This window comes from Acetobacterium paludosum, from assembly GCF_008086595.1.
GTDB classification, from domain to species: domain Bacteria; phylum Bacillota; class Clostridia; order Eubacteriales; family Eubacteriaceae; genus Acetobacterium; species Acetobacterium paludosum.
In genome coordinates, this window is sequence record NZ_RXYA01000014.1 from 57,672 (window position 1) to 115,342 (window position 57,671).

The 57,671-nt window shown below is 44.5% G+C and carries 45 protein-coding genes (2 of these 45 cut by a window edge); 19 read left to right on the forward strand and 26 right to left on the reverse strand.

Going from position 1 to position 57,671, the window contains the following annotated elements; translation table 11 throughout:
- The 3 genes from FZC41_RS13970 to buk form a co-directional block, all read right to left on the reverse strand.
- Nucleotides 1-891 carry the 5' portion of an MDR family MFS transporter gene (locus FZC41_RS13970; protein WP_148568058.1) on the reverse strand. 567 nt of this gene lie to the left of the window's left edge, so the window shows 891 of its 1,458 coding nt (coding positions 1-891); its start codon is at nucleotides 889-891; the stop codon falls past the left edge of the window.
- Nucleotides 892-1,127: 236 nt separating this feature from the next.
- A complete protein-coding gene (locus FZC41_RS13975; RefSeq protein WP_148568059.1) occupies nucleotides 1,128-1,463 on the reverse strand; it encodes a Rieske (2Fe-2S) protein in 336 nt (111 codons plus the stop codon).
- Between the two features lie 13 nt (nucleotides 1,464-1,476).
- Nucleotides 1,477-2,550, reverse strand: a complete 1,074-nt coding sequence (gene buk / locus FZC41_RS13980) for a butyrate kinase (RefSeq protein WP_148568060.1) — start codon at nucleotides 2,548-2,550, stop codon at nucleotides 1,477-1,479.
- Between the two features lie 233 nt (nucleotides 2,551-2,783).
- Here buk and FZC41_RS13985 point away from each other — a divergent pair, with 233 nt between their 5' ends.
- Complete coding sequence (locus FZC41_RS13985; protein ID WP_148568061.1) at nucleotides 2,784-5,525, forward strand: methyl-accepting chemotaxis protein; 2,742 nt, start codon at nucleotides 2,784-2,786, stop codon at nucleotides 5,523-5,525.
- Between the two features lie 112 nt (nucleotides 5,526-5,637).
- Here the strand turns inward: FZC41_RS13985 and FZC41_RS13990 are convergent, their stop codons facing one another.
- The 6 genes from FZC41_RS13990 to FZC41_RS14015 all read right to left on the reverse strand — a co-directional run bounded on the left by FZC41_RS13990 (nucleotide 5,638) and on the right by FZC41_RS14015 (nucleotide 10,611).
- Complete coding sequence (locus FZC41_RS13990; protein ID WP_148568062.1) at nucleotides 5,638-6,531, reverse strand: DUF4097 family beta strand repeat-containing protein; 894 nt, start codon at nucleotides 6,529-6,531, stop codon at nucleotides 5,638-5,640.
- On the reverse strand, nucleotides 6,515-7,126 hold the full coding sequence (locus tag FZC41_RS13995) for a DUF1700 domain-containing protein (RefSeq protein ID WP_148568063.1): 612 nt from the start codon (nucleotides 7,124-7,126) through the stop codon (nucleotides 6,515-6,517). Before FZC41_RS13995 ends, FZC41_RS13990 begins: the two co-directional genes overlap by 17 nt.
- Nucleotides 7,119-7,445, reverse strand: coding sequence for a PadR family transcriptional regulator (locus tag FZC41_RS14000; RefSeq protein ID WP_148568064.1), 327 nt, complete (start codon nucleotides 7,443-7,445; stop codon nucleotides 7,119-7,121). The genes FZC41_RS13995 and FZC41_RS14000 overlap by 8 nt, the downstream gene beginning before the upstream one ends.
- A 221-nt stretch (nucleotides 7,446-7,666) precedes the next feature.
- Nucleotides 7,667-8,770 carry a GGDEF domain-containing protein gene (locus FZC41_RS14005; protein WP_148568065.1) on the reverse strand — a complete coding sequence of 368 codons (1,104 nt, stop codon included), beginning with the start codon at nucleotides 8,768-8,770 and terminating at the stop codon, nucleotides 7,667-7,669.
- Nucleotides 8,771-8,956: 186 nt separating this feature from the next.
- Nucleotides 8,957-10,003, reverse strand: coding sequence for an ADP-ribosylglycohydrolase family protein (locus tag FZC41_RS14010; protein WP_148568066.1), 1,047 nt, complete (start codon nucleotides 10,001-10,003; stop codon nucleotides 8,957-8,959).
- A gap of 140 nt (nucleotides 10,004-10,143) precedes the next feature.
- Nucleotides 10,144-10,611, reverse strand: a complete 468-nt coding sequence (locus tag FZC41_RS14015) for a pyridoxamine 5'-phosphate oxidase family protein (RefSeq protein ID WP_243136729.1) — start codon at nucleotides 10,609-10,611, stop codon at nucleotides 10,144-10,146.
- 391 nt (nucleotides 10,612-11,002) lie between these two features.
- Between FZC41_RS14015 and FZC41_RS14020 the strand changes: the two genes are divergently transcribed.
- Both FZC41_RS14020 and FZC41_RS14025 read left to right on the forward strand, forming a co-directional pair.
- On the forward strand, nucleotides 11,003-13,717 hold the full coding sequence (locus tag FZC41_RS14020; RefSeq protein ID WP_148568068.1) for a methyl-accepting chemotaxis protein: 2,715 nt from the start codon (nucleotides 11,003-11,005) through the stop codon (nucleotides 13,715-13,717).
- 230 nt (nucleotides 13,718-13,947) lie between these two features.
- Nucleotides 13,948-14,772: a metallophosphoesterase gene (locus FZC41_RS14025; RefSeq protein ID WP_148568069.1), complete on the forward strand. Its 825-nt coding sequence runs from the start codon at nucleotides 13,948-13,950 to the stop codon at nucleotides 14,770-14,772.
- Nucleotides 14,773-14,794: 22 nt separating this feature from the next.
- On the opposite strand, the gene FZC41_RS14030 is transcribed toward FZC41_RS14025, so the two are convergent.
- The 4 genes from FZC41_RS14030 to FZC41_RS14045 all read right to left on the reverse strand — a co-directional run bounded on the left by FZC41_RS14030 (nucleotide 14,795) and on the right by FZC41_RS14045 (nucleotide 21,489).
- Complete coding sequence (locus FZC41_RS14030) at nucleotides 14,795-15,739, reverse strand: tocopherol cyclase family protein (RefSeq protein ID WP_170253996.1); 945 nt, start codon at nucleotides 15,737-15,739, stop codon at nucleotides 14,795-14,797.
- A gap of 133 nt (nucleotides 15,740-15,872) precedes the next feature.
- Entirely contained in the window at nucleotides 15,873-18,530 is a 2,658-nt protein-coding gene (locus FZC41_RS14035) for a DEAD/DEAH box helicase (protein WP_148568071.1), read from the reverse strand.
- Between the two features lie 70 nt (nucleotides 18,531-18,600).
- On the reverse strand, nucleotides 18,601-20,091 hold the full coding sequence (locus FZC41_RS14040; RefSeq protein WP_148568072.1) for a phytoene desaturase family protein: 1,491 nt from the start codon (nucleotides 20,089-20,091) through the stop codon (nucleotides 18,601-18,603).
- A 153-nt stretch (nucleotides 20,092-20,244) separates the two neighbouring features.
- Nucleotides 20,245-21,489, reverse strand: a complete 1,245-nt coding sequence (locus FZC41_RS14045; RefSeq protein ID WP_148568073.1) for a sensor domain-containing diguanylate cyclase — start codon at nucleotides 21,487-21,489, stop codon at nucleotides 20,245-20,247.
- A 261-nt stretch (nucleotides 21,490-21,750) separates the two neighbouring features.
- Here FZC41_RS14045 and FZC41_RS14050 point away from each other — a divergent pair, with 261 nt between their 5' ends.
- From FZC41_RS14050 to FZC41_RS14110, 13 genes are all read left to right on the forward strand, one after another.
- Nucleotides 21,751-21,963: a hypothetical protein gene (locus tag FZC41_RS14050; RefSeq protein WP_148568074.1), complete on the forward strand. Its 213-nt coding sequence runs from the start codon at nucleotides 21,751-21,753 to the stop codon at nucleotides 21,961-21,963.
- A gap of 191 nt (nucleotides 21,964-22,154) precedes the next feature.
- Nucleotides 22,155-22,568, forward strand: coding sequence for a Rid family hydrolase (locus FZC41_RS14055; protein ID WP_148568075.1), 414 nt, complete (start codon nucleotides 22,155-22,157; stop codon nucleotides 22,566-22,568).
- Nucleotides 22,565-22,885 carry a (2Fe-2S)-binding protein gene (locus tag FZC41_RS14060; RefSeq protein ID WP_148568076.1) on the forward strand — a complete coding sequence of 107 codons (321 nt, stop codon included), beginning with the start codon at nucleotides 22,565-22,567 and terminating at the stop codon, nucleotides 22,883-22,885. The genes FZC41_RS14055 and FZC41_RS14060 overlap by 4 nt, the downstream gene beginning before the upstream one ends.
- Nucleotides 22,882-24,477, forward strand: a complete 1,596-nt coding sequence (locus tag FZC41_RS14065) for an FAD-dependent oxidoreductase (RefSeq protein ID WP_148568077.1) — start codon at nucleotides 22,882-22,884, stop codon at nucleotides 24,475-24,477. The genes FZC41_RS14060 and FZC41_RS14065 overlap by 4 nt, the downstream gene beginning before the upstream one ends.
- Nucleotides 24,478-24,584: 107 nt before the next feature.
- Nucleotides 24,585-24,914 (forward strand): (2Fe-2S)-binding protein, encoded by a 330-nt coding sequence (locus FZC41_RS14070; RefSeq protein ID WP_148568078.1) that lies wholly within the window; start codon nucleotides 24,585-24,587, stop codon nucleotides 24,912-24,914.
- Nucleotides 24,907-26,034, forward strand: a complete 1,128-nt coding sequence (locus FZC41_RS14075) for an NAD(P)/FAD-dependent oxidoreductase (protein ID WP_148568079.1) — start codon at nucleotides 24,907-24,909, stop codon at nucleotides 26,032-26,034. Before FZC41_RS14070 ends, FZC41_RS14075 begins: the two co-directional genes overlap by 8 nt.
- 302 nt (nucleotides 26,035-26,336) lie before the next feature.
- Nucleotides 26,337-27,194 (forward strand): helix-turn-helix domain-containing protein, encoded by an 858-nt coding sequence (locus FZC41_RS14080; protein ID WP_148568080.1) that lies wholly within the window; start codon nucleotides 26,337-26,339, stop codon nucleotides 27,192-27,194.
- A 63-nt stretch (nucleotides 27,195-27,257) separates the two neighbouring features.
- Complete coding sequence (locus FZC41_RS14085) at nucleotides 27,258-27,611, forward strand: P-II family nitrogen regulator (protein ID WP_148568081.1); 354 nt, start codon at nucleotides 27,258-27,260, stop codon at nucleotides 27,609-27,611.
- Between the two features lie 221 nt (nucleotides 27,612-27,832).
- Complete coding sequence (locus FZC41_RS14090) at nucleotides 27,833-29,257, forward strand: APC family permease (RefSeq protein WP_148568082.1); 1,425 nt, start codon at nucleotides 27,833-27,835, stop codon at nucleotides 29,255-29,257.
- A gap of 57 nt (nucleotides 29,258-29,314) precedes the next feature.
- Nucleotides 29,315-30,457, forward strand: a complete 1,143-nt coding sequence (locus tag FZC41_RS14095) for a tyramine oxidase subunit B (RefSeq protein WP_148568083.1) — start codon at nucleotides 29,315-29,317, stop codon at nucleotides 30,455-30,457.
- A 180-nt stretch (nucleotides 30,458-30,637) separates the two neighbouring features.
- Nucleotides 30,638-31,060, forward strand: a complete 423-nt coding sequence (locus FZC41_RS14100; RefSeq protein ID WP_186855156.1) for an arsenate reductase/protein-tyrosine-phosphatase family protein — start codon at nucleotides 30,638-30,640, stop codon at nucleotides 31,058-31,060.
- Between the two features lie 398 nt (nucleotides 31,061-31,458).
- Nucleotides 31,459-33,696: a PTS sugar transporter subunit IIABC gene (locus tag FZC41_RS14105; protein ID WP_148568084.1), complete on the forward strand. Its 2,238-nt coding sequence runs from the start codon at nucleotides 31,459-31,461 to the stop codon at nucleotides 33,694-33,696.
- A 93-nt stretch (nucleotides 33,697-33,789) separates the two neighbouring features.
- Complete coding sequence (locus FZC41_RS14110; RefSeq protein WP_148568085.1) at nucleotides 33,790-34,635, forward strand: PRD domain-containing protein; 846 nt, start codon at nucleotides 33,790-33,792, stop codon at nucleotides 34,633-34,635.
- A gap of 81 nt (nucleotides 34,636-34,716) precedes the next feature.
- Here the strand turns inward: FZC41_RS14110 and FZC41_RS14115 are convergent, their stop codons facing one another.
- From FZC41_RS14115 to FZC41_RS14130, 4 genes are all read right to left on the reverse strand, one after another.
- Nucleotides 34,717-36,579 (reverse strand): HD domain-containing phosphohydrolase, encoded by a 1,863-nt coding sequence (locus FZC41_RS14115; protein ID WP_243136730.1) that lies wholly within the window; start codon nucleotides 36,577-36,579, stop codon nucleotides 34,717-34,719.
- A 205-nt stretch (nucleotides 36,580-36,784) separates the two neighbouring features.
- On the reverse strand, nucleotides 36,785-37,471 hold the full coding sequence (locus FZC41_RS14120; RefSeq protein WP_148568086.1) for a VC0807 family protein: 687 nt from the start codon (nucleotides 37,469-37,471) through the stop codon (nucleotides 36,785-36,787).
- Between the two features lie 2 nt (nucleotides 37,472-37,473).
- Nucleotides 37,474-38,187: a flavodoxin family protein gene (locus FZC41_RS14125; protein WP_148568087.1), complete on the reverse strand. Its 714-nt coding sequence runs from the start codon at nucleotides 38,185-38,187 to the stop codon at nucleotides 37,474-37,476.
- A 25-nt stretch (nucleotides 38,188-38,212) separates the two neighbouring features.
- Nucleotides 38,213-38,770, reverse strand: a complete 558-nt coding sequence (locus FZC41_RS14130) for a PadR family transcriptional regulator (RefSeq protein WP_148568088.1) — start codon at nucleotides 38,768-38,770, stop codon at nucleotides 38,213-38,215.
- Between the two features lie 394 nt (nucleotides 38,771-39,164).
- Here FZC41_RS14130 and tsaA point away from each other — a divergent pair, with 394 nt between their 5' ends.
- Nucleotides 39,165-39,836: a tRNA (N6-threonylcarbamoyladenosine(37)-N6)-methyltransferase TrmO gene (gene tsaA / locus FZC41_RS14135; RefSeq protein WP_148568113.1), complete on the forward strand. Its 672-nt coding sequence runs from the start codon at nucleotides 39,165-39,167 to the stop codon at nucleotides 39,834-39,836.
- Nucleotides 39,837-39,899: 63 nt separating this feature from the next.
- Here the strand turns inward: tsaA and FZC41_RS14140 are convergent, their stop codons facing one another.
- The 7 genes from FZC41_RS14140 to FZC41_RS14165 all read right to left on the reverse strand — a co-directional run bounded on the left by FZC41_RS14140 (nucleotide 39,900) and on the right by FZC41_RS14165 (nucleotide 50,221).
- Nucleotides 39,900-40,505 carry a sugar O-acetyltransferase gene (locus tag FZC41_RS14140; protein ID WP_148568089.1) on the reverse strand — a complete coding sequence of 202 codons (606 nt, stop codon included), beginning with the start codon at nucleotides 40,503-40,505 and terminating at the stop codon, nucleotides 39,900-39,902.
- A gap of 30 nt (nucleotides 40,506-40,535) precedes the next feature.
- Nucleotides 40,536-41,180, reverse strand: coding sequence for a hypothetical protein (locus tag FZC41_RS14145; RefSeq protein WP_148568090.1), 645 nt, complete (start codon nucleotides 41,178-41,180; stop codon nucleotides 40,536-40,538).
- A 212-nt stretch (nucleotides 41,181-41,392) separates the two neighbouring features.
- A complete protein-coding gene (locus tag FZC41_RS14150; RefSeq protein WP_148568091.1) occupies nucleotides 41,393-42,823 on the reverse strand; it encodes a GerMN domain-containing protein in 1,431 nt (476 codons plus the stop codon).
- A 182-nt stretch (nucleotides 42,824-43,005) separates the two neighbouring features.
- Complete coding sequence (locus tag FZC41_RS14155; RefSeq protein WP_148568092.1) at nucleotides 43,006-45,723, reverse strand: methyl-accepting chemotaxis protein; 2,718 nt, start codon at nucleotides 45,721-45,723, stop codon at nucleotides 43,006-43,008.
- 356 nt (nucleotides 45,724-46,079) lie between these two features.
- Nucleotides 46,080-48,944 (reverse strand): methyl-accepting chemotaxis protein, encoded by a 2,865-nt coding sequence (locus FZC41_RS14160; protein WP_148568093.1) that lies wholly within the window; start codon nucleotides 48,942-48,944, stop codon nucleotides 46,080-46,082.
- Entirely contained in the window at nucleotides 48,928-49,089 is a 162-nt protein-coding gene (locus tag FZC41_RS17355; protein ID WP_170253998.1) for a hypothetical protein, read from the reverse strand. The genes FZC41_RS14160 and FZC41_RS17355 overlap by 17 nt, the downstream gene beginning before the upstream one ends.
- A gap of 148 nt (nucleotides 49,090-49,237) precedes the next feature.
- The gene (locus tag FZC41_RS14165) at nucleotides 49,238-50,221 is read right to left on the reverse strand and encodes a uroporphyrinogen decarboxylase family protein (RefSeq protein WP_148568094.1); all 984 of its coding nucleotides are present in this window, start codon (nucleotides 50,219-50,221) and stop codon (nucleotides 49,238-49,240) included.
- Between the two features lie 414 nt (nucleotides 50,222-50,635).
- On the opposite strand from FZC41_RS14165, the gene FZC41_RS14170 reads away from it, so the two are divergent.
- Both FZC41_RS14170 and FZC41_RS14175 read left to right on the forward strand, forming a co-directional pair.
- Nucleotides 50,636-51,343 (forward strand): LytR/AlgR family response regulator transcription factor, encoded by a 708-nt coding sequence (locus FZC41_RS14170; RefSeq protein WP_148568095.1) that lies wholly within the window; start codon nucleotides 50,636-50,638, stop codon nucleotides 51,341-51,343.
- A gap of 11 nt (nucleotides 51,344-51,354) precedes the next feature.
- The gene (locus tag FZC41_RS14175) at nucleotides 51,355-52,686 is read left to right on the forward strand and encodes a sensor histidine kinase (RefSeq protein ID WP_148568096.1); all 1,332 of its coding nucleotides are present in this window, start codon (nucleotides 51,355-51,357) and stop codon (nucleotides 52,684-52,686) included.
- 166 nt (nucleotides 52,687-52,852) lie between these two features.
- Here FZC41_RS14175 and FZC41_RS14180 read toward each other — a convergent pair whose 3' ends face one another.
- Both FZC41_RS14180 and FZC41_RS14185 read right to left on the reverse strand, forming a co-directional pair.
- A complete protein-coding gene (locus tag FZC41_RS14180; RefSeq protein ID WP_148568097.1) occupies nucleotides 52,853-57,136 on the reverse strand; it encodes a leucine-rich repeat protein in 4,284 nt (1,427 codons plus the stop codon).
- A 371-nt stretch (nucleotides 57,137-57,507) separates the two neighbouring features.
- Nucleotides 57,508-57,671, reverse strand: the 3' portion of a protein-coding gene (locus tag FZC41_RS14185) for a sensor domain-containing diguanylate cyclase (RefSeq protein WP_148568098.1). The gene runs 1,393 nt beyond the window's last position; only the last 164 of its 1,557 coding nucleotides appear in the window; its start codon lies beyond the right edge, outside the window — the gene reads right to left on this strand; it ends in the stop codon at nucleotides 57,508-57,510.

The following is a 57,671-nucleotide window of genomic DNA, read 5'->3' on the forward strand; positions in this document are numbered from 1 at the left end:
TCCCTGAAGGAACATCGGCAGCATGACATTCATCGTAAAGACCGTCATCATCGAAATCATAACCAGTGCTGCCCCAATTGAAAATAATGGGTATTTAAATATCCGCATTTCCAACATTGGTTCTTTTAAAGACAATTGTCGTTTTCCAAAGACGATTAAGGCAATGATTCCAATAATAAATATCATAACCGTCATCTTCATATTTCCGCCGCTGCTAAAACCATTTAAACCAAATATAATGCCGCCAACGCCAATGGTGGATAATAAAATTGACAACCCATCAAGCTTAGGTTTTGTAAGCGTTGATACATTAACCAAATAAACCGATCCAAGTATCATTGCCAGTATGATCAGCGGAACTAATATAAAAAATAATGCATGCCAGCTAAGGAATTGTAATATAATCCCTGAAAATGTTGGTCCAAGTGCTGGTCCAAGCTGAATTGCACAGACACAGATGCCCATTGCTGTTCCCCGTTTTTCCCGCGGAGTTACCAGCAATATAGTATTCATCATAATCGGAATCATCATACCTGTTCCTGAAGCCTGCAGCATTCTTGAAATAAGCAGCATGGCAAAAGAATTTGAAAAGGCTGCACAAATGGTCCCGATTAACAGTATGGTCATGGCTCCCAGATACAGCTTTTTTATTTCAAAGGACTGAATTAAAAACGCTGTCACTGGTATCATCACAGCGGTAACAATCATATAGGCAGTAACGATCCATTGTATTGTTCCCGCGGTAACATTCATTTCCGCCATTAGGATATTCAATGCAACATTCAATATTGTTTCATTAAATAGCGCGATGAACGCACTAAATACCAATACTGCCAAAATGGCTGTCGCATTAATTTTTGGTGTGGATTTTTCTGGTTTTGTTTTTTTCATTAAATTTTCTTTCCTTCTTTCTTTTTATGCTCATCAATATTGCTGACCATTAGGCACAAAAAAACGAGCCGTCCTGACAACTGGATTTACGTTATCAAAACTACTCGTATTTATATATTGTACAATACTTATCAATAATTTTCAATTGATTTTTTTAATCATTATCTAATCCTTTTTAAAACAAGCCCTGACAACCGGATTTTAATGCCCGCTATCAGTGACTCACGATTAAAACATCACTCTAAGCTGGGGTTGATAAAAATATCGGTTCCTTCGACTTTAACCAGATAGCTGCGGGTATCTGGAACCCTCACTTTTATAAATAAGATTTTCCCTTGCTTTACCACTTTCCCGGTCCGCACATCAAATGCCGAACCGTGTCGAGGGCAGACAATCGTGTTTCCGTCCAAATTACCGTCGTATAGCGATCCACCCATATGTGTGCATTTATTATCAATTGCATAATAGCGACCTTCAATCTTCGTCAAAAGAATTTCATTGCCCTCATAAGAGACTTTCTTCTTTTGATCCACAATAAAATCAGATGTTTGCGCAATTTTTATATAGTCCATAGAAACCATCCTTTCATTCTACTGCAAAAAGATGAGGTTTTTCTTCCCCTCGCAATAGCCTCAATCCACCAAGTGCCAATGCTTCCAATTCAATTTCCCCGGGAAGACATTTAACCGACGCAATAAATCCGACGTATTCGGCAATCATCCCCGTTAATTTTTCAGAATACGCCATTCCTCCGGTTAGCAGTATGCCATCAATTTTTCCTTTTAAAACAACCGCCATTTCGCCAATTCCTTTAGCAATCTGGTACGCCTGGGCTTCATAAATCTGTTTCGCCCGGGTATCCCCCGCCAAGATCCGTTCTTCGATTTCCCGGCAGTCACGGGTGCCAAGATGGGCTTTTAAACCGCCATTTCCACGAATTTTTTTCAGCAGCTCTTTTTTTTCATAATGATTTTTGTAAATCAATTCGACCAATGCAAACAAAGGGATACTACCGGAACGTTCTGGAGAAAAAGGACCGCTATCATCCGAAATCACATCAATGATTCGTCCCTTTTTATGGGCACTGATGGATATTCCGCCACCGAGATGGGCGATCACCAGATTCATATCGGCGTAGTTTTTTTCCATTCCCCTTGCATACTTTCTACCCATTGCTTTACTGTTTAAAACATGGCAAAAGCTCTGTCTCTGAATTTCAGGAAATCCGGTAATCCGGGCAATATCTTCCATTTCATCTGAAGAGACACCGTCATAAATAAAAGCCGGGATGCCCAGAGGCCCGGCAATGGCATCTGCCAGCAACGCGCCTAAATTCGAAGCATGCTCCGAAAGAGCGCCTCCCCATATCAGATTTTTCATCGCTTCATTTACTGTATAGCCACCGGATTTGATGGGTGGCAGCAAGCCGCCACGGCCAACTACCGCCGACAATTTTTTGGTGTCATAATGATGATTCTCCAAAATTTCCATGATGGTATCTTTTCTGAAATCAAATTGCTGATTAATTGTCTGAAATGCTTCCAGGGCGTCACTCTGGTGTTCGACGGATGCCGAGAACAACTCGTTTTCATTTTCAAAAACTCCTATTTTTGTCGACGTTGAGCCGGGGTTGATCGTCAATATCACAGCATTCTTCATTTCATTCTCCTTTTTTAAAAATCATATTGGATCCCGACTAAAGACAAATTACTAATGTCATACCAACAATTGTAACATCATATTGTAACCGATTTATAATTATTTGTAAAAACAAATATATTCGAATTGACGGATAATATTTAACCGTGTATAATCCTAAATGGACAATTTAAATATAGCAAGATTACCATCAATCTTGACTTATAGCAAAATATTTGAAAAAGGGTGAACTTATGCAAACAAATAAACTTGGCCGCAAACTGTCTTCAATCCGATTCAAGATTCTGATTATTCCGCTATTCGCTGTTTTCCTTGGTATCGTTGCCATCGCCATTACCTCTTCCTATCTGGTCAGATACAGCCTGATGTCGGATATGAAAGACAATGGGATTATCACTTCCCAGCGTTTAGTGACCCAGCTCGAAAACGATACCAATGCGATCAACGCGCTAAAAGGCAATACTTCCGGCATGCCTGCCGAAATGATCCAGAGTTTCTCCGATAAATTCGGCTATCAGGCCATGGTTGACAATCTGGCCGGCGATGAAACCATTGTCTATGCTGCCGTCATCGACAAAAACGGTATTGACATCGCCGACATTATCAAGGCAGATATCGGCAAAAACTTTTCGGATGATCCAGATACGATGGCTGCTGTCAAAGATGGTACCACCTCCGCATCGGAATACTATTACGAAACCAAAGATCAAACCGTCTATGATGTTCTCTATCCCATCACAATCAACGGCGAGCGAATCGGTGCCATCGATATCGGTTATTCCTTGGAAAGCATCAATGCCACCATTTTAAGCAATATGCTCCTGATTTTCTGCATCGGTTTGCTGATCTTTTTGGTGCTCGTTTTTGTTCTCTATAAGATTTCTGAAACCATCATCCGACCCATTAACCAGGTCGACCATATGATTCTGGAAATGAACCAGGGACATTTGAGTGAGCGGCTGAACATGAAGCCGAACAACGAAATCGGCGAGATGGCCGTTACCCTGGACAATTTTGCAGAGAGCCTACAGACTGTATGCGTCGGCACCCTCAATCAAATTGCCCAAGGCGACGTATCCGCTCAAATCGTCCTGCGGGACGACAAAGATGAAATCGCGCCGGCCCTGAAACGAACCATCGAAACCATCCGCAGCCTGATCGACGAAGCCAATCTGCTATCTGCTGCTGCCGTGGATGGGCGTCTGGCCACAAGAGGCAATGCAGACGCTTTTGAAGGCGGCTTTAAAGACGTCGTCGCCGGCGTCAACGCTACCCTGGATGCCGTGATTGATCCCCTCAATATAGCGGCAAATTACATCAAGCGCATCGGCAACGGCGAAATTCCGCCGAAGATCACCGACACCTATCACGGCGACTTCAACGAAATCAAAAGCAACATCAATTCCTGCATTGACGGTTTAGGCGGCCTGAAAGAAGGTAGCCGCGTACTGGCAGCGATGAGTCTGAATGACTACACTCAGACGGTCGACGGCAGTTATATGGGAATTTATGCAGAAATCGCCAGTTCGATTAATGAGGTCCGTAACCGACTCATCCATATTGTGGATATCTGCAACAATATTGCAGACGGTGAACTGCATGATCTAGCCGATCTGAAACAGATCGGTCGACGCAGCGACAACGATCAGCTGATTCCGAGTCTCATCGGTATGATCGAGAATATTGTCATGCTGATCAAAGAAACAAAATCCATGACCCAGACAGCCGTTGAAGGGGATCTGGACAACCGGGGAGATGTCACAAAATTTCCGGGAGACTATGCCAAAGTTATCGAAGGTTTTAATCAGATCCTTGACGCAATCATCGATCCCATCAAAGCTGCATCTGAAACCCTCAAAGAACTCTCCCAGGGCAATTTGAACATCACCATGGAAGGTGATTTCAAGGGGGATAACGGAAAAATAAAAGACGATATGAATCAGACTATTTCCTTTTTAAAAAGCTATGTGGACGAAATTACCACCACTTTGAAACGAATCGGAGATGGGGATCTGAGTCAGGAAATCACAAACCACTACCTTGGCGATTTCATTGATATCAAGTACGCCATCAACGGGATCGCAACCCGTTTAAGCGAAACCATGTTCGAAATCAATGAAGCTGCCGTTCAGGTGGAGGCCGGATCCAGACAGATATCCGACAGCGGGCAGGCTCTGTCCCAGGGAACCACCGAACAGGCCAGTTCCATTCAGGAACTCACTGCCTCCATTGAGGAGGTTGCCGCCGAAACCAAGCGCAACGCAACAAACGCCAATGAAGCCAATGCGCGAGCCATCGAAGTCCAAACCAACGCCCTGACGGGAAATCATCAGATGGAAAAAATGGTCTCCTCGATGGCGGACATCAATGACTCGTCCAACAACATCTCCAAGATCATTAAGGTCATCGACGACATTGCCTTCCAGACCAATATCCTAGCCCTGAATGCCGCCGTGGAAGCCGCCCGGGCCGGACAGCACGGCAAGGGCTTTGCCGTGGTCGCCGAAGAAGTTAGAACCCTGGCCGCCCGCAGTGCCGAAGCCGCCAAGGAAACGGCGGGTCTGATCGAGGGCTCCATCGACAAGGTAGAAGCCGGCACGAAGATCGCCGATGAAACCGCAGTCAGCCTGAAGGAAATCATCAGTGAAATCGAGAAGGTCGCGGATCTAGTTGGGAAAATCGCCCAAGCATCCAACGATCAGGCCTCGGAGATCACCCAGATCACCACGGGGATTGAGCAGGTTTCGCTGGTGGTTCAGACCAACTCTGCCACTGCCGAGGAAAGCGCTGCCGCCAGCGAAGAACTGTCCGGTCAGGCAGAAATGCTCAAGGAAATGGTGGGTGCATTTAAACTCAAAGGTAAAGTGAGATCCGCTGCAAAAGCACCAGATTTTTCCAGACCCCAGAGTACATCATCGGAACATGCTCCTGAACCCCATATTATACTTGATGAAATCGACATGGATAAATATTAATTAATCAAATCACAAAAAACACAAATCCCGAGGATTCGATTATGTGTCGAATCCTCGGATTTTTTTGATGATTCAAATCTACCATCTCATTTTAAAGAAAACAAAATGAGCATTATATTGAACCATCGAAATCAATATTGATGTTTCCGCTGTGGGTTGATGCATTCAAATGTTTGGTGCCGCCAGTGGCATTGGAAATATTTTTATTGCCGTTTTTCGTCTCCGCAGTGATTGAATAGTCCGCTGCATTTCCAGCAATGCTCCCTGAGATATTTCCACTGGCAGCTTTCAAGTCAATATCATTCCCGGCAAGCCCTTTAAAAGTGATATTCCCGCTGTTCGTCTCCATGGCAATCTTTCCATCGCACTTCGTTTTCACGACATTCAAATTGCCACTGCTTACCAGAATGGTTAAGTTACCCGCGATCTGTCCCGAATTAAGCGCGATATTTCCGCTTTTGGCATCGGCAACGATTGCGCCATCAACCGAAACATCCGTCAGCTTAAGGGTCCCGCTGGAGGAATTGATCATCAGCCCCTTGGAAAGTTTAAGCTTTGACGCCTCAATAGAGCCGCTGGCAGTCGCCGCCTTAACAGAACCGATATATTTCGACGGCACGGAAATCGTGAGTTTCCGGTCCTGAGTGTCAAAGTTGATGCCAAGGTGGATATAATTAAACCATTTTTTACTCGATTCATTGTTTACCATCAGATTTCCATCTGCAGATCGTTCAATATCGTAGGTTTCATCGTCATTTTCAAAGTAATCAATTTTGATCTCATCCGAATCCGATCCCACCAAAACCACATTGCAGCTCGTAACATCCACGGTTAAAGCATTAATATCACTCACATTAAAAGTCTTCGTTTTTTCTTCATATGGCTTCTCCGTGCTAAGTGACTGCCAGTTAAAACCGGCGATGGTAAAACCGGCAATCGCCAGAACAAAACCAGTGCCGATCAATGCTCCCGCCGTGATTAAAAGTGTTCTAGTTATTGATTTCATACTCAACCTCCCGAGTGATAAATAGTGACTTAACCCAGCGCAGAAATAGTCCCGTGAGTTTTACAAGCCAAACCGACAGTGCCGTTACGCCGAAAAATGCAAGAATTCCGATTCCGCCGCATATCAGGCCGGATCCCAAAATAAACAAACTAGCTGCGAAATTCTGAAATAAGCAAAATAAGCCACCAAAAATCCCAGCTAACGCGCTGAGTACAAGAGCCGCCACGGTCGCATAAAGCGAGATGATCACCGCCCACACGGAAGCGTATACTGACAGAATCACAACTACAAAAGCGGCCAGAAGCGAAAACCATAGGGGGAAGCCCAGAACAAGCAGGACAATTTCCCAGGCTTTAAGCCGGGTTTTGGGCCTCATTTTGGTTTTCATCAAAGTAGTCAACGGCAACTCCAGCATGGTTTCTTTAACGATATCGTCAATATTGCCAATAGCCGCAACCGCCGCCTCTTCACTCATGCCGTCCTCGATCCGATCATCGATCATTTCCAAATAGAAACTCCTGGTTTTTTCGACTTCATTTTCGGGCAGTCCGGCAAGCTTTTTTTTAAGACCAGATAAGAATTCAGTTTTATTCATTGTTAGAAGACCTCATTTCCTCAGTTATAAAATTATAGACCGTCATAACCTCTTTCCAGCTTTCCAGAAAAGTTCTGATCTTTTCCCTGCCGGCATCGGTTATTTTATAGTACTTGCGCAGCCGTCCGTTATGTTCGACTGAATAGACATTCAGACAATCATTTGACTCCAGCCTTTTCAGTATCGGGTATAGCGTTGATTCGGAAATTTCCAGATAAGGACTTGCATCCTTGATGATCTGATAACCATAAGAATCCCCACGATTGAGAACGGTGAGCACACATGTTTCCAACAGCCCTTTTTTTAATTGGACGTCCATAAGCAATACCTCCATTTGCGTTATACTATATTATGCATAGTATAATTTGTCAATCATTTTTTCCTGTTTGACTTTATGAATTTTCTTTCTCAGCTAGATGCTTTCCCATAAAATGGCGGTTTGTTCGTTGCAGTGGCGGTCCAAATTAATACCAAAATAAAAAAAGCGATGATGGATTTCTCTCATCACCGCGGCTGCGTCTTATTATTCTACAACTTTTTCTACATCACCTTGTTTTTACCCGACCTTTTAGCCAAATACAATCGTTCATCGGCACGTCGTATCACGCTGTCCAAATCATCACCTTCTCTATAGGTTGCCACACCAAAGCTGCAGGACAGATGTCCAATTTTTTCAAATGAATGATCGGAAATCAGCCCTCTCAGCTTTTCAGATATTTCAGTCGCCTGGAGCAATGGTGTATCGGGAAAAGTCAGGACAAATTCTTCCCCGCCCCATCTAATAAAAAGATCGGAATTCCGGATGTGTTTTCCAATTAAGCCGGTAAGATCAACTAAAACCGCATCGCCAGTCAAATGTCCATATTGATCATTGATCTCCTTAAAGTTATCAATATCAAACATGACAATCGACAAATGAGCATTATTCTGTTTTCCGCGATCTTCCAATCCTGTATATTCTTTATTAAACTTCGCTTTATTATAGATCCCCGTTAATGGATCGTGTTCAGCCATTCTTATTAATTCAATATTATTCAGATACTGAATCCGCTTATAATAATTGATACTATACGATGCAATGCTGCTTAACAAAACAACAAGCATGATATGAAAAACGGCTGCTATAAATTCAGATGATGAAACATCTTCAAAGCTCAATGCTGCAAATACAAAATAACCAATACTGATGAACAGTGACGTAAAAATCGAATACAGCCATCGGTTATTAATCAGGAAAATAGCCAGTATCATGACCATCACGCTAAATGACTGGATCATAAAATCAGGAGCAGGAAATTTATTGGAAATATAAATAAATGACAGTGAAATAATCACTTCATAAGCTGTAACCCAATAAATCAGTGAATCAAATTTCCTGTCCCGGCTGACCTTGAAGTACAAAATAATAAGCAACGCAACAATAATACAACGGCAAATTAATACCGATATAAAATCATTTGTATCTTTTAGTATAAAATACTCTGGTATGATAAATATAAAGTATACCAACGCGACAATCAAAATCGTAAATTTTACATAGTTTAAATTTCTGATGATTTCTGCATCATTGAATTTTTTTTCTAATGCTTCTTCTCTGAATTCACCCAAATGAATGAGAGCGTTTTTGTTTATATTCTGATTCATTTTCTCAATATCGCCTTTCAAGATCTTTACCTATGCTTGATTTTCTATTATAACATATTAAATTAAAATATCCTGAATTGTCACAAGCTCACAAAACAAATTTTCGAGGTTAGTCGGTTTGCTGCACCCTGAAAAACGATTGTAAAATCATTTTCATGATCGTTTTTTTTGAAATAATCATGATTTCTAATACCCGGGGTAGCGTTTTCGATCAATATTACTTTCATCATAATCAATCAACAAATCATCCGCAATCTGTATCAGGACATCTTTCAGTTCAACCTTTTCAATCCACTCAACTGGGATTCCGTTCAGTCCCAGATAAACCCCGAGAATATTCCCGGTAATGGCCCCGATGCTGTCGCTGTCTCCGCTATGATTAACCGCGGTTTGCAGCGCTTTTCTGAAATCGTGCTGATATTTCAGGGCGCAGTAGACCGCAATGGCCAGGGCTTCTTCGCCGACCCATCCCCCGCCCAGCAGAGCAATCGCTTCATCATCAAAAGAGCCCATTTTTGAAAGCTTCTCAGCCAGCTCCAATTTTTTCGTGCATTTTTCATGTCCTTCATATTTTTTGAGGATCATCAGTGTTTTTGTCACTGCGGTTTCCAGATCGAAGCCCTCGATCAGGGCATCAATCAGATAGGCAAGTGCCCCAGCACTCAGAAATCCGGAAGGATGTCCATGGGTCAGTGCCGCCATTTCCGCCGCCAACTGAAAGGCTTCCTCTCTTCGATAAAACAGACCGACCGGTGCCGAACGCATTGCCCCGCCGCAACCCCTGCTGGTGTTGATCGGATCATCCATTGTTCCATGATCTTCGCTTCTGAGGGCAGTTAAACAGGAAACCCCCGGCGCTCTGCAGGCATGAAGTGCTTCAATATCAAGCAGCCACCCATCATAAACCCATTCATATTCCGGTACCCTCGGGTACCCCTGGGTCAGCAGCCATCTCTGATAGGCATGGAAAACTACAGACGGCGGATGACAAATCCCCTTCGTCACCCGCCGAGTTTCAGATCTCAAGATCCCTTCTGCAGTGAAAAGAGTCATTTGAGTATCATCCGTAATTAGCGCTTTTTCAGATGAAGAAATAACCAGGTCCTGAATTCCATCAGGACCGTATTGGCTGATAATTTCATCCAACTGCATAAACTCCACCGGAGCACCCAAAGCATCGCCGATTGCACCGCCAACAAGACACCCTCTAAAAGAATTCTGGTCTCTTTTCATCGTGGTTCCTCCCTACCTAAATATGAAATATCATTTACATCATATATACCCAAAACCATCACGTTCTACGCAAAGGAAAAGTGACATTCTACTTTATTGATTTCTATTGAGTTATTATCAAATATCAATGCATTAGCTGATTAATGATGGTCTTTTCCGGTAAACTGATGAACGATAATTTTTAACACCGCAACACAGTCCACCATATTCTCATCAAATGAAAAATTCTGACCAGTCTGATGTTTCATCAATTCAAACATTGCAATTTTCTTTTCTTCCACGTCATGCACAAAAGCAACTCTGCCATTTCCAATAATGCTTTTGAACGAGTACCCGTATTGGCAGGCGACGTCTCCTGTAATCAGACTATGTTCGCAATCCATTTCAAAACAGATTTCACTGTTCTCTTTTAAAGCGTTGATTTTACGTCCTTCTTTGGCACTGTGAAAATACAGTACCAATTGATTGTTAATATAGAGATAGCCAAAATTCACTGGCACAAGATAAAGTCCATCTTGATCCTGCATCGCGATTCTACAAATTTTACACTGTTCAATAATTTTCATTAGCTCTTTTATTTCTGTTACTTCTCTGTCTTTTCTTCTCATTTTCATCATACTCCTTCAAAAGCCTTTATGGAATCTATTTTACTTGATCTTTTAAAGTAATTCAACTTTATTGAGTATCGGATCGATGAATCTCTGATTTTGCAAATTAAAATCTCCAGTTGGTTTAGAAATCATCAGTTCATCTTCCCTCAGGATAGTGCCTAATATTCTTATGGGAGTTTCGTAAATGTAAGCCCTTCCATTAAATATTAAGTTGTATTTTTATATACAATTAACATTCACTTTACAGTATTAGTCTTTCTCATTAAAATATAAATCGCTACAATATATTATATTCATTCTGTTGTGAAGATTAACTCGCTTCATAACGGAATAATCAAAAATTCAGTTTATCATTTAATAAGGAATCAAAATTTAGGAGGTTGTATTTATGCGGAGTTTTTTGAATCTGAAAATTGGGGTGAAATTAATGGTGAGTTTCTTCATCCTCGCCATTATTACCGGTCTCGTTGGAATTGTGGGTATTATTAATCTTAATACCCTTAATCAATCTGACACAGAACTCTACGAAGACATGACAGTGCCAATTTCTGAACTAGGCGATATGACCACATCTTTTCAGGAAATGAGCGTTGATATGCGGAATATGATTATTGAAAACCGCCCGGACTTGATTCAGGCAAACATTGGTAAATACCTCATTCAAAAACAGGAAATAGAAACTTCAGCTGCCAGTCTGGAAAAATCTGTCAAAGATCCGGAAATGAAAACTGCCTATGATGCGTTTATCACCTCCCAAAAAGCTGTTGCCGATCAATTCGAAAAGGTCCAGGCTCTGGCATTGCAGAATCAGGATGCCGAAGCGTTTGCAATGTTGTCGGCAAATGGACCCCTTGTCGCAGTTGCCGCCGCCGAAGTGAATGCCCTCAATAAAATGACTAAAATAAAACTGGATACTGCCAAAGCTAAGGAAGATGCCAATACCGCTCAAGGAAATTCAGCCGCAATCTTTATGGGTATTTTTACCGGCATCGCCTTTATTCTGGCAATTGCATTCGGTCTGATCCTGCGCACCATGATCGCTAACCCGTTGGCAAAAGCCAACCTGATGATCAAAGAAATGAGTATCGGACGTTTCACCATGCGTCTAAATATGAATCGCAAGGATGAAATTGGTGAAATGGCTCAATCGATGGACACATTTTCTAATGAAATTCAAACCGTCATCATCGGTACCATGAATCAGATCTCCAACGGCGATGTCAGTGCAACTGTTGAACCATGGGATTCACAAGATGAGCTGACACCAGCTCTGAAACAAATCGTCGAAACCATTCGGGGACTGGTTGCCGAAGCTACTATGCTGTCTACGGCTGCCGTGGAAGGGCAGCTGGACAAAAGAGGAAACATCGATGCTTTTAACGGTGGATATAAAGAAATCATTCAGGGCGTCAATGACACACTGGATGCCGTGGTTGGTCCAGTGCACGTGGCGGCAGATTATGTGGAAAAGATAGGACAAGGACAAATTCCAGCTAAAATTACAGAAACGTACTATGGCGATTTTGATACCTTGAAGAACAGCATCAATGCCTGCATTGATGGATTGGGAGCATTAACCGAAGGAAACCGTATTCTCGGCAAAATGAGTCTGAATGATTATTCCGAAACTATTGATGGCACCTATTCAGGCATCTACGGAGAAATCGCGCTGGCAATCAATGCGGTTCATACACGTCTCGACCGAGTTGTTGCTATTTCAACCCATATCGCCGATGGTGATATGACTGATCTGGATATATTAAAACAAATCGGCAGGAGAAGTAACAACGATACCTTGATCCCAAGCTTAATTCAAATGATTGAGAATATTAACAATCTTGTCAAAGAGACCGACGACATGACCATAATTGCTGTAGCAGGGGATCTTCGTAACCGTGGGGACGCCAGTAAATTTCAGGGCGAATTTGCCAAGGTTATTGAAGGCTTCAATCAAACCCTGGATGCGGTCATTCAACCTTTAATTGAAGCGAGTGACACGCTGAATGAATTTTCAACCGGGAATCTCAGCACGGCGATGGTCGGTAACTACCGGGGCGATCATGCCCAGATAAAAAATGCTTTAAACAACACCATTGCATTTCTGAAACATTATGTCGATGAAATTACAAACACATTGGAAGAAATGGGTCAGGGGAACTTTAATCAGGAGATTACCACTGAATATCTTGGCGACTTCCAGGCCATTAAAAATGCGCTGAATAATATTACCACCAACCTCAGCACCACCATGGCGGATATTAATATTGCCGCCGGTCAGGTAGAAATCGGTTCTCAACAAATATCCGACGGCGGACAGGCGCTGTCTCAGGGGACGACCGAACAGGCCAGTTCTATTGAAGAATTAACCGCCTCCATTGAAGAGGTTGCCGGTGAAACAAAGAAAAATGCCGTCAATGCCAATCAGGCCAATGAACTAGCCAATACCGTACGATCCCTTGCCGTTGCCGGAAATGACCAAATGGGTGACATGGTCACCGCAATGGTGGAAATCAATGTGTCTTCCAAGCGTATCTCAAAAATCATCAAAGTCATTGATGATATTGCCTTCCAAACCAATATTCTAGCTCTGAATGCTGCCGTGGAAGCCGCTCGGGCCGGACAGCACGGTAAAGGCTTTGCTGTTGTTGCGAAAGAAGTCCGCTCACTGGCAGCCAGAAGTGCGGAAGCTGCTAAGGAAACCACCGGCCTTATTGAAGGCTCCATTGCCAAGGTGAATGTGGGCTCAAAGATTGCCGACCAGACCGCGGAAAGCTTAAAAGACATCCTCAACCAGATTGAAAAAGTAACGACTCTGGTTGGGAATATTGCCCAGGCCTCCAACGATCAGGCCGCGGAAATCGCCCAGATCAACCAGGGAATTGAACAGGTATCCCAGGTAGTGCAGACCAACTCGGCCACGGCCGAAGAAAGCGCCGCCGCCAGTGAAGAGCTTTCCGGGCAGGCGGAAATGCTCAGACAAATGGTGGGTGCTTTTAAATTAAAGTCGGCTGGTCAAATTGATGGGGTTGTAAAGGCAGCAATTCAAAATAGCGTCACTCTATCTGAACCACAAATTATATTGGATACTTTGGACAAATATTAGATTTCGGATTGTCCAACAATGTCTCAGGCAGATTTAACTGTCTGGGGCATTTCTTTTTTTACAATCAAAAATCAATACCGCTGTCACAGATAATATTGTCTCCAACTATAGACTTGCCGTCTTCTGATTCAATTTTATCACCGGTTAGATTCCTTATCTTTAAAGATCTCTTTATGTTAAAAAGGTTATAATAAGTTTGATCACAAAGCTCAAATCACAAAGGAGACTCTATGAAGCTTTTGAAATATTTTCTGATGACAACCGCCATATTAACCATTCTTTTACTAGGAATCTATATCTATGCCCGCTATATCGAACCCAATCTCTTGATGGTCAATCGGGTCAATCTTGAAAGTTCCAGGATAGATGGCCACCTTAACGTTGTTTTTTTTGGAGACACCCATATGGGCGAATTTAATAATATTGATCAATTGGAGCGTATTGTTGAAAAAATAAATGCGCAGAATCCCGATCTGGTTATTTTTACCGGGGACCTGATTAGTGCCAGCAAAAATTTGAACGTCGATACCGATGCAATTTCTGCTGTTTTAAAGAAAATCCAGGCACCCTACGGGAAGTACTGTGTGATGGGAAATCATGAGTATGCAACATTGAAACAGTATAGTTATAAAGATTTGATGAACTCAGCAGATTTTGAACTTCTGGTGAATGACTGGCTGGACATTTCTGAAATTAATGTAAGACTGCTGGGTCTTGACGATGCTTATTCCGGAAAGCCGGATAAAAATCTGAGTGATGACGCCTTGGATGGCGCCTATACTATTATGATGACCCATGAACCCGATATTATTGACCAAATGAATATCGATAATATCCAATTGATTTTAGCCGGACATACTCATGGCGGCCAGATTTCCATTCCTTTTCTGACCGAAAAATTTCTCCCGCCGGGCGGGAAAAAATATGTGAAAGGTCTTTTTACGGTGGGAAGTGATGGACAGACAAACCTGTTTGTCACCAAAGGCACCGGAATGTCAACAATACCATACCGGTTTATGAATGTGCCGGAGATTGTATCCATTGAAATCAATTAAATCTAAAGGTATCTTTTCATCGCTATAAACATATTTCCATCCCGGCTTCACGACTTGAGCTTTCAAAAAGAACGTTCCCCTGCCGGTCTGTTAGACGCACCCACACCTCAGCCGTGATGCTCTCAACAATTTCCCGATCCATCATCCCATCCACCGGCGCCCGGAGTCGTCCTCCTCCCGCCATCTGCGCTCTAAAAGTGAGGGTCCCGGTCGGACCTTGCAGTTTTCCAGTGCAGCTTCCCTTTTCTTTGTCGACTTCCCATTTTTCCAGCCGCGAATGATTGTAGGTTGCAAACCGGAAGGTTAACCCTTCAAAGTTGGTAAAATAAGCAAAAAAGCCCGGAAATTCCCGGCCTAAAAAAGGAATCCGGGCTCGTGAGAACACAAATGTGGCATTACTGGTCTCAAAATGACTGGCTTGCAGCCAAAGATAGGTTTTGGGAAAGGAACGGCCATAATCTTTTTCAATATAACCCACACCCCCGTTGAAATTCAGGAGTTCCCCATCCAACTGAATTTCACCCTTGATTTCATGGTACAAATCAATAATGGCGTGGTAGCATTCCATAAAGGGTATCAAGCCAAACGGGCCCATAATGCCGGGATTCTTGCGGCCAGATGGAAAGGGATGAATATTATCAAAACACAGCCGGCCTTTGATATTGCCTTCCGCGGTATCGATGTTCAGGGATAAACCCTGAGCATTAAAAGTGTTATCCTCAATTTTCACGTCAAACTGGTCTAACAAAGCCCGGAAATCAGCATAGGAAAAATGATGATACCAGGTTTTCCCGGTTACCGCATTAATCACCTGGATAAAGGCGTGCTTTTTTCCCTCGGGATCAATGGCCATTCCCGGGATAATCGCAATGGCATGCTTTCGGTCGGCACTGATACATTTAAAGTACCAGCCTTCAAAATAACGTTTCTTTTTATTTTTCCCTTGAAAAAATGCCTGTTTGATCATAATATTTCCTTCCTGTGACATGATCCCTACACCCCGAATAAATCAAAAACCTGATCATCCGCAATGACACGGGGACTTTTTTGGTCCGCATTTTGCAGTAGCAGATACCGTTTTATAATTATATAAGCTCATCTCAGATTCCACCTAAGCTGAATAATTCCAACAGCTGGTCATTGTTTAACTCAGTAATCCAGGCCTCTCCGGAGGATTTGATAATATCCCCGGCCAGTTGATTTTTTTCATCAATCATCACGTCTATCTTTTCCTCAATGGTGCCGGCGGTTATAAACTTATGAACCATGACATCTTTGGTTTGGCCAATCCGAAAAGCTCTGTCCGTGGCCTGATTTTCCACCGCCGGATTCCACCATCGGTCAAAATGGATCACGTTGTTGGCCCCGGTTAAATTAAGCCCGACCCCGCCGGCCTTCAGCGACAGGACCATGAAGGGAATATAGTCTTCACCGTTGAAGGCTTCCACCATTTTGGTTCGTTTGGCCACCGGGGTTCCGCCGTGGAGAACCAGCCCGGGGCGATGAAAGATTTCTTCCAGGAAGCGCGACAACGGCTCGGTTATCTCCTTGAACTGGGTAAAAACCAGAACCCTTTCCCGTTTCTCATAAATGGTTTCGCAGATATTTTCGAGCATTTCAAACTTCCCGCTGTGTTCTTTTTTATAGACATCCTGGCCTAAATACTGATCGGGATGATTGCAGATCTGCTTGAGCTTGATGATACTGGACAAAACCAGCCCTTTTCGTTGAATTCCCTCGGTTTCTTCCAATTTCTTTGATAATTCCTTGACTAGATTCTGGTACAGAACCATCTGTTTTTTTGAAAGTAGTGGATATTCCTTGATCTCAAGCTTATCCGGCAGATCCGTGATAATCGACGCATCGGTTTTTAATCGTCTCAGGATAAAGGGATTCACGAGGTTTCGCAGTTTTGCATAACCGGAAGGATCAGTCTTCAAGCCCTTGGTAAAGCCCGTGAATTCTTTTGGATTTCCCAGCAGTCCCCCATCCAGGAAATCAAAGAGGGACCATAAATCCGATAAACGGTTCTCAATCGGGGTTCCGGTCATGGCAATTCGGGTTTTGGCTTTGAGCGCCTTAATGGTTTTGGTCCGCTTGGTTCCCGGATTTTTAATGGCCTGGGCCTCGTCCAGAATGATGAGATCCCAGTGAATTTCACGAAGTTTCAGGCTGCGTACCGCCATGCCATAGGTTGTGATGGTTAAAAATGCGGGGTCAGCCAAAATTTCTTCTCCATTTTTGGCGGCCGCCGTGCCGTGTAAAACACGAACGGGCATCTCCGGCGCAAATTTTTTAATTTCCTTTTCCCAGTTTCCAATCAGGGATGCGGGGAGAATCAACAACATCCGTCCCCCCTGATGATTGCGCAGGTATTCCAGCAGAGCAATGATCTGGACGGTTTTACCCAGACCCATATCATCCGCAAGGCAGGCCCCCAGTCCCAGATCGACCATGTATTTCAGCCAGTCAAAACCAGCTTGCTGGTAAGGCCGCAGCTCTCCGTGAAAACTCCGATCGGGTTTTAGGCCGTGGAAGCTCTGGGGGTTGGCCATCTTTTCTCGCACCTGTCGCAACCATTCACCGCTTGAAACGGACACCTCTAGGTCCGGTGTCTTGATCCCCAGAAGATCTTCCGGTCTCAGTTCCAGACGCATGGCCTGGGCCAGGGTAAGCGCTTCACGGGATGCCAGATCTTCTGCTTTTAACAGCACATCCAAAGCGGCTTTCAACTGCTCATGATCGATTTCCACCCATTTGCCTTTGATAAATGCCAGCCCCTGAGTTTCTGATAACAGCATCTGGATTTCCGCTTTTGAAATCTCAGTGTCCCCAAACAACAGATTGGGTGTAAAGGCCAAAATGGCATCCATTCCTACTTTAGGCGGTTCTTTTTCCCCCACCGTTACAGCAAGCCGTAGCTGATTGGTCTTTTTTCGCCACCAGTTGGGAATCCGACACATAATCCCAGCCTCTTCGTAAAGAGGGATTTCGGTTAAAAAGACAGTGGCATCCTTTGCCGTTAATTTTAGCGGCGAAAACAATTCTCCGGTATCCATTAAATTCGAAATAAACCCACTCTGATCCGCCGCCCGGCTGACCGTGGACAATAATTGCAGGAGCTTGCCCTGGTCATTTTTATATTCCAGCAGAGCATTTTTCAGCGGAGTATGCACCGCTTTCCGGCTGCCCGGGGGTTTGGTGGAATAGGTTGCCAGAAAAGCAAAGGGATACTGAACATCCTCACTGTTTTCCACTAGATGAAAAAAGATTCTCCCGGCCACACTGATCCCGGCATGATGCTCGGTTAAAAACACCGCCACAGTTCCCGGATAAAACCGAATGGCCTCCTGATAGACATGGGTCAGACGTGCCCAGATTCCCAGAATCCATTGATCATTAACGTGAGCCATCCCATTTCCAAAGGGGATCATTTTTCTGATTTCTTCACTTTCATCTGAAGTCAGACATAAATCTGCATTTTCCCTTGACAATTCCATATCCGGCTGTTGGGCTATCTTTTGGACAAACCCCTTTCCGAGTCGATGCAGAAAGTCAATCGTTGGGGAAAGATAATCCAGATTGCTCAGAAAGCCAAAATCAAATAATGTCTGATCCTTGTTCGCTCTGAATCGGGCCTGCCATTCCTGCTCAAACTTTTTCTTTTCTTCGGTAAACCCTTTTTTTGCCACCGGTTCATAATCCAAGATGAAGTCATCCTTTGTAAAGCTGGCAATTAATTCCATATAGTCTGTCATTATTGATTTTCCTTTTTATTCTCGCCCGATCCTGCTGGAGTGTGTGGATTTTTGTTTGATATTTATGCTATTATCTTTTTCTTTTGTCTTTCTTTAGAATCCGCTGCACCGCAAATTTTCCCATAATCACAGCGGTCGGCAGCCCCCCGGGGTTCATCTGCCACTGACTGCCCAGCACCACATTGTCAAGGGCTTTTATATTACCGCTAAACATGGTCGTCTGACTGCTGATGGTGGAAATAAAGCTCATATAAGCCCCATGATAGGCATTGCAATAGCGGTGATAGGTCATTGGTGTCCAGGTATCCAAAATTTCAATCTTGCCCTGATAAGCCGGAAATTTCGCCTCGATTCTTTGCAGTACTTCATTGGCTATTGCCATCTTTTTTGCTTCATATTCAGATTTATTCTCAGCCAGGTTAACCCAATAATCATAATCCTGTTCATATTGAATAAACTGACTCTGAATGACTGTTTTGCCTGGCGGTGCTATATTCGGTCCATAGGTTGCGTAATTCTTAAGGCTCATCCGGTTAGTCGTCTGGGTTCCGATCTCCAACGATTCGCATTCAAACAAAAGCGTTTCCGTTAATTCTTCCAGCATGCCATCCACCCCAAACGCAACATGAAAACTGCTGATCACGGGATTATTTTTTCGATCATCATAGACCGCTTTGAGTTTTTTATCCATGTACGATACATTCAGTAATTGCTGAAAGGTAAAATCGGGGTCACAGGCACAGATGATATAATCTCCGGTCACCAGCCTGCCGTCTGCCAATTCAATTCCCGCGGCTGACCGCAATTGGTCAATGTTAATTTGTGACACACCGGTATTAGTATAAACTTTTCCCCCCAGATCTTCAAACCGTTGCTGCATCCGCAATGCCATTACCCGGGAACCCCCTTCCGGAATTCCCCCATTTCCGGAGGTAAAGGTCGCGTAGGAGACAAGCAAAGAATAGGCCAGATATTCCTTGGCCATAAAAGTTTCAATCATGGCTTTAAGAAGCGGGTGTTTGAATCGCTCGGACAGTTCCCCGACATTGATTCGTCCATATTCCTTGATGACTTTTCCCATATCGCCCATGGATAGACCAAACTTCATGATCTCAAAAATATTCATCATATCCATGGCTTTTTCTGTCGGCATCTTCATGGACTCGGCCATGCGGACGTTTGCGATGAATTTTTTGATTTCTTTCTTGTCTTCCGGTGATAGCGCCAGCAGCTCTTTTTCGGTTCTGTCGAGGTCTTTCCAAAGGGTAATTGTTTCGCCGTCGAGTTCCACGGAATAAAAAGCATCCGGTTGCAATACAGTTACGTCGTCACCCAGTACACCCACATTTTCCCAGGTTTTATACAAATCGGTGCCTTCTTTTGTTCCGGTCAGCCAGTGAACGCAATTGTCAATGAAATAGCCCTTTCGGTTCCAGCCGGTGCACTGGCCCCCAACCACACTGTTCTTTTCATAAATTTCAGTTTCAAAGCCCGCCTGCTGAGCATAAATACCCGCACTTAATCCGGCGATACCGCCGCCTATTATGATTATCTTTTTCATTTTCGTTTGTTTTCTCCCTATCTTCAGTTTTTCATACAGCTCAATAATGGTAAACACCAGACTGGAGATTTTTCCAATTTCTATGCCGAAGTTCAAATATTTCTCGAAATACCTCTTACACACTGATCGGTGATAAGATAAAGATCAATATGATCACATCATCTGAACCTGATTTTTGCCATTATTTTTTGCCTGATACAGCGCCTGATCGGCCCGGTAAATGACGCTGTCAACAGAAGAATCTTCTCTAAAAACTGAAACACCCAGACTGATTGTAATGCTTTCCGTTTTGATAAAAAGATTTTCGCTCACTTGTCTTCTGAGCTTTTCAGCCAGTTCCATTGCGCCGTTTTCATCAGTATCCGGTAAGATCATCAGAAATTCTTCCCCACCCCATCGGCCGATTATATCGGTCGAACGAATGCTGGTTTTAAAAAGCTCTGCCAGTTCTACCAATACATTATCTCCTGCCAGGTGACCAAAACGATCATTAACCTGTTTGAAATGATCAATATCGATCATAATTAAGGCAAAAATCGTGTTGTATTTTTTGGTTCGATCCAATTCATTCTCCATGGCCCAATCCAGTTTAACCCGATTATAAAGCTGGGTGAGCTTGTCGGTTTCTGAAAGCTTTTTCATTTCCCGGCGCTTTTTCACTTTTTCAGTGATATCCCGACTAATCGCCAGCAATTCCTTGAAATTATTTTCTTCGTCATAAATCCCGGAAAGCACAGTATCGGTATAGATACTCTCGCCATCCTTGCGAACCTGTCGTTGCTCAAAATTGATGGCATCAAAGTGCTCCCCCTTTTCCACCATTTCTTTAATGCTCTCCCTGGTTCGATCCATTTCTTTTTGTACCCCAGGGAGAAAATAGCCAATCTCCCGATAATGATGCAGTACTTCTTCCTGGGTATAACCGGTTATTTTTTCAACCGACGGACTGATATAGGTAAAATTTCCGGACAGATCCACGGTTGTAATAATGTCGCAGGCGTTATCGGTCAGGAGGCGGTGTCTGTCTTCATTGTTGGTGATTAGCGGGTCCGGATTTTTGATGGCTGTCCTATTTCGATTTTCAAGAGGCAGACGGTCACTGCGCCTTCTTTTCCTGTTTTTCGAGGCGAGACTCCGAGGAACTTCTTGCTGCGATCGCTGTAATGCCTTTTGAAAGCGTTGGAAAGAGTCCAGCACAAACCCGTCGCCCTGGATGACGTGATGAATGTCTCCGACGCTCAGCGCTTCGGCAACATTTCTAATGGTCCGAAGGCTTTGATTCAGATGTAAAAAGTCCGCATCGCTCTCGGCGATCGCCGGGATGTCATTATTCAATTTTTTATCGTTTAAAATTCCATTAACATAGTTGATCATGGCTTTTGCATCATTACTTAACATTCTTTTTTCCTCATGTTCTACTCTCTTCGTGATCGTTACAAAATTAGGTAAATTATATCATAAGATTCTTAACATTCAATTTTTTCTTTACATTGCAGGCGTCTCTCGTTAGAATTAAAGCATCCCCTTCCGACTTTCTACGTGCACCTGGACAAAATTCCGAATGTATCTTTTTCCTAATTATTTTATTTACTGTATTTAAAAATTATAAAGTTGGGTATAATTAAACAGTAAAGTAAAAATCAAATGGAGGACAAAAAAATGGACACATTAAAAGATGCTAAACGAGTCGGACTAAGGAATATTGAAACCGAAGAGCTGATCGCTGTTTATCCACATAAACCAGTCGGTACGGATGAGGAAATAGAAAAAGCAGTCAGAGACTGGTATTATGAACAAGACTGTGCCGCAGAAGAAAAAATGCGGGCCGCCGTTGTGGAACCATTAACAACTGCGGAGCTTGAAACTTTATAAACAAAGCTGTAAATTGTTCCGATTGTTACTATTTCCATTCCTTTTCCTGTGATATATTATAGCTAACCTTAGAAAAAGAACCACAGAAAAATCGAGACAAAGACGTCGAAAGATAATTTCGGCGTCTTTGTTATTTTTATGACACAGCACCGCTAAAATCAATAAATCCAGTAGGAAAGGATGTAACCAATATGTCAAGAATTAATTATTCATCCGGAGCACCCCTTGAAGAAAAAGTCGGCTATTCACGCATGGTGCAAATAGGCAACCTGATTATGATCGGAGGAACCACCTCGGTCCAGGCCGATGGCAGTGTCTATGGTGAAGGCGATCCCTATGCCCAGGCCAAATTTATCTTTGAAAAGCAAGTTAAACTATTAGCAAAGGCCGGGGCCAAACCAAAGGATGTAGTCAAAATCATGGTTTATGCGACCCATATGTCAGATTGTGGGGAAATCAGCCGGGCCTATTCCGAGATTTTCAAAGAATTTCGGCCGCTTTTTACTGCCGTCGGGACACCGGAGCTTAACCGACCCTCGCAATTGTGTGAGATCGAAATGACCGCTATTATTATTTCATCGGCAGAAAGCGAAGGTGCAAAATGAACCGGATTAGCGAACATCCCATTCTCGGGAATACCGAAATGGGCCGGAAAGTTGCTTTTTTCATGGATGGCAAACAAATGGAAGGCTATGAAGGTGAACCCATCGCGGTGGCCCTTAAAGCTGGTGGAGTCATGATTCACCGCTACACACAAAAGAACCATGAACCCCGCGGCATCTTCTGTGCCATCGGGCGCTGCACGGACTGCGTGATGATCGTGGATGGGGTTCCCAATATCCGCACCTGCATCACCCCCTTGGTTTCGGGCATGAGGATTCAGACCCAGGATGGGGTCACAGCATTGGAGGTAACCGAATGAAACGATATGATTTAATCGTCGTCGGGGCCGGCCCTTCCGGTCTCTCCGCTGCTATCGAAGCCGCCCGATGCGGGCTGACCGTTGCTGTTTTTGATGAAAATGCCAAGCCCGGTGGGCAATTATTCAAACAGATCCATAAATTTTTCGGTTCCAAAGAACACCAGGCGAAAATCCGGGGCTACAAAATCGGCGAAACTCTGCTTTCGGAAGCGGATGCAGTCGGGGTCAAGGTCTTCCTGAATGCCACCGTTTCTGGGATGTATATGGACAAAGAAATCCTTGTTCGGAGGGGCGATGCCATGGAGCACTGCAAAGCGGATGCCATCATCATCGCCACCGGCGCTTCCGAAAACATGGTCACCTTTGATGGCTGGACTCTGCCCGGTGTCATCGGTGCCGGTGCCGCTCAAACCATGATGAATCTTTACAGCATTCAACCCGGCCAGCGCGTACTGATGCTAGGCAGCGGAAATGTCGGGCTGGTGGTCAGCTTCCAGCTGATGCAGGCCGGCTGTGAAGTCATCGCTCTGGTGGATGCCTCACCCCGGATTGGCGGTTATGGTGTTCACGCTTCCAAAATCGCCCGGTGCGGCGTGCCCTTCTATCTTTCCCATACCATTACTAAAGCAGAAGGCCCTGATTGCATCACCGGGGTAGAGATTTCCCAGGTGGATGATCACTTCACTCCCATCCCCGGAACTCAGAAACATTTTGATGTGGACACCATCTGTATGGCAGTCGGCCTTTCCCCGATGTCCCAGCTCCTTAAAATGGCCGGCTGCAGCATGATCGATGATCCCCGTCGCGGGGGCCAGGTTCCGCTGGTGGATGAAAATGGTGAAACCTCCATTCCCGGTATTTTTGCCGCTGGGGATGTCTCCGGCATCGAAGAAGCCAGCTCCGCCATGATAGAAGGGCGGATGTCCGGTCTTTCCGCCGCCGCTTATCTGGGCTTTCTCAGTGAAAAAGACAAAGATAGCAGTCTGAATGAATTGGAAGTCGCCTTAAACAGTCTGCATCAGGGCATGTTCGCCCCCGGCAGCAAGGGTAAAGCCTTCACAAAAACTGATGAAGGGATTGCGGTCTCCCAAAGCCTCCTTAAAAAAGGCTATCTTGATGAAGCCGACATTGCCCGATTTAACCATTTCGATAAAAAATCCGGTGTCCATCCGGTGATCGAATGTACCCAGAATATTCCCTGCAATCCCTGTCAGGATGCTTGTCCCAAGGATTGTATAAAAATCGGGAAAACCATTACCGCCCTGCCCCGAATCGATGCAGACAGCACCTGCACCGGATGTGGGATGTGCGTTGCCTCCTGTTCCGGCCAGGCCATCTTCCTGGTAGACGAAGACTATGAACCGGGCTACGCCAGCATCACCCTACCCTATGAATTTTTACCCCGGCCTCAAAAAGGGGATTTGGGAACGGCCTTAAGCCGCAGCGGCCAGCCTCTCGGCGTCGCCGAAATCATCGATGTTCGCAGCGCCAAAGCCTTTGACCACACCACGCTGGTCACCATGAAAGTCCCGGTGGCCCAAGCCATGACTGCCCGGTTTTATAAACGCGAAGCCCAAAGAGCTGAATTATAAAAAGCAGCTATGAAATTCAAATACATCAACCAATTGTGTAAACTAGGCAGCGAAGTTCACAACAGTTTTGCATTTATCGATCAGAATCAAAGAAAAGGAGAGAAAAAATGAAATCAATTAATGATCGTTCACAGGATATTGGTCCCTTCGTTTCCCAGACCGATGACGGAGTCATCATCTGCCGTTGCGAAGAAATCACCAAGGGCGAAATTCGCCAGGCGATCCACGATGGGATGTTTACCGTCAACGAAATCAGACGTTACCTGCGGTCGGGCATGGGGCTTTGCCAAGGACAAACCTGTGGCCGGCTGGTGAAGAACATCGTTGTTCAGGAGCTGGATGTTATCCCGGCGCAATTAGATCCAGCCACCAGCCGTTCCCCGATGCGCCCGGTGGAAATGAAAGTATTAGGAAATGAAGAGGTAACTCATGTCTAAACATACCGATATTATTATCATTGGCGGCGGCATCATCGGTAACGCCACTGCTTACTATCTCGCCAAAAAAGGCCTATCCGTCACCGTTCTGGAAGCCAGCAAGGACATCGGTATTGGCGGTTCTTCCCGTAATGGCGGCGGCGTTCGACAGTCCGGCCGGGACACCCGGGAACTCCCGCTGGCTATGTGGGGTATCAAAAATCTGTGGCCGGGACTTTCCGAAGAACTGGGCGTGGATGTGGAATACATCCAAAAAGGCAACCTGCGGCTGGGGAAAACCGAGGCCCATCAGAAAATCCTGCAGGGCTTAACCGACAAGGCGGTATCCTGTGGGCTGGATGTGCGCATGATCGACGGCGACGAAATTCGGGCCATCAACCCCTATCTTTCCGACGAAGTCACCTGTGCCAGCTGGTGTCCCACCGATGGTCACGCCAATCCCCTGACGGCCACCCTGGGCTACTATAAAAAAGCCCGGGAATTGGGAGTCCGCTTCATTACTGAATCCCCCTGCTTCGAGCTGCGAAAAATTAAAGGCGTGATCCGCCAGGTCGTCACTCCCGATGCTATCTATGAAGCCGATAAGATCCTGGTGGCAGCCGGGTATGACAGCCGCAGACTGTTAGCAACCGTAGGCATTGATGTCCCGATGAAGCCGATGAAAATGGAATGTCTGGTCACCGAAGCGGAACCGCCGATGTTCTTGCAAATGCTGGGCACCGCCGAAGCCGATTTCTACGGCCATCAATCTAAGCATGGTTCCTTTGTTTTCGGCGGGTCTTCGGGCTTGGAACCTTTCAATAAAGACAATGGCACCCCCATTTCCAGCAGCATCGGGGCCTCCTGTACCTGCCGGGGGATTATGAAGTACTTCCCGGCGCTGGCCGACGCCAAGATCGTCCGAGCCTGGGCCGGTTGGCTGGATGATTGTGCCGACAAGGTGCCGGTCATCAGCCCGGTGGAAGAAGTTCCCGGCCTGTACATCGCCTGTGCCTTTTCCGGCCATGGTTTTGGCATCGCCCCGGCGGCCGGCTATAACATCGCCGAAATGATGGTCGACGGTCAGTCAATCATCGATTTGTCCGCCTTACGCTACGACCGCTTCAAGCCCAAGCAGTAAGAATGCTCTGATTCGAAAGGTATTAATCAGAATTTTCATAAAAATGATTGTTTATGTAAATTAGTACCGATTTTTACTATTCTTTCCTTCCGAACTATGGTATATTGTATACATAAATAAGAAGTGCACGACCAACCATAAAAAGACAAGGATGTCGAAACCAAAGTTTCGGCGTCCTTGTCTTTTTTATGTTGATCAAACAGAAATTACTTTGCTGCCGGTTGTCGCAACCCAACAGCAAGCTCACGGCACTTTCGCAACAATCCGTTCAGAAAGGAAAGCATACGCTTTAGGTTTTACCTATGATTGGTCTATTGCAACGGTATGGGTCTTATGAGTCATCCCTAAAAGAAAAAATCATCATCCCGAAACAGCCTTTAATGGTTCAGCATTCCCAGGGTTATGAATGCTTTGATTACCGGGCTTATGGTATCTCCCACTTTTATCGGTTCCAGGTCACCCCGGAAATGTTAGAAACAGCCACCATCGTTCCTGATGGCACCGTGGACATCGTCTTCCGTTGCGGTCAGGATCACGTGGATGCAACCTGCTATGGGGCGGTTCTGAAAATGCACACCATTGATTATGCTACCAGCTTTCATTTGGACGATACCATCTTTGGCATTCGTTTTTTGCCCGGAAAGGCATTCTTACCCAAGGGCTATCCCATTGGCAGCCTTACCGAGACGTCCATTCCATTGCCGGAAATCTGCAAGGATCAGGCCATGATGGAAGGCATCACCAAGAGTACCGATTTTAAAGAACAGATTCAATTGTTTCTCAATGCTTATATTCCGGATTATCAAAACTATTACAGTCCCGATACTCGTCCCTTCAGTTATTGCATGGTTGATGAGATCACCAAGGTAGTGGGGATTATCAATGTCAATGAATTAAGCCAAAGCGTCGGCTATACCCCAAGATACATCAACCGGCTCTTTAATAATGAAATTGGCTTACCCCCCAAGACCTTCTCAAAAATCATTCGTTTCCAGAATGTTTTGCTGGCCCTGGGGAAGGATCAGCATATTTCAACCATCGCCGCGGATATGGGTTATTATGATCAGTCCCACCTGCTCAAAGAATTTAAACAATTCACGGGAATATCGCCCCTGAATTACCGCAAATCCCTGACTGCCGGAACAGCCCTTCGGATTTAAACCAGCAGCGAAGCTCACAGCCGTATCTATACAAATAAAATATAAAAATTAAGGAGAATCATTATGGAATTATCACGTATCGAAATTATTACCAACAACTCAAAAATCGAAGCTTTAAAGAACGCCATGGGTAAATATGGCATTACCGGGATGACCGTCTCTCAGGTATTGGGATGCGGGGTCCAATTTGGAACTCAGGAATACGAAGTTGAGCAGAAAAAAGAACCCACGCTCCTGCCCAAGGATCTGGTTATGCTGGTGCTTCCCACCAAAGATGTTCCGGCTTTCCTGAAATTTGTCCAGGAAGAACTCTACACCGGGCATATCGGGGATGGCAAAATCTTCGTCTCTGCCGTTACCAATGCCATCCGCGTCCGTACCGGCGAAGACGGTCTGGATGCGCTTTGCCAGAATTAAGACAAAACCATCCTGTCTTGTTTTCTAATAATTACAAAATCCAAAAAAAGCGAACAATAGTTGCTTTGCTGTCAGTTTGCACAAACAATTTTGTAACGTGTAGGCGAACAGTCGACAGACTGTCCGCCGTACAGTGTAAAAAGTGTTTCGTGTAAACTGGCAACGAAGCTCATGACAGTTTCGCTAATCACCTATTATTTCGCCCATGAAAGGAGCTTACCATGACTGAAAAAAAACTTGGCTTGCCCAGCGTCGTCGCCACCGGGGTTGGTGTCGTCGTTGCCACCAGCTGCCTGATCTCCCTGGGGATAGGCTCAGCCGCCATTGGCATGACCTTCATCATTTCCATGGTCATTGCCATCATCTTAAATATTCTTTTTGCTCTCTCGGTCTCTGAACTCAATGCGCTCATGCCCAACTTAACCGGTGGACTGGCCCAGTATACTCTGGCCTGTATGGGGCCCTTTATCAGCATCGTCGTGATGGTCGGTGGGTATCTGCTCTGTAATACCATCGTCGGCAGTGCCGAGTGCGCCATGTTCGGGAACACCATTGCCAGTGTTCTTCCGAATATTCCGATCCCCGGCAACTACTATAGCGTCGCCTTGATCATCATTTTGATGATCACCAACTTAAACGGGGTGGATGTTTTCGCCAAAATACAAAACGTGGTGACCTATACCCTCATTGGCTCTCTGGTCATCATGGGCGTCCTTGGTTTTCTCAAACTGGGTACCGGTGAAGTGGTCGCCCAACCGATGATCCTATCAACCAATTTCACTGATATCACCTCCCTTTGCGGGCTGGCTTTCTTCCTCTTTATCGGCTCTGAATACATCGTTCCGATTTCAAACCGAGTTCAGAATGCCCGGCGAAACGTCCCTTTGGGCCTGATCATCACTCTGGTCGTCGTTTTTGGGATGGAAACGCTGCTGGTTTTCGGTTTTCACAATTACACCGCCTGGGCTGACCTGGGGGCCAGCACCACGCCCCACATCTTATACGGCACCATGCTGCTGGGTAATTTTGGTACCATCTGGATGGCCCTGGTTTCAATTTGCGCCGTTACAGGTGTGATCAATACCATCATTTCATCCCTGGCTTATATCGCTGACGGGATGGCTAAAATCAACCTACTGCCTAAATTCTTCATGAAGACGAACAAGAAAGGGGCTCCCTATGTGGGCATCCTGATCATCGGCGGAATTATGGCACTCATCAATGCCACCGGCTTATCCACCACCAGCCAGCTGTCCTTCCTGATCTTGACCGGCGTGGTCTTCTGGATGGTCGCCTATATCGTCACCCATCTCAATGTGCTGGTGTTACGGAAACGTCTGCCCAAAGCCCCCCGAACCTTTAAGGTACCCTTCGGCCCAGTGATCCCGATCATCGGTTCCCTTGGCATTGTCTGGATGATTTATAACATTTCTTCCGATCCGGCGACGCGGATATCTATTTATTTGACTTGTGGGTTCATCTTCGCTTGTTTGACGGTTTATTCCGTCATCTGGGTCAAAAAGGTTATGAAGCTCAAACTCTTTAAACCCATCCCGCTGGAAAAGGTTATGGCGATGGAAAATGATCTTTACCATGTCTATCACAATGCGAAATCCGGGGATCACATCCCCAAGTTAGAAAAATAAGTTCAGCACTGTTATTACAACATTTTAAAATAAAAAACTATTTGGAGGTTTATCATTATGAAATTACCAGGAATTGATTTATTGTATTTAAGTGAACCAGATATGCTTAAAGCTGGGGTGGACGATGTTGTCGGCTGCACCGATTGTATGGAAGAGCTGTTGAAGCTCCTGGATAAGGGCGACTATCGGATGGGTGGTGATAATGGCAATTCTCACGGTTGCATGATTACTTTCCCGGACGAACCTGAATTCCCCAATATGCCCAAGAACGGCCCGGATCGCCGCTTCATGGCGATGCCCGCCTATGTGGGCGGCAAGTTCGATGTCGCCGGAATGAAATGGTACGGCTCTAATGTTGAAAACCGTGACAAAAAGCTGCCCCGCTCGATCCTGATGATGATGCTCAATGATAAGGACACCGGCGCACCACTGGCCCTGATGTCTGCCAACCTGCTCAGTGCGTATCGTACCGCTGCTATCCCCGGTGTGGGCGTGAAGAATCTGGCGCTTAAAGACGCCAAAGTTCTGGCCATCATCGGCCCAGGAGTGATCAACTCCACCGCGATTGAAACCTTCGCCGCCTTGCGACCAACCCTAACGACCCTTAAAATCAAAGGTCGGGGCCAGGAATCCATTGACCGCTGCATCGCCTATGTCAATGAAAAATGTCCTCAGTTCACCGAAATTATCATCTGCGAAACCCTGGAAGAATGTGTCCGTGATGCGGATATCCTCAGCTTCGCCACCTCTACCCCGATGGGCAGTGGCCCTTCAGCCTATCCCTTCGTTAAAACCGAATGGATCAAGCCCGGTGCCCTCTTCTGTCTCCCGGGTGCGGCCGATTTTTCAGATGAACTGATCAAAAGCGACAAAACCAAACTCGTGGTCGATAATATCTCTCTTTACGAAGCCTGGGCTGAAGAATATCCTTACCCAACCTTCGATATGGTCTACATCCTCGGTTCCAAATTTATGGATATGATCCACGATGGGAAGCTTGAAAAATCTGCTATTCATGATTTGGGAGCCATCTTAAACGGCAAATTACCCGGACGTGAAAGCGACGATCAGATCATCCTCTACTCCGTCGGCGGCATGCCGGTGGAAGATGTGGCTTGGGGCAAAGAAGTCTACGACTATGCCCGAAAGAACAATATCGGGGTCGAACTTAACCTTTGGGATCAACCAGCTTTATACTAAAATTGAACTAAAATCCAAAGTGCCACGGATATCCCGTGGCACTTTGGATTTTATCCTTATGTTAAAAATATTTAACCTGACTGTAATATTTTCTATCACTTTCTTTTGATATGATAACAACAAATTAAAAGACAAATGTATTCAAGAATTTGTCTAAATCAAAACGAAATGGAGAATAAAATGGATAAAACAAAAGTCGCATTTATTTGCATGCATCATTCCTGTACGAGTCAGATTGCGGAAGCATTAGGCGAAAAATTTGGAGGTGACGTCTTTGAAAGCTATTTGGCCGGAACCACAAAAATACTCTCACCCAATCCCGATGCGGTACGATTAATGAAGGAACTATATAACATCAATCTGGAGGAAAACGAAGCTTCGAGACTGTTGAAAGATCTCCCGCCCGTTGACATTGTTGTAAAAATGGACTGTGACAACAGTTACCCAAACCTTCCCGGTGAATTCATGATCGACTTGCGATTGGAAGATCCAGCCGGAAAAAGCAATGATGAATTCAAACACTTTATTTTCGGAATTGAACAATTCATAAAAAATCTTGCTGTAGAAATTAAAAAAAATCATGTTTCCTCAATCCTTCAATAATTATTTTCAAAAATAATTTTCAAAAATTCTCGAAATAAATCCGAATTGAATCCCACTCATGATGGCCGGATTCGGTTTGGTGATCCCTCTTATTCTTGCTTCCCTCCTCACTAAAATTAAAACACATACTTTCTCCGTCATCAGAATCCACTTCATTAATTATCAAAAGTATTTATTAAAAAGCCTTGACAAACCGAATAAATTGACTTACGATTACATCAACAACTAAATATTGTTTTTAATAGTGTGTTACTGAATAATCAGGCATTAACTATTCAAGAGGTAGTCTTATCAGAATCTGCTCTTGGGTGTTAATGTCTTTTTTTATGCAATAAGATAAAAAAAGAATAAAGATAAAAGCACTGATAACAAATAAAAGTTGAATAAGGAGGAAAAAAATGAAAGACAAGATTTTTGGTGTTTTACAACGTGTTGGCCGATCTTTTATGCTGCCCATTGCTCTGTTACCGATAGCCGGTCTGTTTTTAGGAATTGGGGGTTCGTTTACCAACGAAACCATGTTAACATCCTACAACTTGATGGGGATTATGGGGCCTGGTACCATAATCTATGGAATTTTAACGGTTATGATGGCCGCAGGTGAGATTGTTTTCAATAACTTACCCATTATTTTTGCTATGGGTGTGGCCATTGGTATGGCAAGACAGGAAAAAGCCGTTGCAGCTCTGGCCGGAGTAATTGGTTACTTCATTATGCATACCGTCATTGGTGCTCTGATTACCCTAACCGGCACCTATACCCCGGAAACCCTTTTGGCGGCCAATGAAACCGGATTAATAGCAGCCGCTAAAAAAGGTGTTGAGTATATTCCCCTCGTCGCCAATCAATTACTGCCCAGTGGTTCAATCTCCAGCACGGTCGGGATTACCTCTTTGCAAATGGGTGTTTTTGGCGGTATTATTGTTGGTTTAGGCGTGGCAGCACTTCATAATAAATTTTACAAAATAGAATTACCATCTGTTCTTTCCTTTTTCGGAGGAACCCGTTTTGTTCCCATCATAACCGCCGTGGTATTTTTATTTGTTGGTGCTTTAATGTTCTATATCTGGCCTTTTATTCAAAATGGCATTTATGCCCTTGGAGGGCTGGTTATGGCATCCGGATACTTTGGAACCTTTATTTATGGTTTCATTGAACGAGCACTGATTCCTTTCGGTTTGCACCATGTCTTCTATCTGCCATTCTGGCAAACCGGCCTGGGTGGAACCATGACGGTGGATGGTGTGGTTGTTGAAGGTGCCCAGAACATTTTCTTCGCCCAATTGGCCAGTCCGGATGTTCAGCATTTTTCAGTAGAAGCGACCCGTTTTATGTCAGGTAAATTCTCGTTCATGATTTTCGGTCTTCCCGGGGCGGCACTGGCCATGTATAAATGTGCTAAAACCAGCCGCCAAAAGGCCGTGGGAGGGTTGTTGATGTCAGCTGCTTTAACTGCCATGATCACGGGAATTACCGAACCCATTGAATTCACCTTCCTTTTTGTGGCACCCTTTCTTTATGTGATTCATTGTGTTCTTGCCGGCTTATCCTATATGTTCATGCACATGCTCAATGTTGGCGTCGGCATGACTTTCTCAGGCGGCCTGATTGACCTTACCCTGTTTGGTATTCTTCAGGGGAATGCTAAAACCAATTGGATCTACATTGTCCTTGTTGGCGTCGCTTATTTCTTTGTATATTACTTCCTGTTTAAATTTTTAATTCAAAAGTTTAATTTAAAAACACCGGGACGTGAAGATGATGACGAAGAAACGAAACTATACACCCGTACCGATGTTGATGCAAAAAACAAAGCTAAAAATGCCGGCTCAGAAGGATTGCCACTCGCATCCAGCGATCCGGTATCAGCCATGATAACCACCGGGTTAGGCGGCAAGAAGAACATCGTGGACCTTGATTCATGTGCCACCAGACTTAGAGTAACGGTTAAAAATGGAGAAATCATTGATGAAAAGATTCTTAAATATTCCGGCGCCATCGGTGTGATAAAAAAAGGAAATGGCATTCAAGTCATTTATGGCCCGAAAGTCACCGTTATTAAATCCAAACTGGATGAATATTTGCAGAGTCCTGAAAGTGATCTGGAAACAGACATTCCCGTAATCCAAGAACCAAGCGAAATACCAAAAGAAAAAGCTACCGAGATTGAGGCCCCAAAAGCCACGGAGATTTTCGGATCTCCCATTGATGGCGTAATCGCCAATATCACCGAAACCCCGGATGATGCCTTCAGTCAAAAAATGGTCGGCGATGGAGTGGTGATTTTCCCCACCGGCAATAAAATCTATGCCCCCTGTGATGCCAGTGTTGATGTGCTTTTCCCGACCAAACATGCCGTAGGACTGACCAGCTTTAGGGGAACGGAAATCCTCATTCATATCGGCATTGATACCGTCAAATTAGATGGTCAAGGATTTACAGCCTTTGTGAAACAAGGCGATCAGGTGAAAAAAGGTGATTTATTATTGACCTTGGATCTGGATTATATTGCTAAAAATGCCCCCTCCACAGCCATCCCGATTGTGTTTACCAACCTTTCCGATAATCAGAAAGTGAAGATCCTTAAAAGTGGAACGATCAAAGCAAATGAAGCTGCCTTTTCAATCGAATCCTAATTAGACTTGCATCTCTTCTGAAATAGAGTTAATATTAATAAAAAGCATGCCACTGGAAACCAGTGGTTTGCTTGGTTCCAAAGGGGTGTTTTCATGGTTGTCATCAAAAAAATATTAAACAATAATGCCATCTTGGCTTTTGATATTGAAAAAAAGAAGGAAGTTATTTTTCTGGGCAAGGGTGTCGGCTTTAATAAAAAGATTGCCATGACCGATGAAACCCCGCCCGGAATCAAAAAGTATTATCTGGATAAAGACACTGAAAAAGGACTTTCAGCCGATCTCATCAAAAATGTAGCCCCGATTTATTTAGAAATCGCCCATGAAATTATTAAAACTGCGGAAGTCAAATTCGAACAACTGGACAACCACATCTTACTGCCCTTGGCCGATCATATTGCTTTTGCCATTGAACGCATTGAGGGTCATATTAATTTTGAAAATCCGTTTACTAATGATATTCGCTTCTTATATGAGCAGGAGTTTGAAGTTGCCCTAAAGGGAAAGGCGGTCATTACCGAAAAAACCGGCTATACGATCAGTGACGATGATGTGGGCTACATTGCTTTGTACATTCATTCCGCCATTAGCGATACCAAGGTGTCGCAATCCATGAATGTCGCCATTATTATGGGCGAAGCCATCAAACAAATAGAAAACGATTGCAGTATGACCATTAAGGTTGGTTCGTTCGCCTATTCCCGGCTCATGTACCATTTTCGTTTTATGATTTCCCGGGTAATGACCAACGAAAAACTAAACTCCGATATGATTGAATACACAAAAAACCATTGTCCCTATGCCTTTGAAGTGGCTGCCGGCGTCTGCCAAAAACTCGAGCAAGAATTAGGCAAGCCTTTTTCCGAAAGAGAAGTCAGCTATTTAGCCTTGCACATTGAAAGGATTCGAATGATTGAGGGATCATCTCTTGAATCATGAAATAACGCCGGAAAATTTACCATAAAAGATGATAAGTTTCCGGCATTATTTTTCAAGTTAAATAACATAGATTTCTTCGGTTTACTTTTTTAAAAAATTATCAATAAATATACTTACCAATTCCGGATCAAATTGGATCCCGGCATTTTCCTGTAATTCTTTTAATACCGCTTCTGCTGGCATTTTACTTCGATAACTCCGTTCACTTGTCATGGCATCATAGGCATCAGCAATGGCAATGATTCTTGACTCTAACGGTATCTCTTCGCCTTTTAAGCCTTTGGGGTAACCAGTGCCGTTCCATCTTTCATGATGAGCCAGGACATACTCAGCCATTTCTGACATCTCATGAACGGTACTGAGAATGCGATAGCCTATTTCTGAATGGCGCTTAATTTCGGTCCACTCAACATCGGTTAGTTTCTCCGGTTTATTGAGGATTCTCTCATCGATAGCAATTTTCCCGATATCATGAAGTAACCCTACGGTTTTAAGCTCCTTGACTTTATATTCGGACAATCCCAAAACTCTACCCAACCTTTCACAAAGTTTTGAAACTCGGTGGGAGTGTTGTTCCTCTCGTTTGTTTTTTTCATAAAGGGTTTTTATAATCGTATCAACCGTCTTCCCCCTCATGCTTGGGCTTTCAAACAGTTTCCGATGATACATCTGATCTTCGGCTTTTTTGAATACATTTTTAATATCCTCAGCCTCGTTTATTTTTGTTTTATAGCCAAAGGAAATTGAAATATAAAGTGACCCTACTGTTTCTTTTAATGAAAGATCCTTAATCCGCTTGAGAATTTGCTCTGCTTCAAAAGTATCTGTTTTCGGTAACAAAACAACAAATTCATCCCCGCCGATTCGGGAAATAACAGCATCAGCCGAGCATGCCTTGGTGATCACTTCCGCCACTTTCTTTATCAGTTCATCACCCATATCGTGGCCAAAGGAGTCATTGACCAGCTTTAAACCATTAATATCTCCCATTAACATGGTCAATGGCAGATTTTTATTTGTATCCAATCGCTGCAATTCTTCTTCATAAAATCTGCGATTATAGAGACCCGTTAGCTGATCGTGAAAACTAAGATTCATTATTTTGGTTTCTTTTAATTTATTGTCTGTAATATCCTGGATGGTGCCAGCCACTTTGCTGGCCTTGCCATCATCATCCCGGATCAGGTTGCCAATCGAATGAACAAAATGCAATTGACCCGTTTTAAGATTTCTTAGTTCGAATTCAATATTATAGTTTTTGTTTTTGTCAATCAAATCTTTTAGGGTAATATCCATCATCTCACGGTATTCCGGCAGAACACTTTCTTGAGCCAATTCCAAAGGAATATACTGGGAATGATAATCAATTCCATAAATATTGAAAGCCTCTTCGGAGGCCCACATTTCTTTGGTCGTCAGATTCAGCTCCCAATTGCCAACATGGGCCATCTTTTGGGCGGCAATTAATCGTGTTTCACTTTCCTTTAATAGCACTTCTACCCGTTTGCGATCCGTAATATCCCGAATGATGCCCACTGAATGCCAGCCATCAGCCATATAAATAGCTGAAAGTGACAATTGTATATGAATCTGCGTACGGTCTTTTCGACAAGCTTCCAAATCAAGTGTTTTTCCGATGACATTACCCTGACCAGTCTGTTGAAACAGAGGGAAAGCGGCCTGGTGGGCTTTATGATATTGAGGCAGAGCAATTAAGTCGTGGAGGTTTTGACCAATAGCTTCAGTATCGGCGTATCCGAAAATGCCCTCAGCCCCAGGATTCCAGAAAGAAATAATACCAATCGAATCCATCATCAGGATGGCATCATTGGTTGAATCGGTGATGATGCGAAAGCGCGCTTCACTTTCCGCTAATTCAGTTTGATTAAGCTTACTTTCAGAGCTATCATGATTCTCTGTAACTTTTTCAGTTTTAGCATCCACTGTTTTCACCTCACTATCATTTTTATATATTATAATATAGGTGTCAAACATATACAACATACTTTGCTTTGTTGCCAGAACCCGGTTTAGTTTCAACTAAACCAAACCATATAGATAAACCAAGCCCTTTGATTACAGCGAAACCTGTACCGATGAAAATTATTACCCTCATATCGCAAAAGTGATATGAGGGTATTTTCACTTGTCATACTATTGTCGATTCCTTATTTTCAACGACTAATTTTTCTGAAAGGGAATCAGTCTTCTTTCCGCGGTTCCAATACCACTTTGGAAATGTCATTGATACAACTAACAGCAACGGCGTCGCAATGCTGTTATAAACCATACTGATTGCATAATATGAACTCATTGATACCGAAACTAACAAGGCGATTCTCACTACGGCCTGACTGATATTTAGAATCCCCCAGGCACAGGTCAATATTCGCCAGGCTGATTTATATTTGGGATTTTTTCGAAAGTCTTCCGATACATTTTTTAAGTAAGATTGTTCGACGATGACCTGAATTAATGATCTTTCGAAAAACAACGACCCAAAGAAAACGAATGCCCCCAGAAAGTCCTGTACAATCGGAGCGACTAAATAAAAGGTGGGATCCCTTGAAATAACTGTCCCGATTAATCCTACCGCCGAAAAAGTTCCGGCGATAATGGCAAGAGCATTCATTTTACGTTCAATGATATAACTAATTAAGACCACTCCTAAACACCATGATCCTGAGAGTATAATTCCCAATAATGTCATTTTAAAGTTATCAAAAGCAGCAAATATAATAATCGGGATAATCGCACTGACGACAAAGTCCCGGTTGAAGATGTTTTTCAGCACCGATTGTTTCCCATTTAAAAGATTTCCTGATGGTTCGTTCATGTCTATAATTCTCCTTTTCTGTTTTCGCCATTTGCAGCGTTCATGTAAGTTTCAGAATCAATATAATCTTTATTCAAAATATTTTGTGTCGCATCAGTTATGATTCCCTGATTGACTATTTCTTCACCGGCGTTTTCCAATGCCAGGAAAAAGGGGCTGTATAATTTTTCAAGCATCGCATTAGAATGAATCGCCTGGAGGATCCCCCCTTGGGCACATAAAATAGCACCAGCGAGATTTCCCCTTGTCATAACCTTGAAAGTCTCTAATAACCCTGAAAAATTATAGTCGCCGGGGAAACCACAGTTTGAAATCAGAACTGACTTAACCGGAATTTCTCTTTCAAGCCGTTTGGGATGGCCGTATTTTTCTCCGACTTTGACGATTTCTTTATTATTTAATGGCAGCATCCGATCCATAAAATCTTTCATAATGCCGGTCACCGTAAAATAATATAATGGTGTGGCATAAACCATGATATCAGCCTCGGATACCTTAACCAACAGGTCTTCCATATCGTCTTTATGGACACACTTTCCCGGGGTCTTGTTCCAGCACGAAAAACAACCGCTGCAATGTTGAATGTTTTTTTCCGCAAGATAAACTGTTTCTATCGCTGCCCCGGCTTTTTCACAGCCTCTTAAAAATGGTTCTAAAATAACCTCAGTATTTCCATTCTTTCCTCTTGGGCTTCCATTTAAAGCTAAAATATTCATTTGTAATCCTCCCATTCGTTTTTTATTAGGCTTCTATTTCTTCCAAACTTTTTATGGTTTCTTCACACCACTTGATCTTTGCTTCTGAATCATGCTTGCCGTAATTAACAGTCGAAATCCATAATACTAAATTCATTTTATCGATCTCATCCTTGTGAGCCTTTAACGCCTTCTCAATCTGAGCATATTGTACCAGCATTTCTTCACTCACTTCTTTTATTTGTAGAAACTTTTCAATCAACACTTCTACGGGAACATTCTTCGACCAGAATATTTTTAACAGCAGTTCTGATCGGCCATGTTCAGGTTCCACCGGCATTAAAAGCCAATTTTCTAATTCTGCTCGGCCTTTTTCGGTAATAGAATAAACATTCTTTGATGGTCGGCCTTCCGTTTGTTCAACCTGCTTTGTAATTAATTCTTCTTCTTCCATTTTCTGCAACACCGGATAAATATGTCCGTAATTTTCATTCCAGAAATAACTTATGGACGAATCACAGAATTTTTTAATATCGTATCCCGAACCGGACATTGTATTGAGAACCCCTAAAAGCGCATACTTTGTTTTATTTTTTTTGGCCATTCGTTTTTACCTTCTATCCCTATCACTATTGTCTATACATTCGAAATATATCACAGTGATATATAATTTATTTTATTATACCACTGTGATATATAAAGTCAACCAATTATTTTATTTTTTTTATGCAGTCTAGATAAAAAGCCATTAAAAAAACCTGCAATCAGCAGGCTCATCAATTCGGAATTTGATTTAACAGACAAAAAATCATTCATAAATCCATTTAATCGATTTATGAATGATTGCATCATATGGTAGAATATAGATAATAACTGTTATCATGTATTATGACACAGATGAAGGAGACACCATCATGCTCAAAAACACGCCCCCCAGTAAAGACCCCAATGAAACAGCGATACCGGATCAGCCCACCAGCGATCCTGAAAATCCGCCCATGAAAATAATTGCGCGAATTCGCAGCGATTTCCCTGAAAAGTTCGGGATTCCCCGGCAAAGCGGCCTGGTGGATGCCCTGAAAGCCATCATCGTCTTTGAACCGGCCTATCGGAATCCTGACGCCCTCCGTGGCCTGAAGAATTTCTCGCATATCTGGCTCATCTGGGGGTTTTCTCAGAGCGTCCGGGCCCAATATTCACCGACCGTAAGACCGCCCCGGCTGGGGGGATCCAAACGAATGGGCGTTTTTGCCACCCGTTCCCCCTTTCGCCCAAACCCCATCGGCCTTTCTTCAGTAAAGATTGACCGCATCGAAAACCATCCCGAACTGGGCCCCATCATCCATGTTTCCGGGGCCGATCTTCTGGATCAGACCCCGATTTATGACATCAAGCCTTATCTTGTCTACACCGACAGTCATCCTGAAGCCGCCGGCGGTTTTATCGATCCGGTCAGCGACTACATTCTGGCAGTGGATTTTCCTGCGGCTTTGCTGCAGCTCATTCCCCGTGAACACCAGTCCGCCCTGATGGGGGTTCTGGCCCATGACCCGCGGCCATCCTATCAGACGGACCCGCTGCGCATCTATGGGCTGGCATTCAACCGCTTCAATATTCGGTTTACCGTGAAAGACGGGGTCCTCACCGTTTGTCAGGTCACGGCCATCTGAACCCTATCAATCCTGTTCTAACAATTTGTTGAATACCAAATAAACAACCGATACTTCAAATTATTATAGTAAATCCAGCTTTGAATCTTTTTCTGTAATCAATCTAATTGGCTTACAGGGATTACCATATCCAATATAATTATCTGGAATATCTTTTGTAACAACACTACCTGCTCCAATGACGGCATTATTGCCAATATTTACGCCACCGCAAATCACCACATTGCAAGCAATCCAAACATTGTTTCCAATGTGGATTTCATCCGCATATTCTGACGTGGATACATGACCATCTTGGTATTTCATAGCAAGTCTTTCTTCTGGAATAAGTGGATGCGAGGACGCCATAAGCGATACATTAGGACCAAACATAACATTATCCCCGATGTAAATCCTGCCGTCATCTAAAATCGTCGTATTAAAATTCGCAAAGAAATTTTCACCAATATAAGTATGACATCCGTAATTTATCTGTATCGGTCCCTGAAAATAATATTTTTCGCCTATTTTTCCAATAAATTCTTTAATTATCGGTAAGCGATTCTCATCATACTCATCAAGTGCATTAAATTTTTGGCAAAGAATATGTGCTTTGTGCTTAATATCACGCAGTTCCTGAGAACGAGCATCAAACAATTTACCTTGAAATATTTTTTCTTCTTCTGTCATTCTTTATCCTCCTAAAATAAAATCATAAAGCTAAATTTTTAAAAAAGCTTGGCAGCCCCTCATCACTTCCTGAGGCCGTCTGACAAACGCCGCAACCGCAAATACCTGCACTCTGCCATCCCCCGCAAACAAAAATATCTGCTCATCCCGAATCGCCATGCGGTTCTCGTCAAACCGATATTCCTTTGCTTCACCGCTGCTTTCTTTTATCGAAACAGCCGTCATCCGCTTTATCTCAACATACAGCCGATATTCCGCTTCTGTTTTAATATATAGCTCCGGCATATCCTCGGCGTTTTCCAATAAAAACTGATTGGTATAGGTACTGACAATCGGGCAAAGCTCTTTGGGCCGGATTCGCTTAGGCAGTTCCAGCCATTCTTCAACCGTAAATTTATAGTAAAAGTCTTCTTTGCTTTTCAGGGTTTCACAGGTGACGACTTCCCCGTAATACCAAATCCCGGACTGCTCTTTGCCAAAAGCGCGCATTGGCTGATACAATGCGATCGTGTGAATGGGCAGCCGCATATCGGCCACGCTTTTCTTGGGTATCCGGTAAAAGCGATGGGTCAGATTGTCCGCTAACTGCTTAACATTCCGCACCACCCCCACCATCACATCCCGTTGTGTGAAATCCACCTGCTGCAATTTTATTTCAATGCCGATCGGAAGCACCGCCCTTTCAAAAGCTGATTCTGAAGATTCGTCATGCGTTCCTCCAAATTTATTTCATTTATTGCTTATATTGTAACCATTTTCGGCTGATTAGGTCAATAAATATTCGTTTTTTCTTTATAAAGAAGCAATGCCACAGTTATTCATCAACTTTAAAAGGCTCTCCCGGACATGTTCGTCCGGGAGAGCCTTTTGCTCATGCCTTCATAGTATCAATTTATTAACACCGTGCCGTTAAGATCAACCGTTAAATATTCCCCTTGTCCCAGGGCCATATGGCCGGATTCGTAGAGCTGATTATCAATCGTCAGAAGCACCCGCTCCACACCATAGTAGTTCCCAAAAGTATTGGCAATGCACTGAAGCCTCATTGCTTCCAATTCAGAGCCGGCATTCATTTCCGTCAGGTAGTCATTGCTCAAGTCGATATATACCATGCCATCCTGATTCAGATACAGACTGTTGATTTTGGTATTTGGTGAAAACACCGTGAAGGGGGCATCCTGTTTATAGACGGCGGCCAACGTGACTCGGGTAATATCGTTGGTGTGAAAATCAATTTTTTTTACCTGATAATAAATTTTTTCGTCATTAATATTGGGATAGAAGAAGGAAATGGATTGAGTCATCACTGCCCCTTCCTCAATTGACTTCAGAGACGAGGTGATTTCTTCGCCATTCTCTCCGATCTTCGAGACCGATTTTACCAGACCAAGATCCTTCACGTAATAATCCAGCTGTTTCTGATTGGGCTGATCAGCCGATGTGGTCGTCACTTCAAGGGCCTGAAAATTGCCATAAGGTGTGGTTACCGCGGCGGCAACGTTAGTAATGCTTCTAACCCTGGCATCCGAGAGCGTCCAGGTCGTTCCGGTTTTAAGCGGCTCCATTAATAAGACATCCTCCTGATTACCTTTATTAAGCATATTTTCGCGGTAATAGGTTTCCGCTTTCGACAGTGTTTTTACAAGCTTGTGGTCAACCACTTCAATGACATCCACTATTTCTGTTCCCCCATTGTTGATGCGCTGCTGAACCTTAGTTGGGGTGGCATAGTCAATGAAGACATCATAGGATGCGAATTCATTTCCCTGTCCTTCATAGACAGACTTTGTATTTTCCCTGATTGGAAAATAATCTTCAATTCTAGGCGTTGCTTCATTCACAAGCCTTATTTCAACAGCTTCCAGACGTAGACTCTGACCCGTCGTTCCGGCTATTTCACCGTCCTTGACCCAGGGCATCCAACCGATATTTTGAACATGCGCTCGGTATTCCACCGAATAACCCGGCAGATTTTCAAGGGTTATTTTAACTGCTTCCATCCGCAGGCTTTGCCCCGTGGTTCCCGCCTCCTGACCGTTACTCACGACGCTTTGCCATCCAACATTTTGAACATGGGCCTCATATTTTATGCTGGCCTCTCCAGGGGCATTGTCAAGATTAAGCTTAAGTGCTTCCATTCTCAGGGATTGTCCCGTTGTTCCTGCCGTTTCTCCTTCACCCACAAAGGACTGCCAGCCAATGTTTTGAACATGGGCCTGATACGATACAGATACCTCACTATTTGCCAAATTTGACGTGGGAACAAAAAAGGCAAACATCATAAAAGTCGTCAATATGTAGACTAAAATTCTTCTCATAACGCAATCCTCCCTTATTCATTCTTACTTAATCAGTACCCTGAGATTGAATTGCTAAACAAAATAGTTAGTTGATAAATAAATTAAGGGAACGTCACCGTTATCTTCAAAAAAGAACAAAAAATAAAGGCCTCCCGGTTTGCATCAGCAAACCAGAGAAAGCCTTCAATATTTTACCGTGTCTAGTATTTATCGCTATCATCATCTAAATTGATGATGGGCTGGGACGACGATGGGGTTCTTGGTTTCGGCGGTTTGGAAACCACTTCTTTTTTAGAAGAACCTTTTGCTTTTGAATCTTTAATTTTAAAGGCGTCCACCATTTGTTTCAGCATTTCTGCCTGCCCGGAAAGCTCTTCGCTGGCGGCGGCACTTTCTTCGGCGGTGGCGGAGTTGGTCTGTACCACCTGGGATACCTGCTCGATCCCCTGGGTAATCTGAGCGATTTCCGAGGCCTGGTCGTTGGAGGCCTGGGCAATATTACCAACCAGCGTCGTTACTTTTTCAATCTGGTCGAGGATGTCTCTTAAGCTTTCGGCTGTCTGGTCGGCAATTTTTGTACCCGTTGCCACCTTGTCAATGGAACCTTCGATGAGACCCGTGGTTTCCTTGGCGGCTTCCGCACTGCGGGCAGCCAGCGAGCGGACTTCTTCCGCCACAACTGCAAAGCCTTTACCGTGCTGTCCAGCCCGAGCGGCTTCCACGGCGGCATTCAGCGCCAGAATATTGGTTTGGAAGGCAATATCATCAATGACTTTGATGATTTTGGAAATACTCTTGGATGAGTCATTGATTTCCACCATTGCGGTGACCATTTCACTCATCTGCTCATTGCCTTCAACGGCATGAGATCGCACGGTGTTGGTCAGTTCATTGGCCTGATTGGCATTTGCGGCATTTTTATTCGTTTCGCTGGCTACCTCTTCAATGGAGGCTGTCAATTCCTCAATGGCGCTGGCCTGTTCGGTGGTACCCTGGGACAACGCCTGCCCACCGTCGGATATTTGTTGAGCGCCGATTTTCACCTGGTCGGCCGCAATATTAATGTCCGACAAGGTAGTGCTAAGGCTGGTGGTAATCTCATTAAGAGCATTTTTAATGGCCTGGAAGTCGCCAAGATAGTCAGTAGTAATCTCCTGATTAAAGTTCCCCTGACCCATTTGTTCGAGCGAATTCGTGATTTCATCCACATAATGTTTCAGAAATGCGATGGTGTTGTTTAAAGCATTTTTTATCTGGGCATGATCGCCTTGGTAGTTACCGACCATCGCCGTGCTGAGATTCCCGGTTGAAAGTTCATTCAGCGTGTCACTTGCTTCAAGTAAAGGTTGGATAACGGCATCCAGTGTTTGATTGAAGCCTCCGATGACTTTGGCGAATTCACCCTGGAATTTACTGACATCACCACGGTTGCTAAGATCACCTTCCACAGCAATATTAGCCATAACTTCGGTTTCTTTGACAAGACTTTTTATGTTCTCAATCATTCTCACTAAGCTCGGGATCAACGTGTCGTTGTCACTTCTCCTGCCGATTTGTTTTAAGGCATCCAGATCAGTCATATCCCCATCGGCGATATGGGTTGAAATAGCAACAACTCGGTCGAGACGCGCATGAACCGCATTGATTGCCAGCGCGATTTCTCCGTAGATGCCGGAATAAGTGGCTTCAATTGTTTCAGAATAATCATTCAGACTCATTTTGCCGAGAATACGGTTTCCTTCGGTTAATGCTCCCAATCCATCAATGCAGGCATTGATGCTGTTCTTCAAGGTATCAAAATCGCCATAGTACGTTTCTGTAATTTTAGCTGGAATTTTTCCCTGTCCTATCTTTTCCACATAATCTGCCGCCACATGCAGTGGACCAACCACGGCATCCAGCGTGTCATTGACGCCCTGAACGATTTCTTTATAGCCGCCATTAAAAGCATCGATGTTTCCTCTTTTGTCCAGATGGCCTGCCACGGCTGCCTTAGACAGCATGTTAGCATCGGCAACCAGAGCCCGAATGGTTTCGATGGTCTTTTTAAGCGCTGGTGTAATTTCATCCTGGTCATCCCTGACTTTAATATTGGCCGAGACATCCCCCTGGGAGATCTGGTTCATGGTACCGATCACCACTTTTTGAAGGTCGTCAGCTAAACCGTCCATGGCCATAGCCATTTCCCCAATTTCGTCGTGGGTATCTATGTTTAATCGTTCGCTCAAATGACCCTTACGCATTTCTTTAATCATGTATTCCGCTTTTTTAATTGTCTGGCTGACGATCTGAGCGATATAGATTCCTGAACCGATCAAAACAATTAGAAGCACAATTGAAATGGCAATAAATATTTGTAAAGTTGCAGCTACTAAAGCATCAAATTGATTATCACCATTTGCTGATTCCTGCGTGATTGAATCACTTACTTTAGTCATTTGATCCTGATATTGATTCCTCAGCGAATCCATTTGAGTATCTAATTGTGTGATTGCTGTTGTATCTCCAGTTGCTTTTATTATCGGAAGTGCTTGATTTTCAAAGATAGCAATATATGCATTCATAGCATTTTCAGCAGCATTTATTGAATTTTTTTCATCTTCAGTATCGGCAACATTTTTAACAAACTGCAGTGAATTTAATTCCTTCTGCTTCGCGTCATCCCATGCTTTTTGGTTTTCTGCGAAATTACGATTGACGACTACATCGGCATATATTGTATTTAATCGATCTAAAGATGACATTGCATCTTTTGCAGTCACAGCGTTTGCACTTAATATATTTCCAGAATTTTGTAATTGACCCAGTCTGTTCATACTTGAATAGCTAATAAAAAACAGTATCGCTACCGCAATCACAGCTATTCCGATAATCGAAAGTATTTTTGTTCGAATTTTAAAGTTGTAAAACCATCTCATCGTGTTGCCCTCCTAATGGCATAAAATATTTTCGTAGCTATCAGATAATAACGCTATCTGTTCAAACAACAGTTTGCCTTCATTGTTGCTTTATTAGGATAGCACATTTATCAGATAATTAATAGTTAAGATCTTATTATATTTGTTTTATTTTTCTATATTGAGTTGAATTAAACTATTCGCAAATTTGAGACCAATCAACTTTGCCATAAGAAGTAAAAAAGGAGGCCTTGCTATGATGCTATTTCGCTGTAACAGCGAAATAGCATCAAGTTTTTTACCGAAAAGAACAAAAAAATGAAGGCCTCCCGGTTTGCATCAGCAAACCAGAGAAAACCTTCAATATTTTACCGGATCTAGTATTTGTCGCTGTCATCATCTAAATTGATGATGGGTTGTGACGGGGATGGGGTTCTTGTTTTTGGCGGTTTGGAAACCGCTGGTTTTGTTTGGTAACTTTTTGTGTTTGCGTTTTTAATTTTAAAGGCATCCACCATTTGTTTCAGCATTTCCGCCTGGCCGGAAAGCTCTTCGCTGGCGGCGGCGCTTTCTTCGGCAGTAGCGGAGTTGGTCTGCACCACCTGAGATACCTGCTCGATCCCCTGGGTGATCTGAGCGATTTCCGAGGCCTGGTCGTTGGAGGCCTGGGCAATATTCCCAACCAGCGTCGTTACTTTTTCAATCTGGTCGAGGATATCTCTTAAGCTTTCCGCTGTCTGGTCGGCAATTTTTGTACCCGCTGCAACTTTTTCAATTGAGCCTTCAATGAGGCCGGTGGTTTCCTTGGCGGCTTCCGCACTGCGGGCGGCCAGCGAGCGGACTTCTTCGGCCACAACCGCAAAGCCTTTACCGTGCTGTCCAGCCCGAGCGGCTTCCACAGCGGCATTCAGCGCCAGAATATTGGTTTGGAAGGCAATATCGTCGATCACTTTGATGATTTTGGAAATACTCTTGGATGAGTCATTGATTTCCACCATCGCGGTGACCATTTCACTCATCTGTTCATTGCCCTCAACGGCATGGGATCGCACGGTGTTGGTCAGTTCATTGGCCTGATTGGCATTGGCGGCATTTTTCTTGGTTTCGCCGGCAACCTCTTCAATCGAGGCGGTCAATTCTTCAATGGAGCTGGCCTGTTCGGTAGTACCCTGGGACAACGCCTGCCCACCATCAGAAATCTGCTGGGCCCCGATTTCAACCTGACCGGCGGCAATGTTAATATCCGACATGGTGGTGCTGAGGTTGGTGGTGATTTCATTCAGGGCTGTTTTAATGGCCTCGAAGTCGCCCAGATAGTCTTGGGTGATATTCTGATCCAGGTTGCCCCGGCCGATTTCTTCCAGGGTTCGGGTGATTTCATCCACATAGCTTTTGAGGAAGTCCACAGTTTGGTTCATAGCGTCCTTAATGACCGTGTAATCACCCTGATAATTGCCGACCATTCCGGTGTTCAAATTTCCCCGGGCCAGTTCGTTCAAGGTGGCTGAGGCTTCCTGAACCGGTGCAACTACGGCATCCAGGGTGGCATTGACCCCGTCAACAATCCGGGCAAACTCGCCCTGATGTTTGCCGGCATCCGCCCGGGTATCGAGTTTGCCGTCAATTCCGGCCTGAGCCAGCATGGTGGCATCATTAATCAAATTGCCAATGGCGCTTTTTACTTCGGCCAAACTATTGCCAATTTCGTTAAATTGAGCACTGACTTCAGTTGTGTATTCATCGGCTTGACCGATATTCATATCAAAAGCAACATCCCCCTGGGAAAGAAGAATCAGGTTGTTTTCCAATCGTATCACTTCATTTTTCGTATAGTCGCTGACCCGAATCATTGATGTCAGATCGGTGACGACTTCCACGAAGCCGACATTTTCGCCTTTGGTATTCTTGAGGTAGGCGGTGTCCTGCTTATTGCTTTTGCCACACCATTCAAAATAGCTGTCGGCTAATCCCTGATCAACCAGTCGTCTAATCCCACAGCCTTCGGTTCGGCAGATATCTGCTCCGGCATTGTAGCAGTCCATGCCACGGGCGGAATCCCGATCTTTAATGACATTGCCGGCGATCATATTGTCTTCAAATGGTTTATTCATAAAGGTCCATTTCATGTTATTATCCGTGACATGAATGGGGAATGGCACCGCATCGATAATCGCTTCGTACCAGACCATTTTATCCACCACTGTATCCAGAGTGGCATTGACCCCTTCAACAATTTCTTTGAACCCGCCATTAAAGGCATCAGTATTGCCCCGGGTATCCCATTTACCTTCTACCGCCGCCTTAGACAGCATAGTGGCTTCAGCAATCAGACTGCGAATGGTTTCGATGGTCTTTTTAAGCGCCGGCGCAATCTCATCCTGGTTATCTCGGACTTCAATATTGGCCGAGACATCCCCCTGGGAGATCTGATTCATGGTACCGATCACCACGTTTTGAAGGTCATCAGCCAATCCGTCCATGGCAATGGCCATTTCCCCAATTTCGTCCCGGGTATCCATGTTTAAGCGTTCTCCAAAATGACCCAGGCGCATTTCTTTGATCATATTTGCTGCTTTTTTCAGCGGCCGGTTGATCGCGATACTCAGGAGCAGACCCAGGGCAATTGCAAAGATAATCCCCACCGCCATAATCATCGTCATGGTGGTGATCACGCCGTTTGCCAGGACGGTATTGGCGTCAGCCTTTTCTTTGGCATCATCGACTTTCATAGCAACAATTTTGGAAATCGCCGCCAGTTCCGCACGGGCACCAATTCCGGCTGCCCCATTCTCAGCTAAGAGCGCAGTGGCCTCAGCATCCTGGTTCTGGGTGGCCAGCGTCATCACCGCCTCAAGTTGAGGTACATAGACCTTGCGAGAATCAACAAAGCCCTGAAAGGCTGTTTTCATATCATCTGAGTTAATTGTTTTCTCAAATTCAGTGACATCAGTATCAATCTTTGCTCTTTCCTCGGCAATTTTATCGCCAAAGGCTTTAATACTCTGGGGATCGTTTGCAGCGATCATGTCCCGGGCATCTACGCTTATGTTTTGAAAGGCTGTTGAGATATCGCCAATCTGTGCAATTGGAACGGTATTGTTTTGAAAAAGTTCCATGCCGGAGTTTTCCAAATTTTTAATGTTTGTTATCCCCACATAACCCACAATACCGATCGCCAGTGCCACCAGAATAAATCCGGTTAACAGCTTTGCCGTAATTTTCATGTTATAAAACCATTTCATTCCTAAAACCTCCTGCTATCATTTTCTTTTTCTCGTTTTCCATTTCTTTTTCTTTTTCTTTTTCTTTTTCTTGTTCTCTGCGTCTTTTTTCTGAGGGCTCTCCTTTTTTTATTAATAAATTATAATGATAAAGCGGTTGTTCCATTCCTTCGAAACAATCGCTTTAAGTTATCCGTCTGATATTCGTATATTAGATTATATGTTTTATTTAATCTGAAAGCAAGACATTATTTTCTCTGTTTCCAGTAAATTTCGCTTTCCCCATTCGGCAGCCGCAGTTAGTACTTCAATTATTAAAACATTTCCCTGGTGAGTTGGTCGATCACGTCACTGGTTGCTTCATAAACACCCGGGAATGAGCTGATATTCAACCCCTGGCTGAGATTGGGAATGAAGTATAATTTACCGCATTCTTCACAGGCTTTTTTAGCATCTTCATAAATTTTTTCTCGGGTCCAGCCGGGGAAATCGACTCGGCCGCTGTCAATATCGCCCATAAAGGTGATTTTTCCACCATATTTCTTGATGAGTTCCGGCACCTTGTTGGTTGTCATCACCCCCTGCCAGATATCGATACCCATTTCAATCATTTCTGGAACGAGGGTTGCGGCATAGGAGTCACTGTGATGAACGATCACTTCAACACCATTGGCTTTCCAATAGCCGTAGACTTTCTTGTAAGCGGGTAGAATAAACTCATCAAACATTGCCGGTGAAATAAATGTAGAAATCTGGCTGCCCCAGTCATCATGATGGAATAAGGCATCGGGATGAATATGCTTAATGCATTCTTTTGCATAAGCCAGCTCATACTCAACAACGTAAGCAATCAGTTCCTTCATGGCTTCCGATTCTTCATAGAGTGCCATCAAGGCGTCCTCCATGCTCATGAGATGATGGGTCATTTCAAAAATACCGGGGGCACAAAATGCCGTTACAAATTTATCCTTACGATCGACAGCATTCGCATGTGCTTCCGCCGCCGCCCATTCTTCATCGGTATAAAAAACAGAGGGCGCCTTCACGCTTTCTTTCCACTTGGTAATATCTTTTACTACTTTGTGTTCGTCATCATGCATCGGAAATGAGCCGATTTGATCTGCCGGCCAATCAAACGTGATGCCCCATTTATTTTTGACTCTTGTGCCTGGTTCCGGCGCCAGGGGAAGATCCATCGGGGCTTCTAAAATCAGCTCCATAAATTCATACTGATTGACAAAGCGATCGGGATGGCCGCCTTTCATCACTTCCATTAAATTCTGTCTTTTTGTCAACATTGTAATACCTCCTAGTATTTGAAAATCTTATTTTTAGCTGTTAAGCATTTACTAATTCTTTAGCCTTTACAGCCGCACTGCCGACATGGTCGTGGTCAGCAAAACCTGAACCAGACTACCAGTTTTACCGGGCAACGCAAACCAAATATAATCGCCTTGTTCTTTTGCTAGTTCTTCTATAATTCTTTCAAATTAATATACCCGCAAAATTAAATTCAAAACATTTGTGATAATATTCTAAAATAAAAATAAGGTTTCTGATGAATACCGCCTGGTATTTGATCAACACCACCACTACGATTGTGGTTGGATCTGTATTGCCTTCATTGTTTTCATAGATCATGCCGTCATATTTTGCATCATCAACAGATTTTATGGTAAACTAAAGAAAAGCAAAGAAGGATGTGACACTCAATGGCCCTAAAAATTGCGGTATGCGACGATAATCCCAGCGACAGGCAGCGTCTGCTATCGCTTATTAAATCAGTACATTCCGACAGCAAGTGCACCGCCTATGAAAGCGGTGAAATGTTGCTCTGGGATTTTGACAGCGGCGCTCGTTTTGACATCATATTCCTTGATATTTTTATGGCCGAAATGACTGGAATTGACGCGGCAAAACACATTCGTATGACAGAATCCGAAACACTTTTAATCTTTGTCAGCAGCAGTAATGATTTTTATCGGGAATCCTATGATCTTTATGCCTTCAACTACCTCATTAAACCACTGACTGAAGACAAGCTGAACGAGGTTCTGGGCCGGGCCCTGAAACAGCTAAACAAAGATGCAAATCAAGTGATTCGTATCCCTTTCATGGGCAGCCTGCATACCATCCACTGCAACCAGCTTTTGTATCTTTCGAGCAAACAGCACACGGTGAATTTTCACCTGAAAAGCGGTGAAACTTTAAAATCCTATGGCAAACTGGACGACTTTATCTCACAACTGCCCGCCGAAAGCTTCATGCGCTGTCATCAGAGCTATATTGTCAATTTGAACCAGGTAACTGCTATGACAACCAGTGAATTCACCCTTGGTGACATCAGCATTCCTATTTCCCGAAGCTACTCCGGACAGGCCCGGAACCAGTATCACGAACTTTTGTTTCGTAACTTTTAAGGAGTCATAAAATGATCTATCTAACACATGTCTGGGAAATGATATGGCACAATCCCGGTACCGTTACCGTTGCCATTGGTGGGATGCTGCTGTATTTCTGCTTTCTTCGGCCCCGCTGGAAATGGTGGCTGTACCCGACGATGCTGACGCTGACCTTCTTTTCCCTGCCGCTGCTGACGGTCCTGTTTGCCGCAGTGTTTCATCAGCCCAGCTCCTACAGCGTGTTGATGTCCGGCCTCGGGTATTGGATTGATATAATGGTGTTGATCGCCTTTCGGGAGGATTTGGGAGCGATGATGGCCTTTCTATTCACTCAAGGCATTCTCAACCGATTATTCACCTTCTGTGGTTTTATTCTGCACATTCCACTAAGTACGGCGGTTGGCGGTGATCTGGAAACAGGTATGTCGGCGGCACTAATGCTGGTGGTGATGTACACTGTGATTTTACTTTTATCCTGGCTGGTACTACGTGAAAAAGGCCGCCGGCTGATTCAAACCGAGCTGCCACGTCATAACTGGTTCGCCCTGGCGGGCTTCGCACTTTCTGCTAAGCTGATCATTGATTTCTGCTCGGACTATGCCTTTGAATTAAACCCCTATTCCGATATCAAAATCATCTGGGCCATGATCGCCGTCTGCCTCTTTTCCCTGGCAGTCCTCGTTTTGTATCTCTACAACATGATTTCCACCATGAAACATCTGGAACTGAAATCCGCCTCGAATCGGCTGGTTTTTGAGAAGGAAGCACAGCAACGGTATTATGAAGCCCAGCTTCATAATCAGGAGGAGCTGCACCGGATGAAGCACGATATGAACGGACACCTGAGCACTGTCGCCCAGTTGCTTAAAGAGAATAACCGAGACGAGGCTGTCCACTACCTCGACAGCCTCGGAGATTACGCTGAAAGCCATCAGAAAAAGCTGTATTCCGACGACCCTTATCTTAACGCCGTGGTCACAAACTATGCCGCACTTTTTTGGGCCAACAATACGACCTTCGAATACGATATCCAGGCGGGCCGGATGGTGCTGAACCAGGTGGAAATGTGCATGGCCCTAAATAATGCGCTGCAAAATGCACTGGAAGCCTCACTAAAACTACTGCCTGAGCAGCGTAGTGTTCAATTACAAATCAAAACAAAGCAGCGCCGTTTTCTGTTTCGAGTTACCAATCGCTTCAACAACGAGATTATCATGAACGGCAAGGTCCCGCAATCCACCAAGAAAACTCCCGGCCACGGCTATGGCCTCCTGAGCATCCGAGACGCGGCAGAGTCTCTCGGCGGCTTTATTACTTGCAACATTGAAGGAGATCTATTTGTACTGGATGTCTCCATCTGAAGGTCATTTTTTATCTTTTCAATGGGGATCTGGTTTACCTGTAAATGCCCAGGTATCGGACAAAATGATCGGAAAGCGCATAATTCAAAACGGAAGATCCCTGCTTGAGTTTAACTCTAAGCAGGGATCTTCCGTTTTGTTATTAACGTTTTTTTCCGAGTGGCACTCAGTCATTTGTTTTAACCAGCCGAATTTCAATGGCCTCCAGGCGCAGGCTCCGACCTTCGGTTCCGGCACTTTCGCCGTCGGCAGACCATTTTGTTTCCCAGCCGTCATTCTGAACATGGACCCGGTACTGCACCGAATACCCTGGCATATCCACCAGCCGAATCTGAATCGCTTCCAGCCGCAGGCTCTGGCCCACGGTACCGGCGATATTACCCTCCGATGTCCAGGTATTTTCCCAGCCGCTGTTCTGGATATGGGTACGGTATTCAATGTGAGCCCCGGCTGGCAGATTATCCCCGGTGAGGTTAATCTCAATCCCCTCCAGGCGCAGGCTCTGACCCTCGGTTCCGGCACGCGTACCGTCAGCTGCCCAGGTGTTTTCCCAGCCGATATTCTGGATATGGGTGCGATAAGTGACGCCATCTGGGACCGTGATTTCGTTTTTGATCCACTGGGCATACAGGGTTGACGTTGCTGCTGCAGTAAAGTCCGCCCCGTCGGCATAGGCGGTGCCGGTACCGTCTTGTTTGGTATTCCAGCCGACAAAAGTATAGCCGGTGCGGTCAAAGGTATTTTTAACCAGTGCTTGTTTCATTGATTCGGTAAAGACCTGTTCCGACATAGTGCCAATCCCACCGTTTTCGTTGTAGGTTAGGGTATATGTTTTAACCGGAACAGGCGTTGGAACAGTCTCATCATACGCAACAGCGTAGGTGGAGAATTTTTTGGCGGTCAGTTTTATGGTTTTGCCGTCGTCAATCAGCTCAATTTTCTCGCCGTCAATATTCGCTGTTGTGGTAATCATATTGACATCCATACCATGGTAGCGATAAATGACATAATCTGTTTTGCCTTGAAGCGAAGGATCAAGCGGGATCAATACCTCAATCAGATCAGGCAGTTCGCTGACTGTTGCTGGTGTGGACGAACCAATTGTTTTCAATACGGAAAAATCAATAAACATCCCCACAGTTCTTCCAGTTGCTGCCGCAGCGGCAGCGGCAGTTATAGCCCCTGCATTTGGTGCCGTTTCGTCTTTTGCTTCAGCTGCAAACCTGATCTCGACTAAATCTCCCTTTGCTGCTGATTTTTTATCAGCATCGGTAAACTGCTTTTCAAGATTTCCGACAACAATTTCCGGCGTGTCTGCTTTCACCTCAACCTCACTGTTCATCGTTCCGGCTGGCAAAATGATGGTACTTGAAATGCTATAATTGGCATTATTGATAGTGACAAGGGTGGTCACCACAATAGCGCCCTTACTGACCACCAGATTATAGTTGCCATTGGGCACGTTATTAATGGTAAAGCCCCCGTTTTCATCGGTGGTGACGCTTACGCCGATTTGAGCGTTGCCCTGCATCAGCTTAACTTCGGCACCAGACACCGGCTGACTATTGCTGTCCGCAACCGTTCCCGACACCGTGAACGTGTTTTTGTTGTCGGTCCACTGAGCATACAGGATGATGCTTTCTGCAACGGATGCACTGAATTGTGCACTGTCGGCGTAAGAGGTGCCGCTGCCGTCGGCACTGGTGTTCCAGTTTTTAAAGCTGTAGTCAGCACGTGTGAATGTGTTGACACTCAGGTTCTGGGGACTGCCTGCGCTGATCTGTTGTGATATCATGTCGCCCGTGCCGCCGTTGGCAGCATAGCTGACGCTAGTTACGGGAATGGCCTCATAATTGGCAGTCACTGCGACGGCATTCCCCGGCATGGTAAAGGTTGTGGTTGCAGCGGCGGCATTAGTAAACGTAACACCGTCACCCGCAACCGTCCAGTTTGTGAATCGCTGTCCGGTTGCTGGTGTGGCCGCCGTAATGGTAACCGTTGTTCCGGTGCGATAGTCGCCGCTTACGGTTCCCTTAGTTACCGTAAGTGGATAGGATAATGCCCAGCCATACCAGTAACCATTAGGAATACTGGTATCAGCGGCCTCGTATGCGGCTATAGCCCCAGGCGTGTTCCCGCCGATAATGGTGAGATTGGTGGGTTTGCATGCTTTAAACGCATCTTTGTCAACCGTTGGTGGGGTTGCCCCCACGGTGAGGTTACTCAATAGCAGGCATTGAGAAAATGCTTCCATACCGATAGCGGTTACCGTTGGCACTGCCACCGTGGTTAAGGCTCTGCAACCAGCAAATGCGGCAGCCCCGATTGAGGTTACCTTCGGTATTTCCACCGTGGTTAAGGCTTTATCATTTATAAATAACTGGTCGTTAATTGAGGTGATCAGAGGCATTTTTACCGTTGTTAAAACCCTGCAGTTAGCAAATGCAGCGATGCCAATTGTGGTTGCCGCCGACATCTCAGCTGTTTCCATTTTTTCACAGTTAGCAAAGGCGCCGGTATTGATTGTTTCTACCGCTGCCATATTGATATGAACCAATGCGTCATCCATAGAAAATGCCCCCTCGTCGATTAAGGTTACCGCTGGCACTTCGACACTGGTTAACGCCTGGCAGCCATTGAATGACTCTTTACCAATTGCGGTTACCGTTGGCATCGTAACGGTGGTTAAAACCTCACAATTACAAAATGCCGAGTCTTCAATTGATTTGACATCATCTGCCGCAAACAGGTGTGTCACGGTTGCTTGAACAGTCGCTATATCGATTGCCAATCCGTCTGTTTTGGTATTGTCCGCATTGGTAGCATAGACCTTTTTATCACTTCTTAGAACACCGTAGCCTGGTTCTGCCGGTGTGGTTTCAGTCCACTGGGCATACAGGACAACGCTTTCTGTGTCGGATGCAGTAAATTGCGCCCTGTCGGCGTAGGAGGTGCCGCTGCCGTCGGCACTGGTGTTCCAGTTTTTAAAGCTGTAGCCAACACGTGTAAATGTATTTTTAGTAAGGGACTGTGGACTGCCTGCGCTGATCTGCTGTGGTGTCATGTCGCCTGCGCCGCTGTTGGCATCAAAGCTGATGTTGGTTACCGGAATGGCCTCATAATTGGCAGTGACGCCGGTAATCTTCCCTGGCATAATAAAGGTCGTGGTCATATCCGTCGCATCAATAAACGTGACGCCGTTACCTTTGCCTTCAGGTGTCCATGTCGTGAAACGATAACCTGCTTCCGGTGTGTCCGCCGTAATCGTGACCGTTGTGCCGGTACGATAGTCCCCGCTTGCTGTTCCCTTAGTTACCGTAAGTGGATAGGATAATGCCCAACTATACCAATAACCATTGGGAGTACTGGTGTCAGCTGCCTCGTATGCTGCTATGGCCTCAGGCGTGTTGCCGCCGACAATTATGAGGTTGGTGCATGGACAGTCATAAAACACATCGGTGCCTACAGTAGGTGGGGTAGCTCCGACGGTGAGGTTAGCTAAAGCTCTGCAATCTTTAAATGCACCCGTAGAAATCGATGTTGCCTTAGGTATGCTCACATTAACTAGAATGCGACAATCTTTAAATGCACAAACATCAATTGTGGTTACCGCCGGCAGGTCCACCGTAGTTAATCCCCGACAATTAAAAAATGCACCATTAGAAACTGATGTTACCTTAGGCATCTGCACATTATCTAAACGTGTACATTCTCTAAATGCACCCTCACCCATTGATATTACCGCCGACAGATCGACTGCTTTTAAGTTACTGCAATCAGAAAACGCCTGGAGACCAACTGAAGTTACCTTTGACAGATCAATGTCGGTTAATTTAGTGCACTTTTCAAATGCCCACTGCGGAATAGATGTTACCCCGGGTAGTTCGATCTTTGTTAAATTAGTACAATTAGAAAATGAGGCTTGTCCAATTGATGTTGCCAATGGCAGGTTCACTATGGTTAATCCACTGCACCCATAAAAGGCATTTTCTCCCACTGAGGTTACCGCTGACATTGGCTTCTCCATCGTTAATTTAGCGCAATATGAAAATGCCTTGACACCAATTGAGGTTACCTTTGACAGATCGACGTCGGTCAATCCAGTGCAATAAAAAAATGCCTTTTCACCAATTGTAGTTACGTCTGACAAATCAACAGCAGTTAACTTAAAGCAGTTGCTAAACGCCTCCGCCTTAATTTCCATTACCCCAGTGGCCACAAACAGATGGGTCACGGTCGTTTTATCAGCGATTACCGTTGCGGTTGGATCTGTATTGCCGGCATTGGTTTCATAGATCGTCCCGTTACTTTGCAGCACGCCGTAAACCTCGCCGTCCGCTTGTACCGGCATGGTCATTGGCGGCAACAGCCCGGTCACCATGACCACCGTTAGCAGCAGTGCCAAAATTCTCTTTCCCATTGTTTTGCTGAATGTTTTTTTAATCTCCATGTCATTTCCTCCTGAATTTTTCACTTCATTGCAACGTTTTTGAAAAATAGCACTATTTTTAAGGCCATGCTGATTTATTTGCCGCACTTTTTAAAGTAAATTTTTACATAGAGATAATCCTATCAGATAAACAGACCCGATAACCGTACTCGACATAAATAACCGCTTTGCCGACATATTTGACATTATCAGCGTATTTTCATTCGTCACTTGGGTGATATATCCACAAAATAAATGTAAAAAAATGGCACCTAAAAAAGCCATCGTTAACCGTAAGGTTTCGATGGCTTTAATCTTTTCAATTGGTACCGATTTACCTAAAGAGTCTCAGGCAGCTCACATCTGCGCCCTGATCCGCCGGCACGGTTTCCTCATGAACGGCCTGCAACTGGGGCCTGGTAAAATTGGGCATTGTTCCGGCCATTGTTCTTAACCTGATACATCACCTGGTCCGATTTTTTGATCAGTACCTGAATCTCACTGCCATCATCCGGGTAAAGGACAATCCCGATGCTGGCAGTAACCTGAATCTGGT

Coding starts and splice junctions, on each gene's coding strand:
- FZC41_RS14065 (WP_148568077.1), top strand. CDS start 22,882: ATGAAACGATATGATTTAATCGTCGTCGGGGCCGGCCCTTCCGGTCTC.
- FZC41_RS14050 (WP_148568074.1), top strand. CDS start 21,751: ATGGACACATTAAAAGATGCTAAACGAGTCGGACTAAGGAATATTGAA.
- FZC41_RS14030 (WP_170253996.1), bottom strand. CDS start 15,739: ATGATCAAACAGGCATTTTTTCAAGGGAAAAATAAAAAGAAACGTTAT.
- FZC41_RS14175 (WP_148568096.1), top strand. CDS start 51,355: ATGATCTATCTAACACATGTCTGGGAAATGATATGGCACAATCCCGGT.
- FZC41_RS14130 (WP_148568088.1), bottom strand. CDS start 38,770: ATGGCCAAAAAAAATAAAACAAAGTATGCGCTTTTAGGGGTTCTCAAT.
- FZC41_RS14010 (WP_148568066.1), bottom strand. CDS start 10,003: ATGAAAAGAGACCAGAATTCTTTTAGAGGGTGTCTTGTTGGCGGTGCA.
- FZC41_RS14085 (WP_148568081.1), top strand. CDS start 27,258: ATGGAATTATCACGTATCGAAATTATTACCAACAACTCAAAAATCGAA.
- FZC41_RS14035 (WP_148568071.1), bottom strand. CDS start 18,530: ATGACAGACTATATGGAATTAATTGCCAGCTTTACAAAGGATGACTTC.
- FZC41_RS14165 (WP_148568094.1), bottom strand. CDS start 50,221: ATGTTGACAAAAAGACAGAATTTAATGGAAGTGATGAAAGGCGGCCAT.
- FZC41_RS14120 (WP_148568086.1), bottom strand. CDS start 37,471: ATGAACGAACCATCAGGAAATCTTTTAAATGGGAAACAATCGGTGCTG.
- FZC41_RS14040 (WP_148568072.1), bottom strand. CDS start 20,091: ATGAAAAAGATAATCATAATAGGCGGCGGTATCGCCGGATTAAGTGCG.
- buk (WP_148568060.1), bottom strand. CDS start 2,550: ATGAAGAATGCTGTGATATTGACGATCAACCCCGGCTCAACGTCGACA.
- FZC41_RS14060 (WP_148568076.1), top strand. CDS start 22,565: ATGAACCGGATTAGCGAACATCCCATTCTCGGGAATACCGAAATGGGC.
- FZC41_RS14150 (WP_148568091.1), bottom strand. CDS start 42,823: ATGAGAAGAATTTTAGTCTACATATTGACGACTTTTATGATGTTTGCC.
- FZC41_RS13985 (WP_148568061.1), top strand. CDS start 2,784: ATGCAAACAAATAAACTTGGCCGCAAACTGTCTTCAATCCGATTCAAG.
- tsaA (WP_148568113.1), top strand. CDS start 39,165: ATGAAAATAATTGCGCGAATTCGCAGCGATTTCCCTGAAAAGTTCGGG.
- FZC41_RS14095 (WP_148568083.1), top strand. CDS start 29,315: ATGAAATTACCAGGAATTGATTTATTGTATTTAAGTGAACCAGATATG.
- FZC41_RS13995 (WP_148568063.1), bottom strand. CDS start 7,126: ATGAATAAAACTGAATTCTTATCTGGTCTTAAAAAAAAGCTTGCCGGA.
- FZC41_RS14020 (WP_148568068.1), top strand. CDS start 11,003: ATGCGGAGTTTTTTGAATCTGAAAATTGGGGTGAAATTAATGGTGAGT.
- FZC41_RS14090 (WP_148568082.1), top strand. CDS start 27,833: ATGACTGAAAAAAAACTTGGCTTGCCCAGCGTCGTCGCCACCGGGGTT.
- FZC41_RS14170 (WP_148568095.1), top strand. CDS start 50,636: ATGGCCCTAAAAATTGCGGTATGCGACGATAATCCCAGCGACAGGCAG.
- FZC41_RS14180 (WP_148568097.1), bottom strand. CDS start 57,136: ATGGAGATTAAAAAAACATTCAGCAAAACAATGGGAAAGAGAATTTTG.
- FZC41_RS14160 (WP_148568093.1), bottom strand. CDS start 48,944: ATGAAATGGTTTTATAACATGAAAATTACGGCAAAGCTGTTAACCGGA.
- FZC41_RS14140 (WP_148568089.1), bottom strand. CDS start 40,505: ATGACAGAAGAAGAAAAAATATTTCAAGGTAAATTGTTTGATGCTCGT.
- FZC41_RS14025 (WP_148568069.1), top strand. CDS start 13,948: ATGAAGCTTTTGAAATATTTTCTGATGACAACCGCCATATTAACCATT.
- FZC41_RS17355 (WP_170253998.1), bottom strand. CDS start 49,089: ATGGAACAACCGCTTTATCATTATAATTTATTAATAAAAAAAGGAGAG.
- FZC41_RS14000 (WP_148568064.1), bottom strand. CDS start 7,445: ATGGACGTCCAATTAAAAAAAGGGCTGTTGGAAACATGTGTGCTCACC.
- FZC41_RS14110 (WP_148568085.1), top strand. CDS start 33,790: ATGGTTGTCATCAAAAAAATATTAAACAATAATGCCATCTTGGCTTTT.
- FZC41_RS14045 (WP_148568073.1), bottom strand. CDS start 21,489: ATGTTAAGTAATGATGCAAAAGCCATGATCAACTATGTTAATGGAATT.
- FZC41_RS13975 (WP_148568059.1), bottom strand. CDS start 1,463: ATGGACTATATAAAAATTGCGCAAACATCTGATTTTATTGTGGATCAA.
- FZC41_RS14015 (WP_243136729.1), bottom strand. CDS start 10,611: ATGAGAAGAAAAGACAGAGAAGTAACAGAAATAAAAGAGCTAATGAAA.
- FZC41_RS14100 (WP_186855156.1), top strand. CDS start 30,638: ATGGATAAAACAAAAGTCGCATTTATTTGCATGCATCATTCCTGTACG.
- FZC41_RS14005 (WP_148568065.1), bottom strand. CDS start 8,770: ATGAATCAGAATATAAACAAAAACGCTCTCATTCATTTGGGTGAATTC.
- FZC41_RS14080 (WP_148568080.1), top strand. CDS start 26,337: ATGATTGGTCTATTGCAACGGTATGGGTCTTATGAGTCATCCCTAAAA.
- FZC41_RS14155 (WP_148568092.1), bottom strand. CDS start 45,723: ATGAGATGGTTTTACAACTTTAAAATTCGAACAAAAATACTTTCGATT.
- FZC41_RS14075 (WP_148568079.1), top strand. CDS start 24,907: ATGTCTAAACATACCGATATTATTATCATTGGCGGCGGCATCATCGGT.
- FZC41_RS14125 (WP_148568087.1), bottom strand. CDS start 38,187: ATGAATATTTTAGCTTTAAATGGAAGCCCAAGAGGAAAGAATGGAAAT.
- FZC41_RS13990 (WP_148568062.1), bottom strand. CDS start 6,531: ATGAAATCAATAACTAGAACACTTTTAATCACGGCGGGAGCATTGATC.
- FZC41_RS14105 (WP_148568084.1), top strand. CDS start 31,459: ATGAAAGACAAGATTTTTGGTGTTTTACAACGTGTTGGCCGATCTTTT.
- FZC41_RS14070 (WP_148568078.1), top strand. CDS start 24,585: ATGAAATCAATTAATGATCGTTCACAGGATATTGGTCCCTTCGTTTCC.
- FZC41_RS14055 (WP_148568075.1), top strand. CDS start 22,155: ATGTCAAGAATTAATTATTCATCCGGAGCACCCCTTGAAGAAAAAGTC.